Origin of the sequence: Streptomyces sp. ISL-94, from assembly GCF_018614075.1 — a bacterium.
Lineage (GTDB): Bacteria > Actinomycetota > Actinomycetes > Streptomycetales > Streptomycetaceae > Streptomyces.
On record NZ_JAGGOZ010000046.1, the window covers coordinates 1 to 55,372 of the forward strand.

The following is a 55,372-nucleotide window of genomic DNA, read 5'->3' on the forward strand; positions in this document are numbered from 1 at the left end:
CAGCAGCCGGTAGCCCTCGGTCTCGAGCTTGATGCCGCCGTCCGCCAGCTGAGCGAGCACGTACTCGACCACGTGCTCCTTGATGTCGGGGGCCAGCAGCGCCTCCAGGTCGATGTCGGAGGCGTGCTGCGAGGAGACGACGACCGTGTCGAGGCGGACGGCCTTGTCTCCGTCGTACTCGATGGTGACCTGCGTCTTGCCGTCCGGACGGAGGTACGGGAGCGTGCCGTTCTTGCGGACCTCCGACAGCCGGCGGGAGAGCCGGTGGGCCAGGTGGATCGGAAGCGGCATGAGCTCGGGGGTCTCGTCGCAGGCGTAGCCGAACATCAGGCCCTGGTCGCCGGCGCCCTGCTTGTCGAGCTCGTCCTCATCGCCCTCGACCCGGTTCTCGTACGCCGTGTCGACGCCCTGCGCGATGTCCGGGGACTGCGCGCCGATGGAGACGGAGACACCGCAGGAGGCGCCGTCGAATCCCTTGACGGAGGAGTCGTAGCCGATCTCCAGGATCTTCTCGCGCACGAGCTGTGCGATCGGCGCGTACGCCTGCGTCGTCACCTCGCCCGCGATGTGCACGAGACCGGTCGTGATCAGCGTCTCGACCGCGACGCGCGAGGCGGGGTCCTGGGCGAGCAGCGCGTCGAGGATCGTGTCGCTGATCTGGTCGGCGATCTTGTCGGGGTGTCCCTCGGTCACGGACTCCGAGGTGAACAGACGACGGGACATGTCACTCCTGGTGGTGTGGGACGGGGCGTCGTGTCGGACGGGTGCAGGGCAAGGGCGGTCAGGTCCGGGCGGTGGTGGTGGCCGCCGCGGCCGTCTCCAGGGTCCGGGCGAGGGCGCGGACCGGGTCGGGGCCACCGCCTTCGGTGGTGAGGGTGCCGCCGATCGCGACGAGGGGCGGGTGCCAGCCGTGCGAGGCGATGCGTTCGGCGACCTCGCCTGCGAGGGAGCCCGCGCCGGAGAACCCGCCCAGCAGCAGCGGCTCGCCCCGGGCGAGGGCGGGCCGGAGCGCGGCCAGTACGGTCCGTGCGTCGGCGGGCGGCCGTACGGTGGTCAGCGCCTGCGGGCCGGGGTAGGCCTCGGCGAGCGCGTCGTAACAGCCGGGCGGTGCGTCGGGCGGCGGGACCAGGCAGATCGTGCCGGCGCCGGTACGGGCCGCCGCGCGCAGGATGCGCAGCGTGCGGGCGGCGGCCGCCGGCCGGGCCACGCGGGGCACCGGGCTGCCGTCGAGCAGCGCCAGGACCTCGGCGACGGTGGTGGTTTCGCCGGCGGCGTCGGGCAGTTGGCGCAGCAGCAGGGTGGTCTGGGCGAGGGTCTCGGCGGCATCGGAATCGGCGACGCGCGCCCGGTCGTAGACGGAGGTGAGGACGAGCCCGCCTTCGGCGTCGTGGTGCGCCGTGACGGCGAACGGCAGCGCGGTGTGCGCCCCGATGGCCTCGGCGGCACCGACCCGTACCCCCTCGGCGGCGAGCTCGGCGTGGACGGGATCGTCGACGGGCCCGGCGGGCGCCTTCGACTCGAAGGCGATGACCGAATCGGGAACCCGGCGCGCGTCGCCCCCGAAGCCGAGCCCGTCGCCGGGGCCGGTGCCGGGGCCGGTGACCGGGCCGTCGCCGAGGCCGGTGCCCCCTTCAGCGCCGGAGCCGGAGTCCGGCACAGAGCCCAAGCCGGCGCCAGGGCCGACGCCCACGTCGGCGCCCCCTTCAGCGCCGGAGCCGGAGCCGGAGCCGGAGCCCGGCCCAGGGCCGGAGCCGGAGCCCGGCCCAGGGCCGAGCCCGGAGACCGGGTCCGCGCCCGCGCCGGTGCCTGTGCCCGGGTCGGTGTCCGTGTGGGTACCCGCGCCCGCGCCCGCGGCAGGGAGGCCCGCAGCGCGGGCGGACCACTGGGCCGCCTGGCGCGGGGAGACCCATTCGTAGGAGGCCCGGTCCAGGGCCTGGTCCGTCAGCGTGGTGAGGAGGGCGGTCAGCGGGGCGGACGGGTCGATACGGACGTGCAGCGGGAGGGCGCTGCGCAGCGGACCCGGGAGGCGGTCGGCGCCGGGGAGGGGGATGCCGCGGCCCGAGACGGCCGCCGCGAAGGCGACCGCGGGCGCGCCCGGGGCGGCACGGTGGAGCTGGAGGGCCCACACCGCGTGCAGGGCCGTGCTCTCCGTCGCGCCCCGGCCCGCCGCCCAGTTCCGCAGGCGCAGCGCCTCGTACGGGGTGAGCCGCTGCCGGGTCCGCCCGTGGCCGCGCGGCCGCGAACCGCTTCCCGAGGCCCGCTCCGGTCGCCCCGGCAGGCCGGCGGCGCCCGGCGGGGCCCCGGCGCGGGACCAGAACACCCGGGCCGGTGCCGGGTCCTGCCGGGCCAGCCAGCGCATGTGGTCGCGGATGTCGGGCCGCCGCTCGCTGCCGAGCGGCCGCCCGTCGGCGAGGTAGGCCCGGTACAGCGTGCGCTGGAGCACCCGTGCGCTCCAGCCGTCGAGCAGCGCCTGATGGTAGGTCAGCAGCACCCTGAAGACCTGCCCCGGCTCCTCCAGCAGCGCGATCCGCAGCGCGGTGCCCGGCCGGTACAGGTCGAACTCCCGCATCCGCTCGCTCAGCAGCAGCGCATGCCAGTCGGCGCTGCCCCGCGCGTGCCGTTCCAGTTGCGGCGCGGCGTGCGGGTGTACGGCCACGAGCGGTACGGCGCCGGGCGCCGCGGGCCTGGCCAGCGCGGTGCGCAGCACCGCCTCGCTGTCGTACAGCGTCTGCCAGGCGGCCGCGAACCGCCGGGCGTCCAGCGGTCCGTACCAGCGCCAGTGCAGCTGCTCGACGTGCAGCCCGGCGCCCGGGTGGGTCATCGCGTCCAGCAGTACGTCACGTTGCACGGGCGTGATGGGAAGCGGCCTTTCCGGTTCCGGGTCGACACGTTCGGCATGACGGGCGTGCCGGGCATACCCCGAGCGCCCGGCACGCCCGGCACGCCCGGCATGGCCGGCGCCCCCGGCGTCTTCGGCGCCGCCCGGCTCCCGGGCGGCGTACGGCTCCTCCCCCGCCGCCCCGCCTCCGGTCAGCAGGTCGGACAGCCGTCCCGCGGGGAACGGCGGCGGGGGCAGGGTGAGCGTGTGGTGGTGGGCGGTGTGCCGGTGCAGCGTCGGCGTGCACGGCGGCAGCAACGCGAGGGCGGCGGTGAGCGCGGCGGGGGTGAACCTGCCGTGGAGGTCGAGGGAGGTCGGAGGGCCGGGTCTGAGGACCACGGTCATGGCCACGGTGGCGGCCATCGGCTTCCCTCCTCTTCCCTTTCGGCTTCGGACTCATGTGGGGACTCGTGGGGGACACGGCCGGACATGGTCTGTTGCCGAGGATTCTTCCGCCCGGTCCTCGGCCCGTCCTTGAGCGCGCGTCGAGCGGCGAGCGCCCCTACCGGATGCGGAAGTTGGCCATCATCCCCATCGCCGAGTGGTCCAGGAGGTGGCAGTGGTAGACGTACGTCCCCTTGTACGTGTCGAAGGTGGCGTGCAGCTTCACCGTCTCGCCGGGGAAGAGGCGGACGGTGTCCTTCAGCCCGGCCTCGGCCGGCCCCACCGGGGCACCGCCCCGTTCCAGCACCCGGAACTGCACCAGGTGCATGTGGAAGTTGTGCGGAACGATCTTGTTCGCGTTGGTGACGGTCCAGATCTCCGAGGTGCCGTGTGCGATGGTCTGGTCGATGCGCTCGGGGGCCCACGCCTGGCCGTCCATGAGCCCCCGCGGCTCCTGCCGGCCGTCCTCGTCCATGCTGAGGACGATGTTGCGCTGCACCGTCGCCGCCGGCATGGCCGGCAGCGTGCGCAGCACGTCCGGCACCCGGCTCGGGTCGGAGGCCGTCCGTACGACGTCGAAGCGCAGCACCTTGCCCACCTGGTCCGGCGTCCCCGGGCCCAGGGTGTTCTCCAGCACGATCTTCGTGCCGACGGGGTAGCGGGAGAAGTCGACGACCACGTCCGCCCGCTCCCCCGGCGACAGCCCGACGGTGTCCGTCGTGAAGGGGCGTTCCAGCAGCCCGCCGTCCGTGCCGATCTGGACCATCTGGCCGCCGTCCGACAGGCGCAGCTGGAAGAAGCGCATGTTGGAGCAGTTCAGCAGCCGGAAGCGGTACTTGCGGGCGGCCACCTCGAAGTAGGGGGTGGGGCGGCCGTTGGCGAGGATGGTGGTCCGGCCGAAGACGTCGTCCATGACGTAGACCAGCTGCCCGGCCTCGTCGAAGCGGGCGTCGCGGAGCGCGATCGGGACCTCGTACTGGCCGGCCGGCAGCGGCAGCGACCGCTCGTTGTCGTCCGAGAGCAGGTAGGTGGCGGACAGGCCGCGGAAGACGTGCTCCGACTCCATGTGGTGGGCGTGGTCGTGGAACCACAGGCCGGCCCCCGGCTGCTCGTTCGGGTAGCTGTACGCGCGCGAGGTGCCCGGCCCGAAGGTGTCCATCGGGCCGCCGTCGTTCTCCGGTGAGACGCTGCCGCCGTGCAGGTGGACCGAGACCGGCATGGTGAGGGCGTTGCGGTGCCGGATCACCACCTTCCGTCCGCTGCGCGCGCGCAGCACGGGGCCCGGGAAGTGGCCGTCGTAGGTGAGGACCTTCGTCTGCACCCCCGGGATGATCTCCCGCGACACCTCCTTGATCGTGACGGCGTACGTGTCCTGGCCGCCCAGCTGGGATATCGGCGAGAGCACCGGCAGCGTCGGCATCCGCACGGTGAAGGGCGGCGGGACGGTGACCGCCTGCGCCCCCGCGGCTGCGGCGTCGGCGGCGGTGGCCTGCGCGGATCCGGCGCCGAGCAGCGGCGTCAGCCCGCCGGCGGTGAGCAGGCCGGCGCCGGTCGCGGCGATGGCGCCGCCGAGCACGCTGCGTCTGGTGACCATGGAATGTCCTCCTGGGAAGGGGTGGGGTGCGCGCGGGCGGCCGGGGCAGGGCCGATCGCGCTGCCGGCAGCGGGCGAGCGGTACTCCTCGCACAGGCGGCGCGCCGCGAGTGCACCAGACCCGGCTTGCGCATCACTCGAGCCCAGATGGGGGGCGGGCGTTCGGCGTTGCGCGGGCCTTGCGGGCCCTGGGCAAGGCTCCTCGTGTGTACGTACGACCGCGTACGCGCGACTCGTGCCGCCGATCGGGGCGGCCGCTGGGGGAGGCACCCGTGGATCTGAACGACCTGCGCGACTTACGCGACTGGCTGCCGCGCGCGCTCGGGGTGGCCGAGCGGTGGGGCGGGCAGTTCGGCCCGTACGAGACCCACGAGGCGCACCGGATCGACCCCGACGCGTTCACCGAGGCCTTCGACCGCCTCGCCAAGCGGATGGACCACAACTATCCCTTCTTCCACCCGCGTTACGCCGGACAAATGGTCAAGCCGCCGCATCCGGCGGCCGTCACCGGCTACCTGACGGCGATGCTCTTCAACCCCAACAACCACGCCGCGGAGGGCGGCCCCGCGACCACCGGGATGGAACGCGAGGCGGTCGCCGCGCTGGCCGGCATGTTCGGACTGGACGCGCACGTCGGGCACCTCACCACCAGCGGCACGATGGCCAACCTGGAGGCCCTGTACGTCGCCCGGCAGCTGCACCCGGACCGCGGCATCGCGTACAGCTCCGAATGCCACTACACCCACGAGCGGATGTGCCACGTCCTGGGCATGGAGGGCCACCGCATCCCGGCCGACGCGCGCGGCCGCATCGACCTCGGCGCGCTGGAGGGAGCGCTGCGCGGCGGGCGGATCGGCACCGTCGTCGTCACCACCGGCACGACCGGCCTGGGGGCGGTCGACCCCGTGCACGAGGTGCTGCCGCTGGCGCGCCGGTACGGGGCGCGGGTGCACGTCGACGCGGCGTACGGCGGCTTCTACGCGATCCTCGGCCGGGCGGGTGCGGACGGCGTCGACCCGGCGCCCTGGCAGGCGATCGCCGGGTGCGACTCGGTGGTCGTGGACCCGCACAAGCAGGGGCTGCAGCCGTACGGCTGCGGGGCGGTGCTCTTCCCGGATCCGCGCGCCGGGCGGCACTTCGCGCACGACTCCCCGTACACCTACTTCACCGACGCGGAGCTGCACCTGGGCGAGATCAGCCTGGAGTGCTCGCGGGCGGGCGCGGCGGCCGCCGCCCTGTGGCTGACCCTGCAGCTGCTGCCGCTGACCCCGGACGGCTTCGGGCGGATCCTCGCCGCGAACCGGCGGGCCGCGCTGCGGTGGGCGGACCTGCTGACCGCGTCCGACGAGCTGGAGCTGTACCAGCGCCCGGACCTCGACATCGTGACGTACTTCCCGGCGACCGCCGACGGCTCCCTGTCCTCGATCGACGCGGCGTCGGACCGGCTGCTGCGCGACGGCATGACGGCGGAGGCGGACCCGGTGTTCCTCAGCGTGCTGCGCGCGGACGCCGACGCGTTCGTACGGCGCCACCCGCGCGTGGTGCGGGACGCGGAGGCGGCGCGGGTGATCCGCAGCGTCCTGATCAAACCGGAGTCCGAGCACTACCTGCCGGCCCTGCACACCCGCGTGGCAGAACTCGCGGCCCACGGCCGCGCCGCGCTCTGACCCCCGTCCACCCTCCATCCCTTCACCCGACCGGAGGCTTCCCTTGTCCGCCTTGTCTTCCCCGTCCGTGAACCGGCCGGCCCCATCGGCCGTCACCCACCTCTCCGCCCTCCTCGCCACCTCCTTCCACGAGGACGCGCTGACCCGCTGGATGATCCCCGACGAGCGGCTGCGGGCCGAGCTGCTGCCCGGGTTCTTCCGGGTGTTCGTGGAACTGTCGGCCGCCCACGACGGGGTGCTCACCACCCCGGACGGCGACGCGGTGCTGCTCTTCCTGCCGCCCGGCGCCGAGCCGGACGAGGCGGCCCTGGACGCGGCCTTCGCCGCCGCCCTGGGCGAGCACGCGGACGCGATGCGCGCCATCGCCGCCCTCCAGGAGGAACGGCATCCGCACGGCCCTCCGCACTACTACGTCTCCTTCGGAGCGGTCCGCCCCGGCCGGCAGCAGGGCGGCCTGATCTCCGGGCTCCTCGGCCGGCTGCTGGCCCGCGCGGACGCCGAGGGCGTCGGCCTGTACACGGAGGCCAGCTCCCCGGGCGGCGAGGCCGCGAGCCGGCGCGCCGGCTTCGAGCGCCTGGGCGGGGACATCGCCCTGCCCGACGGCGGACCCGTACTGCGACCCATGTGGAGGGAACCCCGATGAGGGGAGACGATCTGATCCAGTCGTGGACCGCCGGCGAGATAGCCCGCGGGAAGGCACCGGCGGAGCACCTCGGACCGCTGCTCCAAGTCCTCGTGTGGAGCCGGGACTTCCTGGTCTCCAGCCACCCCGAGCTGGGCCGCACCGGGCCGGTGTGCCCGTACACCCAGCCCTCGCTGCGCAAGGAGCTGTTCCACCTCGCCGTGCCGTCCGCCGGCTGCGAGGACCTGGCCTCGGCGGTCGACTCGCTGCGCACCCGCCACGCGGTCCTCTCGGAGCCGCTGTCGCCGGAGGACCGCGAACTCCTGACCATCCTCCTGGTCCTGCCGGGCTTCGACCCGACGGACTCGGTGGAGCTGGACGAACTCCAGCGCAAGGCGAAGGACGAGTTCGTGGCGGAGGGGCTGATGATCGGCCAGTTCCACCCGGTGTGCGAGGAGCCGGGCCTCTACAACGAGGCCTTCCGCCCGCTGCGCGCCCCGCTCCCCCTGCTGGCGGTCCGCAAGCTCCTGGTCTTCGACCTCCCGTTCCTGGTGAGCGACGACTTCCACATGGACCACTACCTCCAGCGCTTCGCTCCGGCCATTCCGGCCCGCGTCCGCGACCAGCTGGTGAGCCGGGTGGTGGCCGCCTGACCCCTGATACGGCTCCGGCCCCGGGTGCGCCATGCGACCGGGGCCGCGGTCGCGTGTCCGAAACCCGCCCCGTCCTCGCCCGGCATCCGGACGCAGGCTTGTGACACCCGTGGGTAACGATCACGCTTCGCCGTGCCGGGCCCGCAGCTGTCGGGGCTCGTGCTTCGAAGAGCGGCGATGTGCGGAGGCGGAGTGACGGAGACGGTGGATGCGCCGGGGGTCGAGGCGGTGGTGCGGGGTGACGCGGCACTGCTGGAGGACGATCTGGCCGGGTTCCTCGGCTCGCTGACCGCCGCACCAGCGGGCCCGGGCCCGGCGGCATCGGTGTACGACGCCGCGCTGCGGCGTTCCCTGTACGGGCCGGTCGCGGACGCCGTCGGCTCCAAGGCGGGGCAGGAGGCGCTGCCGCCCGCCGCCGGGGCGCCGGGGAGCGGCCGGGCCCCGCTGCGCCCCTCGATGGTGTACTGGGCCTACCGCAACTACCGGGGCTTCCCCAACGAGCCCGGCCGCCAGGCATCCCCGGCGGAGCTGGCAGCGGTCCGCCGGGCGGCAGTTGCCGTACGGATCCTGCTGAAGGCCGCCGTCGCGATCGACGACATCCAGGACGGCAGCGGCGTCCGCTACGGCGAGGCCGCGCTCCACGTCACCCATGGCATACCCCTCGCCCTCAATGCCGGCTCCTGGCTGATCACGGCCGCTCTGGGGCATGCGGCCGACCCCGCCGTCGTGGCGAGCCTGGTGCGGGCGGTCGGCCAGGGCCTGACCGGCCAGGCCGTCGACCTGTCCACGCGCTCGCCGCAGACCCGCGCCGAGCTGATGGCCGCGCCCCACGCGGCGCGTGTGGAGTTCTGGGAGTCGACGGCCGCGCTCAAGACCGGGACGCTGTTCCGGATGCCGCTCGACGCGGCGATGGCGGCCCTGGACGTCGTCGAGGACGAGCGGCGCGCGCTGGACGGCGCCATGCGCGCACTCGGTCTGGCGAGCCAGCTGTTCAACGACCTGACCGACTTCGTGCCGGAGCTCGGCGGGGCCAAGACCCACGAGGACTTCGACGGACTGGGCAACCGGGTCGTCCTCGAACTGCTCGGCTCCGCGCCGCCCGCGGGGCGCGCCCCGGACGAGCCGGCCGGCACGTGGCTGAAGCCGTTCGTCCTCGGCCATCCGAAGCTGGAGGGGACGCTCCTTCGGCTCGCGGCGGAAGCGGTCGAGCTGAAGCGCGCGGCCAAGGAGGCCGTGCACGGCCTGTGCCGCTCGGAGCGCAGCGCGGCGTACTTCGACGTGACGGTCGAACGCAAGGGGCACCTCATCGACCGTCTGTACCGGACGCTCCGGCAGCGGAGCGGCGCGTGAGCGCCACGGTGGTCGAGCGCCTGCGGTCGGGCACCCGCGCCTGGCACGACGGCCTGGAGAGCACCCGGTTCGCGACCGCGATGACCGCCGGGACCCTCCCGCTCGACCGGTACGTCGGGCAGCTCACCGCCTACGGCGTGGTGCTGGAGGCGCTCGAGGACGAACTGTCGCGCGCCACCAGTCCGTCCGTCGGCTCGGTGTGGTCGGCGGACCTGGGCAAACTTCCCCTCGTCGAGCGCGACCTGGCGTACTTCGCCGGCGCCGGCGGCGCCCCGGTGCCCTGGGCGGCCGCGGAGGCGGGGGCGTTCGCGCGGGAGATCCGCCGTGCCGCGGCATCGGACCCCCGGGCGCTGCTCGGGTTCCTGTACGTCATGGAGGGCTCCACGCTCGGCGGCCTGGTCCTGCGCCCGTACGTCGCCGCGGCCTACGGGCTGCACACCGGGGACGGCGTGGCCTACTACGGCAGCGGCGACCGCGCACGCTGGGCGCGCTTCACCGCGCGCATGAACGGGGCACTGACCGAACCCGGGGCACAGGACCGCGTCATCGCCGCCGCCCGCCGGGCCTGCCGGCACACCGCCGCGATCGCCCGCGCCCTGTCCGCGGGCCTGCCCCCGGGCCCGTGACCCGGCGCGGCCGCGGGCTCTAGGGCTGCGCCGCGAGGAGGCGGTCCTCCAGGAAAGTCAGGACCCGCAGGTGGTAGGCGGGGGCGGTGTGGCCCAGGCTGATGTTGTGGCCCGAGGCGGGGAGGTGGTCGACCGCGACCGAGGGGGCGGCCGTCAGGCGGGAGGCCATCGCCGACAGGGTGGGGGCGTCCAGGTGCCACCAGGCCTCGTGTTCCGCGAAGGTGAGGCGGACCGGGACGCGGACGCGCGGGGCCAGTTCCTCGTACTGGCCGGGCCACCGCAGGGTTTCCGCCGACTCGCGCGGCGGGGTCGGGGCCAGCAGGGTGCGGCTGGCCTGGAAGGTGCCGCGCGGGTAGAGGTTCAGGGGGCCCCAGTTGAGCTTGGTGGCGCCGCCGCCCAGCGTGGAGGGGAAGTGCAGGGCCTCGGGGTTGTACCGGTAGCCGACCCCCGAGGCGTCCAGGCCCAGCAGCGGTACACCGCCGTCCGTGGCCGCCGTGTGCAGGGCGACCTTGCCGCCGTCCGAGTGGCCCAGCAGGAAGACCCCCGCGCCGGTCTCGTGCTCGGCGGCGTGCTCCTTCAGGGCCGCGTGGAGGGTTTCCGCCTGGCCGGCCAGGGTCTGGCCCTCGGGCAGCAGCTCCGCCGAGGCCCCGTACCCCGGGCGGTCGACCGCCAGGACCGCGTGGCCCAGGCTCGTGGCGAGGGGGACGAAGGAGTTCCAGTACGCCGCCCGCATGCCCCGGCCGTGGATCGCCAGGATCGTGGAGCGGGCGGCCCCGCCCTGCGGCAGCGCCAGGAGCGCCGACAGCGGGATGCCCGCGGCGTTCAGCGTGTACGGGCGCAGTCCGCCCGGGAGCGTAGTCATCGGACCGTCAGCCCCTTCCGCGCACCCTCCATCGCGTCCACCCACACCGACGGCGAGCCGGTGCGCAGCAGCGAGGTGCCCACCAGCAGGCCCCCGAACCCGGCGTCCAGGAGTCCGGCGGCGGTCTGCGGGCTGTCGATGCCGCTCGCGCTCACCGGGCAGGCGGCGCCGGCCGCGCGGACCGCCGGCAGCAGGTCCAGGGAGCGGCCGAGGTCGCCGGCGCCGCGCTCCCGCGTCTTGATGTCCTTGTTGTTGACTGCGATCACGCATTCCTCGGGGTGGTGGACCGATTCGAGCTCGGCCTCCTGCGTGATCTCGACGAACGGGGTGAGGCCGGTCAGCAGGCACTCCGTCACCAGCGTCCGCATGCTCGACGCCGGCAGCAGCGCCGCCGTCAGCAGCACCGCCGACGCCCCGAGTTCCTTCGCCGTGCGGACCTGGTCCTTCCTGGTGATGAAGTCCTTCTGGAGGAGGGGGAGGCCGGTCAGCGCCGCCACGTCCCGCAGCAGCGCCGGCGAGCCGCCGAACCAGCGGCCCGTCACCACCGAGATGCAGGGGGCGCCCGCCGTCTCGTACGCCCCCACGATCGCGGCCGGCGTCCGGCCGCCCAGCATGTCGTAGCCGTGGGCGTCGCGCCGTTTCACCTCCATCACCACGGGGGCCCGGGAGGCCAGGAGGGCCTCGAGAAAAGGGAAGCCGGTCCGGTTCTGCTTCGTCATCGCGACAGCTCCAGCTGGGGGTGGTCGGGGATGCGGGCGGTACGGGCGCCCGTGCGCCAGGCGCGGGCCAGGGCGGCGATCTGCGGGACGCCGAAGCCGCCGGTCGCGCCGTCGCGCGCCGCGGTGTCCACGTCGATGCCGCGGAACCGGGGGTGGCGCACCACCTCCTCGTACGCGGGGCGGTTGGCCGGGGTCAGGCCGCCCGCCAGCAGGAACGGCCGGGTCAGCCGGGGCAGCAGGGCCGTGACGCGGTCCGGGTCGAGGGCGGCGCCGGTGCTGCCGATCCGGCCGTCGCCGGTGGCGGTGTCGAGGAGGAAGAGGTCGGTGCCGGCCCGGTCGTAGGCGCCGATCAGCGGGCGTTCCACACAGCCCCCGCCCTCCTCGACGTGCAGCACCTTGACGATGCCGACCTCCGCCGGAAGCGCCTCGCGCAGCGCCCGTACGACCGTCGGCGGCTGGTAGGCGTGGAGCTGGACCCAGCCGGCGCCGGTGCGCCGCACGATCGCGGCGAGCTCACCGGCGTCGGCCAGGAACGTGACCAGGACCGGCAGGAGGCCGGCCGAACGGGCCGCCGCCGCAAGGGCGGCGAGCCCGTCCAGGTCAAGCTCCGAGGGGCCGCCGGGTACGCCGTGCCAGAGCCCGACGCAGTCCGCCCCGGCGGCCGCCGCCGCCTCGATGTCCTGCGGGGCCGTGGCCCCGCAGACCTTCAGCAGCGTCCGGGACAGCGGGCGGGTGGTGCTCACTTGCCCAGTCCCAGCATCGAGGCGATGCGGTTGTACTGGATCTCGTTCGTGCCGGAGTAGATCGTGCCGCCGACGGCGTTGCGCACGTCCTGCTCCAGGCCGAACTCGGACATGTAGCCGTGGCCGCCGAAGACCTGCACGGCGGTGAGGCTGGTGGCCAGGTTGCTCTCGCTCGTGACGATCTTGGAGATGGCGAGGTCGGCGGTGACGTTCTCGCCGGCCTCCAGCTTCTCGCCCGTGTCGTAGAGCCACTTGCGGGCGGTCTCCAGCTGGATCTTCGTGTCGACGATCTTGTTGGCGATCGTCTGGTACGAACCGATCGCCTTTCCGAACGACTTGCGCGTCTTCGCGTAATCGACACACCGCTCCAGCCGGTGCTGCATCTCCCCCACGTTGACGATGAAGGAGAAGAGGATCTCCCGCTTCATCACGTGGTCCAGGACCAGGAACCCGCCTCCGACCCGGCCGAGCACCGCGCTCTTGGGCACCCGTACGTCGTCGAAGAACAGCTCGCTCAGCGGCGACGTCCGCAGACCCATCTTCTTGATGGGCTTGCCGGCGGTCAGTCCGGGAGTGCCCCGGTCCACCAGGAACGCCGTCGTCCCGAGCGGGCCGCCGTCCGGATGGGTCCGGGCGTAGACCACGATCACGTCGGCGATCGGTCCGTTGCTGACGAAGACCTTGCTGCCGTTGATGACGAAGTCGTCCCCGTCGCGCACGGCCCTGGTGGTCATCGCCATGGCGTCCGAGCCGCCCTCGGCCTCGGTGATGGCGTGGGCGCCGATCGCCTCACCCGAGCAGATCTGGGGCAGGTAGCGCTCCTTCTGCTCCACGGTGCCGAACTGCTGGACGGGGATCCCCGTGGAGCAGATGGACGTCGTGACGCAGAAGCTGAGGCCCGCGTCGCGGTTGTACTCGCCGAGGCCCTCCAGCACGTACATGGTGGTGAGCAGCGACTGGCCGAGGCCCCCGTAGTCCTCCTCGAAGGGCAGTCCCAGGATCCCGGTCTTCTGGACGAGCTTCCACTTGTCCTCCGAGAAGGCGGACTGCTCGTCGAGTTCGATGTGGTCTGCGCTGAGTGCGTCTCCCCACCTCTCCAGGCCTTCGCGCAGATCTGCCTGGTCGGCGTTCCAACGGATCACGACGACCCCTTTTGATTCGATTGGCTTTGATTCGGTGATGGTGCGGATGAGTGGTGCATCGGTGCCGGCCTCAGTAGGCGGAGGAGCTGTGCGCGTCGAGGCTGTGGACCTCGTCGCCGCGCAGGGCGGGCGAGAAGACGCAGACCAGGCGCAGGTCCTCGTGCGGGCTGGCGACGAGGTAGTGGGCGTCGTGCTGGTCGAGCGCGTACATCCGGCCGGGGACGATCTCGTGCGAGGTGCCGTCGAGCTCGATGACCTCGCCGGAGCCCTCGATGCAGTAGCAGGCCTCGAGGTGGTTGACGTACTCCAGGCGGGACTTGGTGCCGGCCAGCACGGTGGTGTCGGTGAGCGAGTAGCCCAGGCCGTCCTCGGCGAGGAGGAAGCGGCGGCTGAGGCCGTTGCCCCACTCGACGGTCTTCACGGACTCGATGTCGCGAACGATCATGGCAATCTCCCGGTGTGAGGGTGGTGCTCGGATGTTTCGGATGAGGGGTGGAGCTCTCTTTCCCGCCGGTCAGGCGGTTCAGTGCGGTGCTGCGGGCAGGACCGAGCGGACGAATCCGCGGAAGGCCCCGGTCACATCGGTGCCGGCCTCCTGGGCCCGCTCGACGGCGGCGACCGCGGCGGAGCCGATGATCGCGGCGTCGGCGCCGGCGGCCCCGACGGCCTCCACGTCCTGCCGTGTGCTGACCCCGAAGCCGACGGCGATCGGGGACGTCGTGTGCGCCCGGAGACCGGTGACCGTCTGCGCCAGCGCGGCATGGCCGGCGGCGGGTGCGGTCCCGCTGCGTCCGTAGTGGGCGACGAGATAGAGGTAGGCGGAGGCCTGTGCGGCGGCCTGCGCCTGCGTCTGCGGCGGGCTCTTGGTGTAGCAGGTGGTGACGACCGGGAGTCCGGCCGCCGCGGCCGACTCCAGGTGCGCCTCGCGCAGCCGCGGGGGGAGCGCGTGGACGAGGAGTCCGTCCGCGCCCGCCGCGGCGATCTCGCGGGTGGCGGCGGCCAGGTCCCGGTGCTTGAGGGAGTGGCTCCAGTCGGCGAGCAGGGCGATCCGCAGGTGCGCCAGGTGCGGCCGTACGTCCGCGATGAAGGCGAGTACGTCGTCCAGGCCGGCGCCGCCGCGGTCCAGTGCCCGGCGGGCCGAGCGGCGGATGACCGGGCCGTCGGTGACCGAGTCGGGGAACGGGACGGCCACTTCCAGGCAGTCCACGCCCTCCTCGTCGAGCATCAGGACCAGGTCGCGCAGGACCGGCAGGGGCGGATCGCCCGCGTTGAGGAACAGGGCGAGTCCGGGGGGTCCGCCGGGGGTGCGGCGGGCGAAGAAGGGGGCCGGGGCGGGGGCCGGCGCCGGCGTCACGGTCGGGGCGGAGTCCGTCCCCGCCGTCGGGGCCGCCGCCGAGGGGCTATGCACGGGCCACCGCCAGGGTGCGGGGGGCGGCGGGGGCCGAGGCGGCCGCCAGGCGCTGCGCCAGGTCGTGGGCGGCGCCGGAGCGGACCGCCTCCTCGGCGAGGGAGACCGCCGAGAGCCAGTCCCGGCGGGTGCCGGAGGCCACCACCAGGGCGGCCGCGCCCAGGCAGACCGTACGGGTGGCCACCCGGCCCGCCGCTCCGGAGAGGACGGAGAGGAAGTGACCGACCGCTCCGGCCGGGTCGGCGGCCGGCCGCAGGTCCCCGAAGGAGCCGTCGCCCGGGGCGAGTTCGCCCGGCCGGATGGTCCGGGTCAGGGTGTTCCCCTCGTGGACGGTGTTGGTCGCGAAGGGCAGCAGCTCGTCCGCGCCGGTGTCGTTCGTGGTCAGCCAGATCCGGCGGGTGGTGAGGGTCGCGGCGAGCTGCCGCAGGGTGTCGAGGGGCGCGGCCGCCGAGACCCCGGTGACCTGGGCGGCCACCGGCAGGTCCGCGAGGAACGGGCCCAGCGCGTTCAGGAAGCGGCCGAAGGGCTTCATGCTGTACGGGGCCACGGTCCGCGCCAGCCGGGTCAGCTGCGCCGGGTAGACGAACGGCCCGGCGAAGGCGATCCCGTAGGCGGCGAGGGTGTCCTCGGTCTGGGCGTAGGAGGAGGTGAGACGGACACCGAGCCGTTCCAGCAGGTCGACGGAGCCGAGCGAGCTGGTGTAGGCGCGGGAGCCCGTTTTGACGACCTTGACCCCGGCGGCCGCGGCGACGAACGCCGAGGCGGTGGAGATGTTGAAGGTCTTGGGCCCGCCGCCGGTGCCGACGACGTTCACGGTGCCCTCCCAGGGGGTGGTCACCGTCGCCGCCGGCCGGCGCTCGGCGAGCGAGTCCAGCAGGTGGCGCAGGGTCTGGTGGTCCGGGAGCCGGCTGGCCAGGGAGGCCAGCAGGGCGACGACCTCGGCCTTGTCCAGGCCGCCGTCGCCGAGCTGGTCCCACCAGGACCGCCAGGTCTCGCGGCCGACCGGGGCTCGCTGCTCCAGCAGGCCGGTGAGTGCGTCATGCACGGTCGGTCTCCGTCTCGTCTCCGTCGGGGTGGGGGGCGGTGCGCTACGCGGCCGCGGTGCGGCGGGACTCGGCGATGAAGGTGTCGATGGCCTCGACGCTGCGGAAGTTGTCGGGGTCCAGGTCGGCGTCGCCGATGGCGAGCTCGAAGCGGTCCTCGACCCAGGCGATGAGCTTGAGGACGCCCAGGCTGTCGATGACCCCGTCGTTGAGCAGGTCGTGGTCGGCCGCGAGCTCACCGGCCGCGGTGCCCGGGAGGAACTCGGTGATGACGAAGTTCTTGATGGTGTCGACGTTGCTCATGACGGGATTCCTTCGGCGAGAGGTGGGGCGACGGGTGTCGTCGTGGGTGCGGTGGTGGAAGCGCGGGTGGAAGCGGTGGTGGATGCGGGCTGGTCGAGCCGGTCGAGCGCCTTGCGGTCGACCTTTCCGGTGGCCGTCTTCGGCAGCGGCGCGTCGGTGAGGACGAGCTGGTGCGGGACGGCGGCCCTGGGCAGGTGCCGGGCGCAGTGCGTGCGCAGTTGCAGGCCGGTCAGGGCGGAGCCGGGGGCCCGCTGCACCCCGGCGACGAGCCTCTTGCCGGCGATCGGGTCGGGCAGGGCGGCGACACCCGCCTCCAGCACACCGGGGTGTTCCTGGAGGACCCGTTCGATCTCGGCGGTGTTGACGGCGACTCCGCGCACCTTGACCTGGAAGTCGGTCCGTCCGGTCAGGTGCAGGGTGCCGGCGGCGTCGCGCCGTACGAGGTCGCCGGTGCGGAACCAGCGGCGGTCGTCGAGGCCCAGCGGGTGGCCGGTGAACTTGTCGGCGTGGCGGGTGCGGTCGAGGTAGCCGCGGGTCTGGAAGGGCGTGGAGACGAAGAGCTCTCCGCTGCCGGGCCCTTCGACGGGGGCGTTGGTGTCGGGGTCGATGACGAGGGCGTGCACGCCGGGCAGCGGGCGGCCGATGGGTACGGGCGGGAAAGAGGTGGCTGTGCTCTCGGCGGGCCCGACCTCGTGGACGAAGCTGTCGTTGGTCTCCGTGCAGCCGTAGATGTTGTGGATGCGGGCCTGCGGGAAGAGCCCGGGCAGGGCGGCGAAGACGCGGTCGGGGATGGCGTCCCCGGTGAACATGACGTGCTCGACGCCGGGGAAGGTGTCGCCGGTCTTGGCGGCCGCGTCCTGGAGCAGTCCGAAGGCCATCGGGACGGCCTGGACGACGTCGACTCCGTGGCGCAGGACCAGGTCGCGCAGGTGGCGGCCGTGGGCGGCCAGCGCCGGGTCGACGAGGACCACGCGTCCGCCGCGGGCGAGGGTGGTCCACACGTCGAGGAGGCAGAGGTCGAAGTTGAGGGGGGCGTAGTTGAGGACGGTGCGGCCGGGTCCGATCCCGAAGGCGTTGCCGGCCCACCGGGTGAAGCGGTCCACGGCGTCCAGGCCCAGCGGGACGATCTTCGGCAGGCTGGTGGAGCCGGAGGTGGTGAGCATGAAGGCCACCTCGGCGGCCTCGTCGGCGGGCAGCGGCCGGGCCTCGACCTCCGGGTTGGGGGCGACCCGGGCGCTCTCGCCGCCGGGGGCGAGGACCCGGGCGCAGCCGGCCTGGGCGAAGAGGTCGGCGAGCAGGGTGTCGGCGAGGGCGGGGGACGGCAGCAGCAGCGGCCGCCGCGCCAGCAGGCAGGCGAGTACGAGGGCCACCGCGGCGGGGGACTTGTCGGCGAGGACGCCGACCGGCACCCCGGGGGCGAGGTCCAGGAGCGCGAGCCGGTCGCGTTCCCGCCCGGCGAGCTCGTACAGCTCGCGGTAGCTGGTCTCGTCCCCGTTGAAGAGGAGCGCGGTGGCGTGGGGGCGGTCGCGGACCTGGGTCAGGAACCCTCCGAGGAGGCCGAGTTCGACGGCGGCGGGGTCGTCGGCGCCGGCGCCGGCGCCGGCGCCGGCCGCGTGGGGCGCCGTCATCGGGGGCCTCCTTGGGCCGGGGCGGCGAACTCGATCCAGCCGGACTTCACGGCGGCGCCCTTCGGCGTCTTGCAGGTGAAGCGGACGACGCGGGCCTCGGCGTCGGGCTGGAGGCTGATCTCCAGCGGGACGCCGGGGGGCACCGGGGCCGAGAAACGGCAGCCGAGGCCGCGCACCCGGGCGGAGTCGCCGGCCGCGAAGCGGTCCACGGCCTCCTCCACCGCGAGGGCGACGACGCTCATGCCGTGCGCGATGACACTGTCGAAGCCGGCCCCGCGGGCCGCCTCCTCGTCGAGGTGGATGGGGTTCAGGTCGCCCGAGGCGTGGGCGTACGTGCTGATCCAGTCGGTGGTCAGCGCGTGCACCGCGCTCTGCGGTTCGCCGGCCCCCAGCGGGGCGGGGGCGGCGGCGCCGCCCGCGATGTCGCCGAAGGGCTCCAGCAGGGTCGCGCCGACCAGCAGGGCGGAGATGACCAGTTCCGCGAAGGGCTCCGGGCCGTCCTCGCCGAACAGCCGGACCCGCAGCGCGATGCGGGCGCCGCGAGGCTCCTTGCGGATGCCGAGCACGTCCAGGCGTACGGTCACCTGCTCGCCGGGACGGACCGGCCGCACGGTGCGGATGTCCTGGCCGAGGTGGACCACGGAGACCGGGCCCGGCTCGGCCTCGGTCAGCGCGGCGACGGTCTGCTCGGCCACCGTGTGGGCGAGGACGAAGGTGTGGACGGGGGACGCCTGTCCGGGCCGGGCGGCCGGCAGCCCGCGCCGGGCTGCGCCGCGGTAGTCGGTGATCTCGGGCTCGGTGACGGTGAGCGTGCGGACCGGGGAGGGGAGCGAGAGGGTCGTCATACCGGCGTCACCACCACGGAGGAGTTGTGGCCGCCGAATCCGAAGGAGTTCGTGATCGCGGGTCCCGGGCGCACGGCGCGGGGGGCGCCGTGGACGACGTCGATGTCCATTCCTGGCTCCAGCTGTTCGTGGTTGGCGGTGGGCGGCACCTCGCAGTGGCGCATGGCCTGCACGGTGGCGATGAGCTCGACGGCCCCGGCGGCGCCGATGAGGTGGCCGATGACCGACTTGGGCGCGGTGACGGGCGGCTGGGCGGTGCCGAACACCTTGGTGAGGGCGGCTGCCTCGGACCGGTCGTTGTACGGGGTGGAGGTGCCGTGCGCGTTGACGTGCACGATGTCGGAGGGGTCGAGGCCGGCGTCGGCGATGGCTCCGGCCATGGCGGCCGCGGCTCCCGCGCCGTCGGGGAGCGGCATCGCGAGGTGGTGGGCGTCGGCGGTGGCGGCGTACCCGGCGACGAGGCCGTAGGTCTTCGCCCCGCGCGCCTGCGCGTCCTCCAGCCGTTCCAGTACGACGAATCCGGCTCCCTCGCCCATCACGAACCCGTCGCGGTCCTTGTCGAAGGGGCGCGAGGCGTGCTCGGGGTCGTCGTTGCGGAAGGAGACCGCGCTCAGGTTGCCGAAGCCGGCCAGCGTGACCGGGGTGAGCGTGTGCTCGGTGCCGCCCGCGATGACCAGGTCGGCGCGGCCGGTCTGGAGCAGCATCAGGGCGTGACCGATGGCGTCGGCGCCGCTGGCGCAGGTGTTGGCGACGGTCAGGGCCGGGCCGGTCCAGCCGAGCCGGATGGCGATCTGGGCGGCGGCCGCGTTGGGCATCGTCATCAGCGGCATCAGCGGGTTGACCCGGGCCGGACCGCCCTCGGTGAAGTGGGCGGACTCCAGGTCGCTGGTGGCGCGCCCGCCGACGGCGTTGCCGACGACGATGGCGGTGCGGCCGGCCTCGGCGGTGGGCGATCCCGCGTCGCGGTGGGCGGCGAGGGCCGCGGCCGTGCCGTAGTGGGCGAAGGGGTCCATCCGGCGGGCTTCCTTGGCCGGGACGAGCCCGGCGAGGCCGTCGAGGCCGCGGACCCGGCAGCCGATCCGCACCCGGTGGCGGCTGAGGTCGATGTGGGTGAGCTCGGCGGCGGTGGACCGGCCGGCCCGCAGCGTGCGCCACAGCTCGTCCGGGGTGCACCCGCCGGGGGTGACCACGCCCATGCCGGTGATGGCTACGGGCGGCTGCGCCGAACTGCCCCTGGACGGTCCAGGCATGTCTGCTCCCTAAGGCGGACTGAGACGTATGGATGCGTACGGAGACGTACGAGCGGTACGAGCGGTACGAGCGGTACGAGCGGTACGAGCGGTACGAGCGGTACGAGAGGTACGAGAGGTCGTCGTGAGGGCGGTCAGATGATCCGGCACTCGCGCGCCGACGTGACGAGGGCCTCGGCGGCGAAATCGATGTCGGCCTTGGTGTGGGCGGCGGTGATGGCGATGCGCAGCCGGGCCAGGTCGTTGGGGACGGCCGGGGTGACCACGGGCAGTCCGATCACGCCGTTCTTGCGGCAGACGGTCGCGAGGTCGTAGGCGGACTCGTCGGAGCCGGCGATGACCGGGACGACCGCGGTCTCGCTGTCGACGGTGCTGATGCCGGCCTCGTTGAGGATGCCGCGGAAGCGCGCGGACTCCCGCTGGATGAACTGCACGCGCTCCGGCTCCCGCTGCATGATCCGCAGGGACTCCAGGGCGGCGCCGGTCTGCGCTCCGCCGAGGGCGGCGGAGAAGAGGAAGGGGCGGGCCGCGTAGCGCAGGTGGTGGACGAGTTCGGCGGAGCCGGCGACCCAGCCGCCCATGGAGGGGATGGCCTTGGAGAGGGTACCGAGCTTGATGTCGACCTTCGCCTCGTAGTGGAAGTGCTCCTCGATGCCCTTGCCGGTGGCGCCGATGACGCCGAGCGCGTGGGCCTCGTCGACCATCAGCAGCGCGTTGTGGGCGTCGCAGACCTTGCGCAGGTCGACCAAGGGGGCGATGTCGCCGTCCATGGAGTAGACGCTGTCGACGATGACGAGGCGTACGCCGGTGTCGGGGGCGGCGGCGAGGCGGCGCTCCAGGTGGGCGACGTCGTTGTGGCGGAAGCGGGTGACGGTGGCGCCGGAGAGCTTGCAGCCGTCGACGATGCTGGCGTGGTCGTACTTGTCGATGAAGACGGTGTCGCCGGGGCCGACGATGGCGCCGACGGTGCCGACGTTGGCGGCGTAGCCGGAGCCGAAGACCAGGGCCCGCTCGCGGCCGGCCACCTTGGCGACCTCGGCCTCCAGTTCCTCGTGCAGCGGGGTCGTGCCGGCCAGGGCCCGCACGCCGTGGTTGCCGGTGCCGTAGCGGTCGACGGCGGCCTTGGCGGCGGAGACGACCCGCTCGTCGCCGGCCAGTCCGAGGTAGGAGTAGCCGGACATCATCAGCAGCCGGCGGCCGTCCTGATCCGCGTACGCGGAGTCCCGCTCGGCGGTGTAGGCGACGAAGCTGTTCTTGCGGTTGGGCTCGTACTCCAGGGACCGGACCCGGTCGCGGAAGTACGCCAGCTTCGGCTCGAGGCGGTCCCAGGCGGCGGATGCGTTCACGTGCTTCTCCTCATCGCGATCGTCCGGCGGACCCGGAACTCCATCGACACCCTGCCGTTTTTCCGGCGGGGCTCTAGTGGAATTCCATTAAGGCTCGGGGGGCGCAATAGCGGCGCAAGAGCCGGACCACAGCGGGACCACAGTGAGACCACAGCAGGACCACAGCGGCGCTCGAAAAGCGAAAGGGAATGCCTGGACCTGGGATTTCATTCGGCTGGGAATGTTTGCCGGTCGCTGTTGACATGCCGAGAAGGCCCGCCGGTATCCTCTGAATCGCACGATGGGGGACACGGCCCGAAGCGACCGTTTCGGAGAGTGCACAGTGCTGATCAGACTCATAGGTCTTGTCACGATCGAGCCGGACGGAGCACCGCCTCAACACCTCTCGAGCGCCCAGGCGCAGGTGGCGTTCGCCCGACTGCTCCTCGAGCGGGCCGGCGGCACGGACCGTGACCAACTGGCCGAGACCATATGGCCCGAGGGCCTGCCGGACACCTGGGCCTCGGCGCTGCGCAGCCTCGTGAGCCGGGTGCGTACGTTCGTCACGACTCCGCAGGACCAGCCGGGGGTCACCCCCCTGGTCGCGCAGGGCGGCCGCTACATCCTGCGGGTGCCGCAGGACGCGGCCGTGGACGTGGAGGTCGCGGAGACCGCGGTGACCGAGGCCGCCGAAGCGTACGCCGAGGGCTCCTACGCGGTGGCCCAGCAGCTCGCGGCCGGCGCGGTGTCGAACCTGCGCGGCTCGTTCCTGCCCTCACACGAGGGCGAGTGGGTCAACGCGATGCGCGAACAGCTCGAAGAGCTCCGCCTCAAGGCGCTGGAGACCGCGAGCCTGTCCTCCTCCGCGCTGGGCGACGAGCACCACGCGCTGCGGTACGCGGAGGAGGCGGTGCGCCGCGCCCCGTTCCGGGAGAGCGCGTACCGCTGCCGGATGGCGGCCCACACCCGGGCCGGCAACCGTGCGGAAGCGCTGCGCAGCTACCAGCAGTTGCGGGAGGTGCTGGCGGAGGAGCTGGGCATCGACCCGGCGCCCGAGACGGAGGCCGCGTACCTGGAACTGCTGCGCACCCCCGAACCCCGGACGGCCACGCGCTCCCTCACCTGCCTGGACCCGGTGCTGATGGGGGTCTTCGAGGTGGACCACCGCGTGCCGGTGCCCCGCCCGTGCTCGCTGGCCGAGCACGGCTGCGTCACCCACCGCATGACGTCCTCTCCCGCCGCCTGACCCGGACGCGTGAAGGCCGCCGCCGCGCAACAGCGCGGCGGCGGCCTTCACATGCCCGTACACCCGGAGCCGGACTCCGGCCCGGACCGGGCTCCTGCGGAACGCCGAGCGGCCCCGGCCTCCCTGTGGGGGAGGGGAAGGCCGGGGCTGGGGGAGCGGCGGGGGATCAGGTGATGGAAACGCCGCTGTCGATGCTGACGACCTGGCCCGTCATGCAGTCCTGGTCGAGGAAGAGGCCGACGCTGCGGGCGACCTCTTCGACCGTGACGAAGCGGGGGATCGGGGCCTTGTCCTCCATGCCCTCGATCACCCGGTCCGGCAGGGTGTCGGTCATGCCCGTGATCATGAAGCCGGGGGACAGCGCGTTCACCGTCACCCCGCGCCGGCCGCACTCCGCGGCGAGGGTGCGGGTGAAACCGATCAGCCCCGCCTTGGACGCCGAGTACGCGGTCTGGCCGGCGGTCGCGATGATGCCCGACGGGGACACGATGTTGATCACCCGGCCCCACCGCTGGCGCAGCATGTACGGCACCGAGGCCCGGGCGGTGTGGAACGAGCCGATCAGGTTGGTCTGGATGACCTGCGCCCACTCGGCCGGGTTCTGCATCGCCATCAGGCTGTCCTTGCGGATGGCCCCGTTGTTGACGAGCACGTCCACCGGGCCGAGCCCGTCGGAGATCTCCGCGTAGAGGGCCTGGGTGGCCTCCCACGAACCGACGTCACCCGTGACCAGCACCGACGGGTTGACCAGCTTCTCCCGGACTGCCTCCGCGGCCTGCCTGGAGCTGTTGTAGTGGACCGCCACCCTGCAGCCCAGCGCGTCCAGCTCCAGCGCCAGGGCCTGGCCGAGGCCGCCCGAGGCGCCCGTCACGAGCGCGACCGGGGACTGCGGCCGCACGCCCGCACTGTTCTTGCTCATGCTGCGACACCGCCCCACTCCATCAGGATCGAACCCCAGGTCATACCGGCCCCGAAGCCGGCCAGCAGCACCTTGTCGCCGGCCTTGATGCGGCCCTCCTCCAGGGCCTCGGTCAGCGCGATCGGGATCGACGCCGAGGCCGTGTTCCCGTACTTCTGGAGGTTGGTGATCAGGGCCTCCTGCCGGAGCCCGGTGTGCGACAGGATCGAGTTGATGATCCGGATGTTGGCCTGGTGCGGCACGACGTGGTCGATGTCCGCGGCGTCCACCTTGGCGCTCTCCAGCGTCTCGCGCACCGTACGGACGGTGTAGCGGACGGCGTTGAGGTAGATCTCGTTGCCGTTGATCTGCGCGTAGTGCAGGCCCGCGGCGACCGTCTCCTCGGTGGTCGGCATCCGGCTGCCGCCGGCGAGCACCTTGAGCGAGCCGGTGCAGGACCCGTCGGCGCCCAGGTTCCACGCCTTGACCCGGTTCTCCGGACCCGGCTGCAGGACGACCGCGCCCGCGCCGTCGCCGACGAGGATGGACAGGTCCCGGTCGGCCGGGTTGGCCGTCAGGGTGTGGGTGTCGGAGCCGATCAGCAGGATCGGCCGGGGGTCGATGGCGATCAGCGCCATCGCGGAGACCAGCCCGTAGACGAAGCCCGCGCACTCGGAGTTGACGTCGTGCGCGCTGCCCGCGATGCCCAGTTCGTGGTGGACGAACGCGGAGGTCGCCGGGGACGGCTGCTCGGGCGTGGCGGTCGCGACGATGAGGTGGGCGATGTCCGCGCCGGTCAGGCCCGCCTTCTCCAGCGCGCGCCGGCCGGCCTCGACGGCCAGGGAGGCGGTGGTCTGCCCCGGGTTGACCGCCCGCCGCTCGCGGATGCCGCAGCGGCTGACGACCCAGTGCTCGTCCACGCCGAAACGTGTCGCGAGTTCGGCACTGGTGACGATGCGTTCGGGTACGGACATGCCCCACCCGGTGATGTCGAAGCCGGTCACGTCACCCCTCGCTACGCCTGAGCCGGGACGAGATCGACGATCTTCGCGTACACGTCACGCAGCGTGGTCGTGTCGTCGAGGTCGGCGAAGAGCGACTCGTCGGCCGGAATGTGCGGGTACTGGTTCTGGAAGCCGTACAGCCACTCCATCAGGTCCAGCGAGTCGACGTCCGCTATGTGCTGGAGCGGGGCGTCGGGGCTGACCTCCGCGGCACCCGAGACGGCCTCGAGCTGGCTCGCCAGTTCTTCGATGGTGGGCAGCGACATGGGGTCGGTCCTCTCTCGGCAATGCAACTCGGCAGTGCGTGTCTGGTTTTCGAGAGTGATGAAAGCCCCGCCCCCGCAAGGAACGCGCAACACGGCGCCGGATCACGAATCCGGGCCGTCTTGCGCACGCCTTGCGGGGCATCCGGTTTTCTCGACGCGAATTCGAAAGAACACGGCCCGCCGGACACGCAGGAAAGAGGATCAGGATGACAACGGTCGCCCCCAAGTCGGTGGACCCCGAGGTCGATGCGATCAGGCACCACTATGAGGTCAGCAACGATTTCTACCGGCTCCTGCTGGGCCCCACGATGATGTACTCCGGCGGCTACTGGGAAGACGGCGAGGACCTGGTCGCCACCCTCGACGAGGCGCAGGAGCGCAAGCTCGACAAGTTCGCCGAGCTCGCGGACGTCGCCGCCGGCCGCACCAGGCGCGTCCTGGACATCGGCTGCGGCTGGGGCACCATGCTCAACCGCCTCACCACCGTGCACGGCGCGGAGCAGGCCGTCGGCCTGACCCTGTCCCGCACCCAGGAGGCGTTCATCGCCGGCCTGGACAACCCGCGGATCACCACGCTGGTCCAGAGCTGGGCCGACTACAAGGCCGCGGACGACAGCGAGAAGTACGACGCCGCGTTCTGCATCAACGCGCTGGAGCACTTCGTCTCCTCCAACCTGCCGCCGAAGGAGCGCACCAAGCGCTACCGGTACTTCTTCCAGCAGGTCGCGAACGCCCTGAACCCCGGTGCGAAGTTCGTGCTGCACACCATGACCGCCGAGGCGCTGCCGATGAACCGCGCGCTCCTCGACGACCTGAAGTTCCTGCAGCGCTCCGAGTTCGAGGGCTGCCACATCCCGCACCTGAGCGAGCTGAGCGCCGCCGCCGAGGGCCTCTTCGAGATCGACGAGATCGTCAACGAGCGCGAGTCCTTCGCGATGGCCTGCCGCGCCTGGCTGGTCCTGCTGGCCGAGCGCCGGGACGAGGCCGTGGCCATGGAGGGCGAAGAGGTCGTCTCCCGCTTCGAGCGCTACCTCGACATCTTCGCGTACACGCTCGAGGACAAGTTCTTCAACAACTTCCGCGTCACCATCACCCGCCGTTAAGGAGGCCGACGTGACGAGCATTCTCGAACCGGCCAAGGACGGCGGGGCCCGTACGGGCACCGAGGCGCGTCCCGGCGGCCGCGGCCCGACCCGGCACCTGCGGGTCGCGGTCATCGGCACCGGCTTCTCGGGCCTGGGCACCGCCATCCGACTGCTGCAGTCGGGCATCGACGACTTCCTGGTGTTCGAGCGGGCCGACGAGGTCGGCGGCACCTGGCGCGACAACAGCTATCCGGGTTGTGCGTGCGACGTCATGTCCCACCTCTACTCGTTCTCCTTCGCCCAGAACCCGAACTGGAAGTCCACCTTCGGCAAGCGCGACGAGCTGTACGCGTACCTGCGCGACACGGCGGACCGCTTCGGGGTGCGCCCGCACATCCGGTTCGGGCACGAGCTGGTCGCCGCCCGCTGGGACGACGGCGAGCGGCACTGGAAGATCGAGACCTCGCAGGGCGACTACACCGCGCAGCTCCTGGTCACCGGCACCGGCTACCTCAGCGAGGCGGCCGTACCGGACATCAAGGGCCTGGCGGACTTCGAGGGCAAGGTCTTCCACTCCTCGGACTGGGACCACGAGCACGACCTGGCCGGCCGCCGCGTCGCCGTCATCGGTACGGGCGCCTCGGCCATCCAGTTCGTCCCGCAGATCCAGCCCGAGGTCGGGCAGCTGGACCTCTACCAGCGCACGCCCCCGTGGATCGGCCCGAAGAACGACAAGCCGACCAGCCCGCTCCAGGCCAAGCTGCTGCGCTCGGTGCCCGGCTACCAGAACTTCCGGCGGAACTTCAACATGTGGGGCCGGGAGATCCTGGCCTTCGTGATGGCCCGCCCGAAGGTCGCCGGGAAGATGCAGAAGATGGCGAGCGACCACCTGAAGAAGTCGGTACCGGACGAGGCGCTGCGCGCCAAGCTCACGCCCGACTACGTGATGGCCTGCAAGCGGCTGCTCTTCTCCAACACCTGGTACCCGGCGATCCAGCAGCCCAACGTGGACCTGGTCACCGACGGGATCGCCGAGGTCCGCGCCAAGTCGATCGTCGGCAAGGACGGGGTCGAGCGCGAGGTCGACACCATCATCCTGGGCACCGGCTTCCAGGCCACCGACCGCCCGGTCGCGAAGCGGATCTGGGGCCGGGGCGGCGTGCAGCTGCGCGAGGCGTGGAAGGACGGCATGTCCGCCCACCGCGGCACCACCATCGCCGGCTTCCCCAACCTCTTCATGCTGCTCGGCCCGAACACGACGCTGGGGCACTCCTCCCAGGTCGTGATGATCGAGGCGCAGATCGCGTACGTACTCGACGCGCTGAAACAGATCGAGAAGCGGGGCCTGGCCAGCGTCGAGGTCCGCCAGGAGGCGCAGGACGCCTACAACAAGGCGCTCGACGCCAAGCTCGACGGCAGCGTGTGGAACGCGGGCAACTGCCAGAGCTGGTATCTGGACGCCAACGGCCGCAACCCGTCGATCTGGCCCACCTACACCTGGCGCTTCCGCGGCCAGACCAAGCGCTTCGACCTGAGCGAGTACCAGCTCGCCTCGCAGGTGCGCACCGGCAAGCCGGTACCTCAGCAGTAGTACGCCACGCCATGGGAATCGGGAGACGTACCCAGATGAGCACTACCCCAAGAACCACCGCCGGCACCTCCTCGGACGCCGCAGCGCAGCCGTCGCGCCGCAAGGTCCTCGGCTCGATCGCCGCGACCGCCATCGCCGTCGTCGGCTGGAACGCGGTCGACCAGACCTGGGCCACGGCCGCCCAGGCCGCGGGGAACGCGGACGTCGTCCCGGTGCCGGGACTGGCCGGCACGCTGGAGACGACGCCGGCCGTGGTCGACTCCTTCGGCAAGGACTTCGGCCACCTGTGGGACGCGGCGGCCAACAAGCCGTGGGCGGTGCTGCGGCCGGGCGGGATCGACGACATCGTCAAGATCGTCGACTACGCGCGGGTCAACGGCATCAAGGTCGCGGTCAACGGGCAGGGCGGCACGGGCGCCGACATCGAGTCGCACTCGGTGTACGGCCAGGCCCGGGTCCCGGGCGGCATCTCCATCGACGCCAAGGGCATGTCGAAGATCCTCTCCATCGGCAGCGACTACGCCGTGGTCGAGGCCGGTGTGACGTGGGGCCAGCTGACCGACGCCACCCTGGCGCTGGGCAAGACCCCGCCGGCGCTGCCGGACTACCTGTACCTCTCGGTCGGCGGCACCATCAGCATCGGCGGCATCGGCGGCACCGTGCAGAAGTACGGCCTGCTGTGCGACACGGTGCAGGCCATCGACATCATCACCGGCGACGGCAAGCTGGTCACGGCCACCCCGTGGCTGCGCCCGGAGCTCTTCAACGCCGCGCTGTCGGGCGGCGGCCAGGTCGGCATCATCGTCCGGGTCAAGGTCAAGCTGATCCCGGCGCCGCAGCGGTCGGTCATCTTCAGCCTCTTCTACGCCGACCTGGAGACGTACCTCGCGGACTCCGAGAAGGTGCTGGCCGACGGCCGGTTCCAGGTCCACGCGGGCGAGATGCTGCAGAAGCCGGACGGGTCGGGCTGGCGCTACAAGATGGAGGCCGGCGCCACCTACGACACGACCCCGCCGGACCGCGCCAAGCTGCTGGCCGACCTGAAGGACGTACGGGCCGAGGCGGTCATCGAGGACACGTCGTACCGGGAGTACATGTTCCGGCTCGACGCGTACGAGGCGTACCTGAAGGAGTCGGGCCACTGGTTCACGCCCAAGCCGTGGCTGAGCATGTTCCTGCCGGCGTCGAAGACGAAGACCTTCATGAAGCTGGTCGAGCAGGAGCTGACGGCCGACTCGCTGGGCGGCGGATTCCTGCTCTTCTACCCGTACTACACCTCGAAGATCAAGCGGCCGCTGGCGATGCAGCCGGGCGAGTCGGTCGGCTACCTCTTCGACCTGCTGCGCTTCCCCAACCCGGGTGAGCCGGGCATCCAGGGCATGCTGGACCAGAACCGCCGCCTCTACGACCTCGCGGTGTCCATGGGTGCCAAGCGCTACCTGGTGGGCTCGGTCCCGAACATGACCCGGGCCGACTGGAAGGCCCACTTCGGCAACCGCTGGTCGGGCTTCCTCAACGCCAAGGCGAAGTACGACCCCAAGAACCTCTTCACGCCCGGCCAGGGCTTCTTCGCCTGACGGCAGCCCTACCGGTCGAGTGGAGTCCCGGCGGGGGCGGGGAGAGGGACCCCGCCCCCGCCGCTCTTTTTCCCGTATCACTGGAGGCTTCGGCATGACGACGTACGACCTGATCGACGAGGCGGTGATCGACGCCCCGGCGGACGCCGTCTGGGACGCGCTCGTCGCGGAGTTCCGCGGTGCCAGGAAGTGGTGGGTTCCGGCCAACACGTTCACGGCGGTCTCCGGCGTCCCCGACGAGGTCGGCGGCCTGGTGGGCGTGACGGTGCACACCAAGGGCGCCGACAAGGGCGGGCTGAAGCTGCGCTTCACCTCGCGCACGGTGGCGGTGGAGCCGGGCCGCCGCCTGGACGTCGAGTACGTGGACGGGGTCTTCCGGGGCCCCAGCACCTTCCGGCTCGAACCCCTGGCGGACGGCCGCACCCGGATCTCCATGCACTTCACCGGCAGCCCGCACGGCTGGCTGAAGCTGCTGGCCAAGGTCGCGGACCTGGGCGCGGAGCACTCCAAGGGCACTCTGGCCGCCTTCGAGTCCCTGGACCGGCAGCTGTCGGCGGTGCCGCGGTGACGACGGCCCCGCAGACCACCCACGAGCTGACGGTCCGTACGGACGACGGCGCCGGCCTCGCGGTCACCGTCCTCACCCCGCTGGCGGGCACGCCTGCGGCCGCCGACGTGGTCCTGGTGCACGGCTGGGCGCACACCCGCCGTGTCTGGGGCACCGTCGCGGACCGGCTGATCCGGGCCGGCCACCGCGTCGTGCTGTACGACCAGCGGGGCCACGGCGCCTCCACGCTGGGCCGTACGCCGGTCTCGGTGGAGCGGCTGAGCGCGGACCTGGCGGCGGTCCTCGGCGAGACCGACGCGCGCGAGGCGGTGGTCGTCGGCCACTCGGGCGGCGGGTTCGCGGCCCTCTCGTACGCCGCCACCTCGCCGTCGGCGGGCCGGCTGCGCGGGCTGGTGCTGCTGGGCACGGCGGCGCACGGCCAGGACACCCCGGACAGCGAGGTGAAGATGATGGGCAGCGCCGTCTTCTCCAAGGCGCTGCGCCGCCCGTGGCTGGGCCGCAAGCTGCTGGGCTCCACCATGGGCAAGGGGGTGGATCCCGTCGTCCGGGACGTGAACCGGCAGCTGTTCGCGGCGGCCGTGCCCCGGGTCCGGGCGGAGTTCTTCCGCTGCACCCGCGGCTGGGACGTGCGCGAGGCGCTGAAGTCCGTCACGGTCCCGGCGGTGGTCCTGCACGGCGAGGCCGACAAGGTGATCGACATCGCGCTGGCCCAGACCCTCGCCGAGGTCGTGCCCGGCGCCCGCTTCGAACGCGTCCCGGACGCGGGCCACATGCTCCCGCTGGAGCGCCCGCTCCTGGCGGTCTCGGCGGTGTCCGAGCTCGCCTCGCGATGATCGAGGAACTCCTGCCCCCGGGCGTCACGTCATCGGAAGCCTTCGACGACGCGGCGCCCGCTCCTCTCTTCCCCGCCGAGGCGGCCCTGATGGAGGGCCGCCGGGAGCGGCGGCGCCGCCAGTTCGCGACCGCCCGGGCCTGCGCCCGCCGCTGCCTGACCGAGCTCGGCCGCCGGCCCGTCGCCCTGCTGCCGGGCCCGGGCGGCGCCCCCCAGTGGCCCTCTGGGGTGGTCGGCAGCATCACCCACTGCGAGGGCTACCGCGCGGCGGTGGCCGCCCCGGCCTCGGCGGTGGCCGCCCTGGGCATCGACGCGGAACCGGCCGGCCCGCTCCCGGCGGGGGTCCTCGCGCTGGTCGCCTCCGCCGCGGAGCGCGCCCACCTGGCCGGCCTCGCCGCCGCCGATCCCTGCCCGCCCTGGGAGCGCATCTTCTTCTCCGCCAAGGAGGCGGCGTACAAGGCCTGGTACCCGGCCACCGGCATCTGGCTCGGCTTCCGCGAGGCCACCCTCGCCCTGTCCCCCGACGGCACCTTCACGGCCACCCTCCACCCGTCGGTCCCGCCGCCCGTGGACCCGGTGTACGAAGGCCGCTGGCTGACCGCCCGCGGCCTCGTCCTCACCGCGGTGGCCCGCGAGGCCCGCGCCGTCCCCCGGCCCGCACCCGCACCCGCACCCGCACCCGCGACGATCTCCGCGGTCACGTCCTCGTAGAGTGCGTGCACGAGTACCACTGCTGAAACAAACCTCTTGAGGGGTGAGTTGAAGGGGTGAGAATTCGCGACGCTGCTCAGGCCCTCGGCGCCGGCCACGCCACCGTCGTCTCCGCGGGCCGCGCGTAGTCGACACCCTCGACACCCCACCCGTACAGCTCGCGGATCTGTCCCATGAACCAGTCCGCTCCGCCCTGCGCGCGCTCCAGTCCGGCCTCCGGGTCCGCCCACAGCTCGCGCACCCGATCCTGGACCTCGTCGTCCAGCTCCCAGCCGTCCAGCCGGATGCGGCCCTGCTCGTCGAGGACCAACGGTGCTGCCCCCGTCAGCTGCTCCCACAGCTCCCCGGCCTGCTCGGCCGTCGTACGGAACCCGTCTCCGAGGACGGTCCGGAGGAACGCCGTGTACAGGGCGATCGAGGGGATCGCGCTCGACGCCTGTGTGACGGCCGCCCCCGCGACCGCGGTGAACGCCCGGCCTGCATCTCCCAGCTCGGCGTCCAGGTGCCCGGCGGTCCGCTCCAGGTCTTCCTTCGCCGCGCCGATGGTGCCCTGTCGGTAGATCGGCGCCGTCAGCTCCGAGCCGATGTAGGTGAGTGCGACGGTCGTGAACCTGTCGGCCAGCAGGCCGCGCTCGGCCAGAGCGTCCACCCACAGCCGCCAGTCCGCGCCGCCCATCACCTGCTCCGTCGCGTGCCGCTCCTCGTCGCTGGCCGCCTCCAAGGTCACCTGTCCGACCTTCGGGGTGTCACCGGAGAAGTCCAGCGCCGGGGCCTCGTACCGCCCGACGAGGGGCTTGATCACCGAGTGGTGGACCGTGCCGGTCGCCGGGTCGGTGCGGCGCGGAGCCGCCAGGCTGTAGATCAGGTGGTCAACCTTGCCGTACCGCTCCTCCAGCAGGTTCAGCACCTCCTCCTTGCCCACCTCGGAGAACGCGTCGGTGTTGACGAACACGAAGTCGCGGCCGGCGGCCCGGGCCAGGGCGTCGGCGGCCGCGGTGCGGTACCAGCCCGCCGTGGCCGTGCGACGTTCGGTCTCCGCGCCCTCGAAGGCGACGCCCACGCCCCGAATGCCGTGCCGGCGCAGCCCCGTCAGCAGCGTGGCCAGCCCGTACCCGGCGCTGTGTCCGAGGAGCAGTACCACCGGGCTGCTGCCGTCGGTGCGGGGCGGGATCTGTTCCCACATCCGGTGCACGGTCTCAGCGGCCCCGTCCGGGTGGGAGTTGACGATGAGGAAACCGCGCTGCTTCGGGTCGATGTGGCGAAGGCTCACAGTGCGTCCATTCCGTTCGGTACGAGGCGGGCAAGGAGGGTACGTACGTCCGTGACCGTCTTGAGGCGGCCGGTTTCCTCGTCCGGGATGACGATGGTCAGGCGCTGTTCGAGATCGGTCACCAACTCGGCCAGGGCCAGGCTGTCGATACCGAGGTCCTGTTCCAGATGTCCGTCTTCGGGGAGCGTATCGACGCCCTTGCCTGCGACCCGTGCCAGCGCGGCACGGAGAACCTGCTCGGTCGTTGTCACCTTCAGCATTGACGATGCTCCTTCCTCAGTGGTTGTAGGCCGGCTCGCCTGGGCGCAGACGTGACATCAGCGCGTCCTGCCCGATGATCGGCAGCGGCAGGACCGCAGGCAGGCCGTTGGCCTCGCGATATTTGTCGCTCAGCAGGGAGCACGATGCACAGAACCCGCCGCACGTCGTCTCAGTGGTGAACTCCTCTGGGACCGCGCCGTGCAGGCCCTTGAGGCCGCCGCCGTCCGCGATCCTCCGTAGGTAGGCGTCGTCGTTCGCGCGCTCCACGATCGTGCGCATCCCGTCGGTGAAGAGGTTCCCGAAGCCGAGCGACTCGGGGACGTCGAAGGAGGCGCACGCGTACACACGGCCGTCCTGCTTCACGAGGCCCGACGGCAGGATGTAGGTGCCCACCGTCGGCGCGAAGCAGTCGAAGCAGCGGTCCATCCACCGCTTCACCGTGGTCTCGCCGGGCCGGTGCACCTTCTGCTGCTCGGGGAGTCGTTCGTTGTCCAGGTAAACGCGCATCGTGGAGTGCACCCGGTCGTGCGGGAAGTCCCCGTACGCCTTCTCGTACACCTCCATCAGCTCGTACACCTTGTGCTCGCGGCTGTCCGGGCGTGCCAGCGAGGACACGGCGACGTTCAGTTCACGGTCGCTGTAGTGGACGACCGCGTGGTGCAGGATCCGGGCGACCCACTCCAGGGGCATGGTCTGCTCGCCGACGGACAGCATGATCAGCGGCACGAACAGCCGGTTGTCGAACAGTCCGGCCTTCTCCAGCTTGTCGAAGGTCCGTTCACAGCGGCGCCGGGCACCCCAGACGCCGTTCGTGGTCAGCTTTGAGATGTCGATGCCCCGCCCGGTCAAAGCCTTGATCAGCGGCATCAGCGCGTGGACGGCCACGAACGGCTCCCCGCCGGTCACAGCGGCCGACGGCAGGCCGACCGCATCGAACTCATCGACCAGCCGGGCCCGCTGCTCCGGGCTCATCGTGATCCCGGAAGCGAGCGGCAGCGCGCCCATCCCGCACGACGGGCAGCTGTCATTGCACTTCGTGGTGATCTCCAGCTCCAGACGCAGCGGCCGGTACCGCATCTGGCCCAGCCCGGCCGCGGCGAACCGGCGCTCGATCACCTCGAAGATGTCCGCGCGTTTCGCTGCGTACTTCCCCAGAAACGGTCGTACCTCGCCCCGGCCCGCGATGAACGTGTACTGGCCCTCCTTGATCACCGTCCGCACCCCTCGTACCGGACAGGCGTCACCTGGCGCTCCACGACGTCCAGGCCCTCCCGGTACCAGGTGCCGCAGATGCCGTCCTCGGCGGTGCCGTAGAAGTTGTGCAGGCTCGTGTAGAAGCCGAGCTGTGCGAGGTGCTCGCGGCTGACCGGGGTCTTGTGGGTCGGGTCCATGGCCAGGACGTCGACCACGGCCGGGTTCGGGGTGGTGATCACCACCCCCAGTTCGGCGCTGTCCATCAGCACGGACATCAGGCGGTCCGGGTCCTGAAGGTGCTCGATGACCTCCAGGCAGGCAAGCCAGTCGAATCGCATCGGCGGCTTCCACCGTTCCAGGTCCACATCGCCGGTCCACCGGTCCACGGCCACGTAGCGTCCACGCCAACCGTGTTCGGTCCGCAGGCACACGTCCAGCTCGGTGTGGCCGGCGCCGATGTCGGCGACGCTGTGACGGTCGTTCAGGCCGCCCGTGCTCATGCGGTCCGCCGCGATCCGGTAGCGGGCAGCCCGCTCCAGATAGGTACGGCGGACGAACTTTTCGACAGGCACCGGTGCGGGATGTAGGCGGTGCGGGAGTGGGGGTGCTGGCATGGTGGTCCATACCTTTCTTCGTGGGTTGATTCGGGTCATTCGTAAGATCGGGACACCCAGGGGAGTCGGGTGTGGCTGGCATGGGGTAGCCGCTGTTGTGGCTCAAGGAGATTGGCCGCCCGGCTCCCCGCGACGACTCGGCCGCTCATTGGGATGCGCGAACGATCGCTTGTATGGACACGTCGGCGAGGTCGTCTCCTTGTGCTGGGCTATGGCGATGCCGCAGATGTGTCCGGCAGCGGCGGGTCAAGAGGTCACGTTGCGGATGTCCCGTATCAGCGCTTGGTGTTCGCGGCCGGATGACAGGCGGACCCAGACGTACGCGCGATCCGCGTCGATGCCGTCCCATCCGGAGCCGACCTGGACGATGTGGCCGGTGATCTCCACCGGCTTCTCCCGGGCACGGTCCTCGGGCTGAACGTAGGAGGTGCCGGTGACCAGGTCACCGACGTTGTAAGGCGCACGGCGGGCGTGGGTCGGGCTCATGGACTCACCTCTCCCCCTCGGCGACGGCGTCCCCCTCGCCGTCGCCGTCGCCGTCGCCGCCGTGGATGATCTCTTCAGGGTCGTCCCACCGGGCGATGAACGCGGCGAGGCCGTGCTCGGCTCGGGCGAGCGTGCGGGCCGAGAGCGTGTCACCGGGAGCGCGAAGGCGGATCTCGGGTGTGCTGGCCGTGGGCTCGTTGCTGCGGGTATGCATGGCGCTCCTCCGGCTCGTGGCGGTCGAGGTGCAGTCCGGAGGCAGACCGGGCCACACTCCGCTGTGGGGTGTGCAGTGGGTAGTCAACTCGTCACGGCCGGTCGGGTCGCCGGGGTGGCCGGACTTTCAGCCGGACTTTCCTCTCGCCGTCCCCCTGAAAGTCCGGGGGTCATGGCTCTACCGTGCAAGGGAAGGGTTACACCAGCTCCGCACGAGGGGGATCGATGCCCGAACGCCCGGAGCCAGCAACACCGTTCGCCGACCTCGTCGACGGGTTCGGGTGGCGCTCGCCCGCGGAGTTCATCCGCGTATACGCGGCGGTCGCCGCCCGGATCGGCGAGCGCGCGGACGTCACGGACCGGCAGGTCAGACGGTGGCGTGCGCCGTCTCCGCCCTGTCCACAGCCCAGCCGTCAGCGAGTCTTAGAGGCGATGCTCGGCGTCCCGTTGGAACAGTGCGGGTTCCGCGTGCCGCCGCACCGGCGCAACCCCGTGATCGTCCCTGTGCCGGTGCTCGACCCCATCCCCGAACTACGCGAAAGGCGGCCCGATCCCGTGGAGCGCCGCACCCTCCTCGCCGCCGTGGGCGGCGCCGCCCTCGGCATCGCCGGGATGGGGGCGCCCGTCCCAGCCGCCGCGTACGAAGGTCCCCGTGTCGGCACCGACACCGTCACCGACCTGCGAGCCGGACTCAGCGGCCTGTACGGGCTCGACGACCGCTTCGGCGGGGCGACCGTCGGCCCACTCGCCGCCGCGCACCTCTCCCGCGTTCAGCGGCTCATCGACACCGGCCAGTACCCCGAGACGATCGGTCGGCAACTGCGCCTGGTCAGCGGGGAAACCGCCGAACACGTCGGCTGGCTGGCCTTCGACGCGGGCGACCACGCCCGCGCCCGCCACTACTGGACCCAGGCCCGGGACACCGCGACCGAACTGCGCGACAACAGCCTCGCCGTCCTGGTCCTCGCCTCCCTCTCCCTCCTGGAACTGCGCGAGGAGCGGGCCCGCGACGGTCTCGACCACGCCCGACGGGCCGCAGCGCTCGCAGCCCCGTGGGCACCGCCGTCGCTCATGTCGATCCTCGCCACCCGCGAGGCGAGGGCGCTGGCCATGCTCGGCGACTCCGCGTCCGCGCGCACCACCCTCGCCAGCGCCGCCCGCCTCTACGAGCAGGACCGAGGCAGCCGCCCGGCCCCCGACTGGACGCTCTTCCACGGCCCGGCCGAACTCGCCTCAGCACAGGCCGAACTGTTCACCGCCGTCGGCCACCACAAAGCCGCCGTGACCTGGCTGCGCCGTTCTCTGGAACGGCAAGAGGTCACCTACGCCCGCAATGAAGCCCTGCACCGCGGCCGCCTCGCCGGCGCCCTCGCCCGCTCCGGCGAGGCCGAGGAAGCAGCCCACCACATCCAGCAGGGCGAGGCCCTGCTCACCGAGGTCTCCTCCGGCCGAGCACGGGAGGGACTGGCCGTTGCCCGCCGCGAACTCGACCGCATCCGCCCCACCTAGTGAGGACACCGTGCACTACGCCCTGATCACCGACCCCGCCTACGCCGGAGGGGCGCTCAACGACATCGCCCCCGTCTACGAGTCCGTCTTCGCCGAACCCCCATATCTAGAGGGGCCTCGCGACCTCGCGCTGTTCCTGGATGCCTACCAGTGCGAGCACAAGACACCTGGCTTCCGCCTCGTCCTCGCCCGCACCGGCGACGGGAGGCTGACCGGGTTCGCGTACGGGCTCCCCCTCGCATCCACCACCGGATGGTGGGACGGCTTCCTCGATACGACCCCCACAGCCGAGTTCACCCGCGAGGACGGCCGACGCACCTTCGTCGTCAAGGAACTCGCCGTCCTGGCCAACTGGCGCGGACAGGGCATCGGCACGAAACTGCACGCCGCACTGCTGGACGGGCTCACCGCGGAGCGGGCCACCCTCACCGTCCGCCCCGAAGCCCCGGCCGCCGCCTGGTACGAACGGCAGGGGTACGAACTCGTAGGGCACACCCGGCCGTGGGACGGCGCACCGGTCTACCAGACCCTGGTCAAGCCGCTACACCCCTGAGCCTGTTCAGCAGCGCTCGCCCGCCAGAGCACCGGCGCCAGCCAACGGCAGCATCGCCGCCCGGCGGCGGACGCTGGGACGTGGGCTGAGCGAGCCCCGAACGCCCGGAATTGCGGCCTGCGGGCTTCGCGTGGGCGCACCTTCTATGGCTGGGGTCGTCAAGGTAGGGAAGGGGTTGCGCACCCATCGAGAGAACAGCTTCGCCGGCGGCCGGTGTTCAGGCCCGTACGCAAGCGCCCCCTGCCGTCGCGGGCAGTCCTTGGGTCATCTCGGGCGGTGCAGGGCTCCGGCAGTTGGCACAGGACCAGCCGCCAAGACCCGAACCGCCCGTTCAGGCACCGCCGGAGAGCGGCTGATGCAGCAGCCGCACGTCGGCGGCGCGGCCATGGGACCAGTGGCACCGTGGCCGGGGTGGCCGCGCGGTCGGGGTCAGGGCCCGGGCAGCACCACCGTGCGCGGCGGCCGTGCGGCCTGCGGGGCGGCCGCCGGGCCTGCGCCCGTGCGGAACTCCTGGGGGCTGATGCCCCGGACCCGCTTGAAGGCCGTCGACAGGGCGAAGGCCGAGCTGTAGCCCACGCGCCGGGCCACCGTCGCGACCGTTGCGTCCGGTTCGCGCAGCAGGTCGGCGGCGAGCGCGAGGCGCCAGCCGGTCAGGTAGGCCACCGGGGGCTCGCCCACGACCTCGGTGAACCGGCGGGCCAGGGAGGCCCGCGAGACGCCGACCTTCAGGGCGAGCTCCTCGACGGTCCAGCCGTGGGACGGGTTCTCGTGGAGCAGCCGCAGGGCGGGGCCGACCACCGGGTCGCTCTGCGCGCGGTACCAGGCGGGGGCGCCGCTGCCGGGCGCCGCCAGCCAGGTGCGCAGGACCCCGATCAGCAGCAGGTCGAGGAGCCGGTCCAGGACGATCTCCTGGCCCGGTTCGTCCTTGGAGATCTCCGACGTCAGCAGGGTGACCAGGGTGTTGTCGGCGGCCTCGGCCGGGCGCACCAGGATGGTCGGCAGCGCGCTCAGCAGCCGGCGGCCGATCTCGCTCGGCGCCTGGTAGGTGCCGCTGAGCATCACCGCCGAGCCGGCGTCCTGGAAGGTGTCGCCCCAGGTGCGCACGCCGAGCGCCATCGTGTCGGTGACGTCCTCCCCCTCCTCCGTACTGCACCGCTGCTCCGGGCCGACGGTGATCTGGACGGGCGTGCCGGGGGCGTCCGCGACCGTGTACGGGTCGGGGCCCCGTACGACGGCCACGTCGCCCGGCCGGATCAGGACGGGGGCGGCCTCGTCGGGGACCAGCCAGGCGTCGCCGTGCACCATCGTGACGACGGAGAGCGGGGCCCGGTCCTCGACGCGCAGCGACCAGGGCGGGTTGAAGACGGACTTGAGGAGGAAGGCCCCGCGGGCTTTGGGACCCTCCAGCAGACCGGTCAGCGTGTCCATGCCTTCATCCTCTCGAACAACGCGGCGGAAACAACACGGCGAAGCGCCCGCTCTCCCGCGGGGGACGGAAAGAGAGCGGGCGCCGATCGCGGGGTCGAACCGGTGCCGCGCGGGCTCGGCGCGGCCTACACCGCCGACGCGCGGCCGTGCAGCGTCAGCGCGCGGCCCAGGGCGGCCAGGGCCGCCGTACAGGCCACCGTGCGGACGAGGTTGCCGGAGGCCCAGCGGCCGCCGAAGCGGGAGCGGGCCGCGGCGGCGTCGGCGCCGGCGCGCGCGAGCTGGTTGTTGAGGGGGATGTTCACGACGGCGGTGACGGCCAGCGACAGCCCGTACAGCGCGAAGGCCAGCCAGCCCCAGCGCGCCGCGTCCGGTCGGCCGCTGCGCTGCTGCTGCGCGGCTGCCACCCCGGTCGCCAGGAAGGCGCCCAGGAAGAGCAGGCCGAACAGGCCGTTGTCGATGGCCTCGTTGATGTTCCGCATGGCGGTCACGTACGTCTGGTCGTCGCCGCGGCCCAGGCCCGGCATCACCGAGATGTCGAAGGCGAAGTAGAGGCCGGCCATCAGGCCGGTGCCCACCGTCGCGGCCACGAGTGTCACGGATTGCGTCGTCGTGCCGGTCACCTGATTTCTCCCAGGAGGCTCCGGCCTTCAGGCCGGGGAGGAATGGGTCCTCGGGGCGGTGCCGCGAAGCGGCGGAGTTCTCTGCACATCTGCTGTGACCGGCACTTTCTGTCGTTGTCAGTGGTGGTGGGTACGTTGAACCTCATGACGACCCCGATGCAGACGGCGCAGGGAGCCGGGCCTGCCCGGTACACCTACCGACTGCGCGTGTCGTCCACCGCGCTCGCCGCACTTGATACGGAGTGGGCGCGGTGCCGGTGGGTGTGGAACGAGTGCGTGGCGATGTCCCGCAAGGTCCACGGGCTGAACAAGGGCGCCACCGAAAAGATCACGTGCGGTCCGGCACAGCTCGACAAGTTGCTGACCGAGGCGCGCCGTTCGATGGCGTGGCTGCGTGAGGGCGCTTCGGTGCCGCAGCAGCAGGTCATCCGGGACTTCGCCAAGTCCCGCGCCAAGGCGCTGAAGGACATCAAGGCCAGGCTTCCGATGCGGCAGCGGGCCGGGATGCCCCGTATCAAGCGGAAGCGGGAAGCGCTGCCCACGCTCAACTACACGCGGCGCGGTTTCTCCCTCAAGGAAGGCCGCCTGCACCTGGCCGGCGGGATCGTTGTGAAGCCTGTGTGGTCGCGCGACCTGCCGTCCGACCCCACGTCGGTACGGGTGTACCGAGACAGCATCGGCCACTGGTACGCCTCCTTCGTCGTGACCGCCAAGACGGAACCGCTGCCCGCAACGGGGCGAGCGATCGGTATCGACTGGGGAGTGAAGGAAACCGCCACCACCACATCCGATGCGCACGATCTGCCCCACCCCGAGCACGGCAAGACCGCGGCGCGGAAGCTGGCCGGCTACCAGCGGATGATGGCGCGGCGCCAGACCCCGAAGAACCGGCCCGACACCGCCGGATACCGCAAGGCCCGCGCCCATGCGGCGAAGGTGTCGAAGAAGATCGCCCGGCAGCGGCAGGACACCGGCCGCAAATGGGCCAAGAAGGTCGTGCGGGACCATGACGCCCTCGCCGTCGAGGATTTCCGCCCGAAGTTCCTGGCCAAGTCGACCATGGGCCGTAAGGCCGCTGACGCCGCGATCGGTGCGACGAAGGCCGCGCTGATCGAGATGGGCCGCAAGCACGGGCGCACCGTGCACCTGGTACACCCCGCGCACACCACGATGGACTGCGCGCAGTGCGGAGCGAGAACCAAGCACGCACTCCCCCTCTCCGAGAGAACGTATGCCTGCACCGCGTGCGGAGCGGTGTCCCCCAGGGACAAGAACTCCGCACGCGTAATGCTGGTCCGGGCTGGTCTCAACCCGGCTAGTGCTGATCTTGTAAGCCCTGCCACCTGTTAGGTGTCAGGCGAAGTGAGCTAGCAATCCCCGCCCTTCAGGGCGGGGAGGATGTCAATTCTGGAGTCCCTTCAGCGTGCGTGCGTAGCGCCTCTGCAACAGCGTCGCACCGATCAGCCGGACAGGCGGCGGGATGGTGGCGGAGACGTGCGCGACCGACTGCCGCGAAGCGCCGTCGAACATCCACGGCTGGAGGTACGTCATCACGCGCATCGGGGCGCTGGAGACGACCTTGCGCTCCTCGGCCAGATAGGCCCGCTCGCCGAGCCGGTCGAAGACGGGGAAGACGATCCGCTCCTCGTCGCGGAGATGGTCGCGCAGCACGCCTTCGAAGGTCTGCGCGGCCTGGACCAGGCCGTCGCCGCGGCGGGCGACCGCCGTGGACACGGCGGCCATCGCGGCGTCCAGTTCCTCGTGGTCCTCGTGCAGTTCCCGTGCCTGCGCGTCGAAGCCGGCGTCGCGGCGGCGCAGTCCCGGCCACAGGACGTCGTCCTCGCTGGTGTGGTGCCATTCGATGACCTCGCGCAGCCGCTGCCACCACTCGGCTCCCCCGCCGTTCCACGCGGGGGCCGCGGCGCGCAGCCGGGCCGCGTCGCGTCGCATCGCGATGTGCATCAGGGCGAATCCGTGGAAGTACGGGGGGAGCGAGTCCAGTCCGTGTTCGCTGGAGAACGTCCGGGGCGTGGGCATGGGAACCTCCTGTGCCCCGAGTACCGGGCGGCGGCCGTACCAGAGTCGCCGCCCGGTCAAGGAGCGAAAGGGATGGAGCGGGGTGGTGGGGCGGACGCGCCGTCAGACGTTCCAGACTCCGGAGGCGGCGGCGTCGCGGGCGAAGTCCGCGAAGTCCTTGGGCTTGCGGCCCAGGGCCTCCTCGACACCGTGCACCAGGTGCGCGTTGCGGCCGTCGAGGATCATGGTGAACAGGTCGGCGAACTCCTCCGGGAGGTTGTTCTCGCGCAGCACCGCGCGGTACTCCTCGTTGGTGACGGAGATGTACTTGATCTCGCGCCCGGTGGCCTTCGACAGTTCGACGGCCACGTCGCTGTAGCTGAGCAGGCGCGGGCCGGACAGCTCGTAGGTCTTGCCGATGTGCTTGTCGTCGCTCAGCGCGGCCACCACGACATCGGCGAGGTCGTCGGCGTCGACGAAGGCCTCCACGGCATCGCCGGTCGGCAGGGCGATCTCGCCGGCCAGTACGGGCTCCAGGAAGAAGCTCTCGGAGAAGTTCTGGTTGAACCAGCTGGAGCGGACGATCGTCCAATCGGCGCCGGAGGCCTTCAGGTTGTTCTCGCTGACCTCCGCGGCCTCCTCACCGCGGCCGGACAGCAGCACCAGGCGGCGCGCGCCGTTGGCCACGGCCACCTTGGAGAACTCGCCGACCTGCTCGGCGGCGCCCGGGAAGGCGAGGTCGGGGTAGTAGGTCACGTACACCCGGTCGACGCCCTCCAGCGCCGGCGCCCAGGTGGCGGGCTCGTTCCAGTCGAAGGCGGGCTCGCCGGTGCGGGAGCCGATCCGGACCTGGCGGCCGAGAGCGGTGAGCCTCTCGGCGACGCGCCGGCCGGTCTTGCCGTGGCCGCCGATGACGAGGGTGATCTGCGTGTTCTGCGCGTTCTGAGTCATGAGTACAGTCAAGTCCAGTCTCGCGAGACGGGCCATAGCCACAAAGCTCAGTTCCATATGCGTGCGTCTACGAGTGGTCGCTCGGAACGCGGCGAGGAGTGTGTGGCTTCGGCATGAGCCCCAGAATCGTAGGCATGCCCCCACAGGGCGGGCCAGGGCGTCCCGAGCGGTCTTCGACCCCTCGTGGACCGGCCTTCGAGCGGGTCTTGAGCACCGCCTGACCGCCGCCCGATCCGCCCCCGATCCGCCCCCGACCGGCCCTCTACGGCAGGACTTGAGCGGTTCTCATGTCTCCCCCGGCACCATCGGCCCTGGAGTAACGACCCGCCGCTGGGAGGCCGCATGAACGCCACTCCGGATCATCCGGAGCTCGACCAGTTGTCCGCCGACCTGGCAGGTCTGCTCGGACGGATCGGGCTCGACCCGGCCGGCGAGTGGCCCGCGCGCCGGGACCGCGTCGACATCCGCTTCGCGGCCTCGGCCGCCCGCCATCCGGGCCGGGTCGCCGCCCGGGACGCGGAGGCAGAGGCGACCTACCTCGAACTGGAGTGGCTGGCCGACGACATCGCGCGGCGCCTGTCGGGGCGGGCCGGCCCCGGCTCCGCCGTCGCCGTCCGCGCCGAGCGCTCCTGCACGGCGGCCGGCGCCGTGGTCGGCGCGCTGCGCGCCGGAGCGGCGGTGCTGCCGCTGGAGCCCGGACACAACGCGGGGCTCCAGGAGTTCCTGATGCGCGACGCCGGCGCCGAGATGGTCGTCTCCGACAGCGGACTGCTGCGCGACGAGATCCCGGTGGCCAAGGCGGGCCGGTTCGTCATCGCGGCACGGCCCGAGACGGCGGTGCGCCGCGAGATCCCGTCGACGACGGCCTTCCTGGCGCTTCCTTCGGGCGGCGACCCGGGACGGGCGCTGGCCGTGCGGCCGGTGACCCACATGGACGTGCTGTCGTGGGTGGACGGCTGCGTCCCGATGCTGGAGGCGGGTCCGGACGACGTGTGGACGTACTTCCACTCCCTGAGCCTGGACCTCGGCATGCGGGAGATGTGGGGTCCGCTGCTGTCGGGCGGACGCGCCGTCGTCGTGGACCGGGACACGGCGTCCGACGCGCGCGCCTTCGCCCGGCTGCTGGCCGAGCAGGAGGTGACGGTGGTGACGCAGCTGCCGTCCGCGTTCGCGCGGCTGAACGCGGCGGCGCGCGGGACCCGGGCCGGCCTGCCGGCGCTGCGGCACGTCCTGCTTGCGGACGAGCCGGTGGACGGCGCGGTGCTGGCCGAGTGGCGGTCCGCCGGGATCGCCCCGCAGGCCCTCGCCTGGAACGTGTCGGGGTCGCCGTCGGTGCTGTGAAGAGCCGGGCACGCGCGGCCGAGAGGGGCCCCGGACGGTCGACCGTCCGGGGCCCCTCTCGCAGGTCCGTCCCCGCGCGGGACGGCGGACGGCATCAGAACTGGCCCAGCCCGCCGCACACGTTGAGCGCCTGGGCGGTGATGGACGCGGCCAGGTCGGTGGTCAGGTAGCCCACCAGGCCGGCCACCTCCTCGGGGGTGGAGTAGCGGCCGAGCGGGATCTTGGCTTCGAGCTGCTCCTGGACGTAGTCCTCGGTGGTGTCCCACACCTGCGCGTACCCGCTGCGCACCCGCGCCGCCATGGGCGTCTCCACGTAGCCGGGGCAGACCGCGTTGACGGTGGTGCCGGTCGGCGCGAGCTCCTTGCCGAGGGCCTTGGTGAAGCCGACGACGGCATGCTTGGAGGCCGAGTAGGGGGCGCCGAGCAGCACTCCCTGCTTGCCCGCGGTGGAGGCGATGTTGATGATGCGGCCCCAGGGCTCGGCGCCGAGGCCGCCGCTGTTGAGCACCTCGCGGGTCAGCAGGAAGACGCTGTTGAGGTTGGTGTCGATGACGTCGTGCCACAGCTCGTCGGTGATGCCGGCGGTGGCGCCGCCGCCGCTGCGGCCGGCGTTGTTGACCAGGATGCTGACGGGCGCGCCGTACGCCGCCACGGCCGCGGCGACCAGGCCCTCGACGGCGGCCCGGTCGCGTACGTCGGCGGCCGCGCCCTCCACGCTCAGCCCCTCGGCCTGGAGGTCCGCGACCGTCTCCTTGACCTTGGCCTCGGTGCGGGCGCATACGAACACCCGGTGCCCGCGGGCGCCCAGGTCCCGGGCGACGGCCAGTCCGATGCCGCTGGTGGCCCCGGTGACCAGGGCCACGGGCCGCTCGGGTGCCTTGTCCATCGCCTTCACCGTCATCCTCATCCCTCCGTCGCTCGCCTCTGCCTGTCGAGCGTGTCGCAGGGAACTCGTGGCGCGGCGGAAGTGGGATGGAGGCGGCCCCCGGCGGTCTCAGCGGTGCCGCCAGCTGCCGGCGGGGCGGAACCCGCCGGCCGGGGCGCGGTCCCACCCGGCGGCCGCCGTGCGCGGCGGCTCCGGCGCGGGGGCCCCGGACCTGTTGAGCAGCAGGGCCGTCAGGACCGCCAGGACGGCGGCCGTCTCGTCCTCGCCGGGCTCCCCGCCGAGGATCCGCCACGTCCGCGGCGCGTCCGCCGCCTCCCCGGCCGTCATACCGGCGGGTTGCCGTGCTTGCGCGACGGCAGGTCGGCGTACTTGGGGCGGAGCATGGCCAGGGCCCCGACGAGCACCGAGCGGGTCTCGCCCGGATCGATGACGTCGTCGACGAGCCCGCGTTCGGCGGCGTAGTAGGGGTGCATGAGCTCGGTCGTGTACTCCTTGATCTTCTGTGCGCGCATCGCCTCGGGGTCCTCGGCGGCGGCGATCTCGCGGCGGAAGATGACGTTCGCCGCGCCTTCGGCGCCCATGACGGCGATCTCGTTGGTCGGCCAGGCCAGCGCGAGGTCCGCGCCGATGGAGCGGGAGTCCATGACGATGTAGGCGCCGCCGTACGCCTTGCGCAGCACGAGCGAGATCCGCGGGACGGTGGCGTTGCAGTAGGCGTACAGCAGTTTGGCGCCGTGCCGGATGATGCCGCCGTGCTCCTGGTCCACGCCGGGCAGGAAGCCGGGTACGTCGACCAGGGTGACGAGCGGGATGTTGAAGGCGTCGCAGAACTGCACGAAGCGGGCCGCCTTTTCGCTCGCGTGGATGTCGAGCACCCCGGCGAGGCTGGCGGGCTGGTTGGCGACGAAGCCGGTGACGTGCCCGTCCATCCGGGCGAGCGCGCACACCACGTTGGTCGCCCAGGCCGGCTGGACCTCGAAGTAGTCGCCGTCGTCGACGACCTCCTCGATGACCTTGCGGATGTCGTACGCATGCTGCGGGTTGGCGGGGACGAGGCAGGACAGCGCGTCGGTGCGCCGCCCGGCCGGGTCGTCGGTGTGCTCGCGCGGCGGTGTCTCGCGGTTGTTGGCGGGCAGCAGCGAGAGCAGGTGCCGTACGTCCTCCAGGCAGCCGGGCTCGTCCTCGTAGGCGAAGGCGGCCACTCCGGAGACCGCGGCGTGCACGTCGGCGCCGCCCAGCCCGTCCTGGGTGATCTCCTCACCGGTCACCGCGCGGACCACGTCCGGGCCCGTGATGAACATCTGCGAGGTGCCCCGCACCATGAACACGAAGTCCGTGAGCGCGGGCGAGTACGCCGCGCCGCCCGCGCACGGGCCGAGCATCACGCTGATCTGGGGGATGACGCCCGAGGCCTTGGTGTTGCGCTGGAAGATGCCTCCGTAGCCGGCCAGCGCCGAGACGCCCTCCTGGATACGGGCGCCCGCGCCGTCGTTGAGCGAGACCAGGGGCGCGCCGGCCGCCAGGGCCAGGTCCATCACCTTGTGGATCTTCTCGGCGTGCGCCTCGCCGAGGGCGCCGCCGAAGATGCGGAAGTCGTGCGCGAACACGAAGACGGTGCGGCCGTGGACGGTGCCCCAGCCGGTGACGACGCCGTCGGTGTAGGGCTTCTTGGCCTCCAGCCCGAAGCCGCTGGCGCGGTGCCGCCGCAGGGCCTCGATCTCGTGGAACGACCCCTCGTCGAGCAGCAGTCCGATCCGCTCGCGGGCGGTGAGTTTACCTTTGGCGTGCTGCCGTTCGGTGGCCCGTTCGTCCGGGCCGGCCACCGCGCGGGCCTTGATGGCGGCCAGCTCCGCGGCAGGGTCGAGGGCCGGCAGGGGTGGCGCGTCGCTGATGGTCATGGGCTCCTCCAGGTCTGAAGATGGCGGGGTCTCAGGTCGCCCGGTGCAGCGTGAGGTGGCCGCGCCGCCTGACCGGCCGCGCGCGGTATGGGGACGGCCGGCCGAAATCGGCCGCTCTCGCGGCTGCGACCGCGGCGAGCGCGCCTTCGGCGGGGACGGCGGCGGCGTGCCGCTCCTCCCGCAGGACCTCCGCGAGCGCCTGCTCGAAGCGGTCGATGTCCTGTGCGGTGTTGTCGTGGTGGACGGACGCGCGGAGCGCGGTGGCTCCGTCCTGCCCGGCCGGGTGCAGCGGGTTCTCGTGCGCGACGGTCTTCCACAGGACGACCCCGCGCCGGGCCAGACCCCGGCGGATGGCCGCGGCGGGGATCTCGCCGTGCCGGAAGGCGAGGATGCCGGCCTGCTCCCGTCCCGATGCGAGCAGTTCCATCCCGGGCGTCCGCTCGACGACGGCGCGCAGCCGGGGCAGCAGGTCCTCGTACGGGAGGGACGCGGCGGCGGTGTGGTGGGCCAAGGCGGTGTTCAGCGCGGCGGCGGCGGCCGGAGCGGGCGCCTGCGGGAGACCGTCCCACGTGCCGGGGGCGGCGTACGCGAATCCGACGCCCTCGGGACCGCGCAGGAACCGCCAGCCGTCCGCGGTGAGCAGGTGGCAGCCGATGCGCGCGGCGTCGACGGGGAGCCGGCCGACGGAGTGGGAGGCGTCGACGGCGTAGCGGGCCCGGTGGGGGGCGAGGAGCCGGCCGATGTCCTCGACCGGGTTGACGGTTCCGCAGGCCGAGGAGACGTGGACGACGGAGACGAGGGCGACGTCCTCGTCGAGGTGGGCCCGCATCCAGTCCAGGTCCAGGTCCCCGTCCGCCCGCAGCGGCACCACCTCCAGCCTGCACCGGGTGCGGTCGCGCAGGGCGTGGAGGGCGGTCAGGTGGGCGACGCCCTCGTGGGGCGTGGTCCAGATCCGGTCGCGCGGGCCGAGGCCGGTGCCGCAGACGAAGGCCTCGAAGGCCTCGGCCGCGCCGGCGGCGAGGACCGTGTCGCCGGCGGGAACGCCCAGCAGGCCGCCGAGGCGTTCGTGGACCTCCGTGTGCAGGACGCCGCCGAGGCTCTCCTCCAGCGCGGCCGGCCCGAAGCGGTCGTCGAGGGCCGTGCACTCGGCGAGCACGGCGCGTACGCCGTCCGGCATCCGGCCCGTGCCCGCGGTGTTCAGGTGGGCCGTTCGTTCCCCGTGGTACGTCGGCGCGTTCATTTCAGGGGCCTCCCCCCGCTGTCGGGGCCGCAGCACGTTCACGACCCGCATGACCAAGCATTGCCAACAGGCTTGGCAATACATTGCCCATCAGTTGGCAGCTTTGGCAATATCGGGCAATGCCCGCTCCGGCGAGACTCTAGTTCCCGGCCCTTTGGCAACACTTGGCAACGCCCTGTCCGACTCTTTCCCCGTCAACTCCCCTACAGGTCAGAGCGCTTTCGGTAAGCCCCTCCAGTCCATCTCGAGCGATTGCCGAGCGAATTCCAAGGGGGCGTTGCCAAGCTTCTTGGCAGAGGACTTGCCAAGAAGAATCAAACAGTTGCCACGGAGGAGTCACCATGAAGAACATCGCCCGCCTCTTCGCCACCGCCGCCCTCGTCTGCGCCGCCGTGCTCACCGCGGGCGGCGTCGCCCAGGCCGACGGCGGCGCCATCGACTGGCCCGTCCCGCCGACCTCGGCCACCGGCCCGGCTGCCGGCCCGGCCACCGGCCAGATCGACTGGCCGTAACCGAAGGTGGCTTGAATTCCACTAAAGGAAAAGGATGGAAAACGTCTACCCCGGCTAGCGTGCGCGGCACCGGGGCAGTTCCTTCGCCGCCGGTGGCAGAAAAATGCCGGGTGACTCGACGAGTGCGGAGGGGAGACCGTGAGGATTCAGGTTCTGGGTCCGTTGAGTGCCGAGGTCAACGGGGGATCCATTGTTCCGACCGCAGGAAAGCCGAGACAGGTCCTGTCTCTTCTCTCGCTGTATCCCGGACGCGTCATACCCGTTCCCACACTCATGGAGGAAATCTGGGGAACGCAGCCGCCCCAGAGCGCGCTGACCACCCTCCAGACGTACATCCTCCAGTTGCGCCGACGGCTGGGCACCGCGATGGGCCCCGACGCCCCGGGGTGCGCCAAGGACGTGCTGGCCACCCGGCACGGCGGCTATCTGCTGCAGGTCCCCGAGGGGAGCGTCGACGTGTACGACTACGAGCGCCTCGCCCGCGAGGGCCAGAGCGCCTTCGAGTCGGGCGACGACCAGGTCTGCGCCGCCCGCCTGCGGGCCGCCCTGGACCTGTGGCGGGGCCCGGCGCTGGTCGACGTACGGGTCGGGCCGATCCTCGACATCGAGGTGATGCGCCTGGAGGAAAGCCGCCTGGTCACGGTGGAGCGGCGGATCGACGCCGACCTGAGGCTCGGCCGGCACTCCGAACTGATCGCCGAACTCACCGAGCTGACCGCGCGCCACCCCCAGCACGAGGGACTCCACTCGCAGGTCATGGTCGCGCTGTACCGGTCGGGCCGGCAGGCGACGGCCCTCGACGTGTACCGCAGGCTGCGGGCCCGGCTCATCGAGGACCTCGGCGTGGAGCCGTCACCCCAGCTGCAACGCCTGCACCAGGCCATGCTGGCCGTCGACCCGCAGCTCGACGTGCTCGCCGGACCCCGGCGCACCTCGACGTTCGACCTCTTCGCGGCCTGAGCGGCCCGAGCGGCCTGAGCGGCCTGAGCGGCCTGAGCGGCCTGAGCGGGGCGAGCGGGGCCCGTCAGGGGCGCGGCCGGTGCGCCTCGCTGACCACGTAGCGGTCCTGGACGAGATGGGTGGCGAAACTCCACTCCCCCGCCACGGGCTCCGCGGCCTGCGCGTCCGCCGCCTCGGTCAGGACCACCCGGCCCCCGCCGTCGAGGCCGAATCCGAAGGTGGAGAAGCGCCGGCGCCCCCCGTGCCCGAGCGCCTTGGTGTAGGCCTCCTTCAGGGTCCACAGCCACAGCAGGCGCGCCCGGCGTTCGTCCTCGGGGAGCGCGTCGAGCACGGCGCCCTCCTGCGCCGTGCACACGTGCCCGCGCAGCAACCCGACGGAGATGTCCCGGTCGACGGGCTCCGCGTCCACGCCGATCGGCCCGGTGCGGCTGACGCCGACCACGATCAGCTCGCCGGTGTGCGCCAGGCTGACCTCCACCCCGGAGCCCTGTCCCCGCAGGACGGGCCGCCCGCCCGGCCCGTAGCCCAGGTCCAGGGTGTCCACGGGCACGTCCAGGGCGGTGGCGGCGGTGTACTTCACGACGAAGCGCGATACGGCGAACCGCATCCGCCCCGCCGCGGCCGGCGTCTGCCGGAAGCGCGGCCAGTCCTCCCCGAGCAGCGGGCGCAGCGCCGGGTCGAGCAGCACGGCGGTCAGCCACTGGCCCCAGGTGGTGCAGACGACAGCCCGGCCCGCGTCGTCGAGCCGGTCGCCCACCTCGTCCCAGGGGCCTTCCGGGCCGGGGACGTACAGGGGCGCTTCGAGGGCCTCCGCGGCCGGCCGGGTCAGTGCCATATCCACGGTCTCCTTCCCGTACTCATCGCAGCCGGCGCACAGTGGTCTGTGCGCGCCACTTGGCCAGGCGCAGCGTCTCGGTACTCGCCCGCCCCAGCCACGTCCGCACGTACCGGCGGGCTTCGACGAGCTCGGTTCCCGCCTCCTCCCGCAGCATCACCTGCTGGGCGCAGACGACCCGTACGCCGTCTCCGTCCGGGATCAGGGACCATTCGCCGGTGTGCGCGGCGATCGGCTCGGGCGTCACCAGCTCCTTGTAGACGATCCGCGCGGCCGAAGGGAAGCACAGGCGCACCGCCTTGGTGGCGATCGTCCGGCCGTCGGGGGTGGCGCAGGTGTCCACGGCGGCCACCTGCACGCCGGGCACGTCCTCGATCACGCTCGCCGACTCCACGTGCGGGACCCGCTCCGGCCAGTCCGCGATGCGGTGGAGGAAGTCGTAGACCAGCTCGGCGGGGCCGTCGACGTGCACGCTGTCCTCGAAGGACAGCAGCAGTTCGTCCAGGCGCTCCCAGCGTTCGGCGACCGCCTTGAGGTGGGCGAGCCGCTCGGCCGGCTCCGCCTCCCACTCCTGGCGGCTGCGCTCGGTCCCGGCGGCGGGCAGCCCCTCCAGGGTGCGCTCCTGGCGCAGCGTCACGAGGCATGCGGCGGCGCCGCGCGCCTCGACCGCCCAGGTGCCGGTCGTGTGCGCGCCCGGGCGGGCGGTGTCCTCCTGCTCGAACTCGACGGTCCTCGACCGCGGGTGCAGCACCCGGCGTAGGTGGAAGGACCGGACCCGCTCGCCCGCCACGTCCCACAGCCGCAGCCGTTCCCGTACGCCGTCGAAGTCCATCCGCTCGACGTGGACGGGCGCGGGCAGCAGGAGGGGCCAGCGCACGGCGTCGGCCAGCAGTCCGTAGACCACGCCGGCCGGGGCGGCGATCCACGCTGTCCGCTCGCTCGCGTGCACGCGCTGCGACGACATGAGAGGCACCTCCCCTGATCGTTTGTGCGGGTGCGCCCAGCCTGCACCAGGGGACTCGAGCTTTCCTCAACCGTTCCTAACCAGTGTGCGCGACCGGGTCTTGGACCCACTGGTGCGTGCTGGGCGCATCCCGAACGGTTTTGGATGCACTGGGTCTCCGCGTTCTCTTCCCACTCGGCGTCGGCTCTCCGTGGAGCCGGTCCGTTGTGGGTGGGCGGTTTCCGTCACGCCTTCGGGTGCCTGGTCCGGCCTGGGCGGTCCGATGCCCCAAACGATCACTCTGGTCGTGTGGGGGCGGTGCCGTCCGTCGCCGGATCCGGTGCCCGAGGGCGCGTCGCCCGATCGCGATGCCGGCGGCATCGTGCCGGGACATCTGTCGGCTCGGGGTGACCAGCGGCTTCTGCCAGTGCCGGCCTCCCCACTGGGAGGTGTATGCCGGGTCGACAGCGACGATGGAAAGACCCTGTTCGGCGGCCATCGACACGAGGCGGGCTTTGAGCTTGCCGGTCGGGATTCCGGAGATGAGCTGCCGGAACCGTTTCCTGCGGCCGTGCTTCTCCCGCGTCTTCTCTGCGGTGAAGTCGAGGTCTTCGATCGCGATGGCCTTGGACGCCGGTGCTCTTCGTCCAGTTGCAGCAACCCGGTGATGGCGTGGCGGATCTGGGCGTCACGGTGGTCGGTCGAGCCGCTGAGATCGTAGGGGAAGCGGTGCGGCCGGCCGACCGGGTTACCGTGCGGGTCGAGCCGGTAGGCGGCGAAGTGGTCGCCGTTGGTGTCGACGCTGACCATTCCGTTCGCGCGGGCGGTGGCGAGCGGGACGGTCTGCACGATGGGGCGCTGCCAGGCTGCGGTCAGGTACCAGCGTCCGCGCTCCACATCCAGGTGGATGCGGTAGGCCACCGCCCGGTCTGCTTCGATCCGATCGGCCCATTCCTCGCCCCGATGCTTGAAGGAGACTTTCGCGGTGAGGGTGTAGCGGCCGTGCTTGCTGTTGGCCAGGTGTGCCAGCGGCGCGGGCAGCTTGATCGATACTTCACCGTCGGGGGTGACGCGGATCGTCTCGTTCCCGAACCGCTTCCCGGACTCGCCGTCGGCGGCCAGGAACCAGCGTTCGGCTTCCCACCGGGTACGCCACTGCTCTTCGGTGAGCTGGGCTTCGGCGAGGTGGTGCCGGGTGTTCGCCAGCCGCTTCCCGCCCCGCACGACGCGGACCCGACCGGCCTGCCAGTCGCGCACAGCGGCAGCGTGGCGGGCCTCCAACGCGGCCAGACGGCGGGATTTGTTGAACCACTCGCGCTTGGAGCGGTAGCCGCCCGCAGCCCGCTTGCTGCCCTTCTCCCCGATGGGGAGGGACAGCCGGTGCCGCAGTGTGCGGATACCGGCGTCCAGGTTCTGGATGTTCGCGGCCTGGCAGCGGCGGGCGAGCGCCCACTGATCGTGGCTGGCCTTGGTGATCGCCCCGGCGATCCGCGACGACGATTCCTTCGTCAGCTCCCGCTTACGTGCCGCCCACGTGTCGGTGGAGTGGTCGGGACCGTCCGTGCAACGCCGCTTGAGGTCAAGGGACGCGAGCCTGCCCTGGTGCTCACCGACAGCCCGCAGGACCTCCTCATCCTCCGGGGTGAGGTGCCCCAGGCGGTCGCGTATCGCCACACCGGACGGACCCAGCGCCACAAACGAAGGGGCGATGGCACGCAGCTTCCCGGTCGGCTCACCCATCGCCGGCCGCCGCCTCCAGCGCCCTGCGCACCCGGTCCTTCGCCGAACGGTGTCCGTACAAGCGGGCACAGAATGAGGTCAGTACCTCGACCATGTCGCGAGCCAAATCCTCCTCGACTTCGCCGTCATCGAGGACCACCAGGCGACGGCCGGTCGCGGACAGGGCCGCTTCGACGAGTTCGACGCTCGTGCGGCCCAGGCGGTCCTTGTGCTCCACCACCACGGTCGTGACATCCGGATCGGCCAACAGACGACGCGCTTTGGCACGCGAGCCGTTCATCCCGGACGCGACCTCGGATTCGATCCGCACCACCCGATGCCCCGGCCTTCGCCGCCCACGCCGACAACCTCGCCGTCTGACGCTCCAGATCCGGCTTCTGGTCGAGAGAGGAGACACGGGCGTACAGGCGGACACCACCGACCACTACCGGCAGGGTGTTGGCCTCCACGTTCACCAGAATCGTCCGCGGCCCCACACGCTCGGCCGGAACCGGCAAATTGCCCTCACGGAACCAGCGATACGCGGTCTGCGGATGCACACCCTGCGCCTTCGCCCACTCCTTGAGATTCATGCAACCGACGGTAAGGACACTCACCCAAATGCACTATCACTCACACGAGTGAACTAAAGAACCAACAGTTCCCAACCCCCCGACGACCGAGGCGGGGCCGACCTGACCCGCCTCCGTCAGCGCATCGGCCAGCACCCGCCAGATCTCGGCGGCGAGGTCGATGTTGGCGTCCTCCTGTGCCTGCTGGGCCAGGGCGCGCAGCCCCTGGATGCCGGAGGGGTCGCCGCCGAGGATCAGCAGCTGGTGGCGCAGGATCTCCAGCCGCACCTGCCCGCGGTACGTCATCCTCGGCTGGTCGGCGGCCAGTTCGCCGAGCAGGGCGCGCGCATCGTCGTAGCGGCCGGTCGCGAAGGCGAGATCGGCCTTGAGGGCGGTCAGGTCCTGCCGCAGGGCCGGTGTGCCCACGAAGGCGAGGGCGGCCTCGGCCTCCTCGGCGCGGCGCTGCGCCTGTGCGGGGTCGACGGGCATCTTCTGGAGGTGCAGCCGGCCGGTGGCCAGGCGCAGCCGGATCCACAGGATCAGGTCCTCCTGGCTGCTGAACCGGTCGAGGGCGTCGTCCAGGCAGGCCTGCGCCCCGGGGTAGTCGCCCTGGCGCATGCGCACGGCGGCGGCGGTCCACATGGCCTCGGCCCACAGCGCGTCGGAGCGGCCCTCGACGAGGGCGGTCAGCTCGTCCGCGTGCACCCGGGCGTCCCCCATCCGACCCGCCTCGGCCTGTACGGAGACGAGCGCCAGCAGGGCGGTGGCCCGGTCCTCCACGCCCAGCTTCTCGCCCAGCGCGATCCGGTGGGCCTCGACGGCCGCGTCCACGGCCGGGGTGATCTCACCGATGGAGCGCAGACAGCGGGCGAGCCGGGTCAGGCCGCGTACGCGCAGCTCGCTGACGCCCACTTCCTCGCCGAGCGCGACCAGTTGGGCGAGCCGCTCCCGCTCCACCGCGTGGTCGCCCTGGACGCGGGCGGCCTGGGCGAGGAGCCACAGTGCCTGCCAGCGCAGAACCGGGCTCTCGTGGCCCTCGGCGGCCAGCGCCTGGCGGAGCGCCTCGATGGCGTCGGGGGAGCCGGTGGACCCGGCGAGGGTGAGGGCGTGGGCCAGGGAGCCGGTGGCCGGCTCCTCGAAGTCGGACGCCTCCAGGCCCAGCCGGCCCGCCAGGTAGCCGACGGCCCGGTCGGTGGGCTGACGCGCCCCGGACTCCAGGCGGGAGAGGTAGCCGGTGGACATGCCCTCGCCGGCCAGCGCCGTCTGCGACAGGCCCTTGGCCAGCCGGAGCTTCCTCAGGCGGTGTCCGAACGCAGGCTGTCGCAGCATGAGCATCCTTGAGGTCGCGGGCAAGGAATCTGTCGGGAACGGGCCCCGAGCGTAGGGTCCCCGGCAACAGCCGGGCAAACCTTTGCCACGGATTGCGGGCCGGTCTCGTGCGGACCTCATCCGGACCTCATGCGCTCCTCGAGCGGTCCTCGACCCCGTCGAGGCAGACTCTCCAGAATCCGGCCGCCGAACCGGCCGGCGCCCTGCTCTTCCCGCAATCCAGCGCCTTGGAGTCGACGATGAGGCCATCGGTGTGCGCATCCCGCGCGTCCTGGACGCCCGCAGCACACACCGCGGCCCCGGCGGCCGCCCTCCGCTCCACCGGCCCGGCCCAGGACGAGCAGCCGGACGACGACATCGGCTGGCCGAAGCAGTAACCCGGCAAACGACCCGGGCGCTGATCGGGCTAAGCGGGGTCGGCGACCACCACCTGGGTGTTCTGGCAGGCCGTCAGCAGCCAGCGCCCGTCCTGCGCCCGGGTCATCACGTACAGCGGCGCACCCTCGCTGCCCTCCCCGTCGGCCCCGTGGTAGACCTGCCGCACCTTCACCGCGGCCACGTCGGGCCGCAGGAACTGCGTGTGGACCACCTCGTAGCTGACCTTCCCGTCCCAACTCGCCGCCGGCAGCACCTCCCGCGTGAACTCGGCTATCGCGTCGAATCCGATGAGGACCTTCCCGTGTGCGGTGGTCCACAGCGCGTCCGGGTGGAAGAGGGCGAGGAAGCCCTCGGCGTCCTTGGCCTGTTGCGTGCGCTCGACGGTGGCGACGACCTCCGCGATCGCCTCGATTGCCGCAGCTTCTGCTTCTGTCCCGCGTTCGTTTTCGCTCATGGAACCGATCATGCTCCCTCAAGCATGGTTGAGGTCAAGCAATATGATCATATGGCCGCATGACCACGAGGACCTTGTACCTGTTCTGCTCCGCCGCCCCGCCCGTCTTCGACGTGGCCCACGTGATCGAGGACGCCCAGGCCCGCGGCTGGGACGTGTGCCTCGGCCTCACCCCGACCGCGGCCCACTGGCTGGCCGGAAGCCTCGACGGACTGGCCGCCCTGACCGGGCACCCGGTGCGCTGGCAGTACAAGCTGCCCGGGGAGGACGACGTATGGCCGCCGGCCGATGCCCTGCTCTTCGCACCCGCCACCTTCAACACGGTCAACGCCTGGGCCCTCGGCCTCACCGACCGATTCACCGTCGGCGTC

At 72.2% G+C, this 55,372-nt stretch carries 56 protein-coding genes and 2 pseudogenes (1 of these 58 cut by a window edge); 20 read left to right on the forward strand and 38 right to left on the reverse strand.

Annotation, left to right across the window (positions count from 1 at the left end; translation table 11 throughout):
- The 3 genes from J7E94_RS16730 to J7E94_RS16740 form a co-directional block, all read right to left on the reverse strand.
- Window positions 1–723, reverse strand: a 723-nt coding sequence (locus J7E94_RS16730) for an S-adenosylmethionine synthetase N-terminal domain-containing protein (RefSeq protein ID WP_285440771.1), incomplete at its 3' end; no start/stop codon positions are given.
- 58 nt (window positions 724–781) lie between these two features.
- On the reverse strand, window positions 782–3,241 hold the full coding sequence (locus J7E94_RS16735; RefSeq protein WP_215016232.1) for a condensation domain-containing protein: 2,460 nt from the start codon (window positions 3,239–3,241) through the stop codon (window positions 782–784).
- A gap of 139 nt (window positions 3,242–3,380) precedes the next feature.
- The gene (locus J7E94_RS16740; RefSeq protein ID WP_215016233.1) at window positions 3,381–4,856 is read right to left on the reverse strand and encodes a multicopper oxidase family protein; all 1,476 of its coding nucleotides are present in this window, start codon (window positions 4,854–4,856) and stop codon (window positions 3,381–3,383) included.
- A 271-nt stretch (window positions 4,857–5,127) separates the two neighbouring features.
- Between J7E94_RS16740 and J7E94_RS16745 the strand changes: the two genes are divergently transcribed.
- The 5 genes from J7E94_RS16745 (at window position 5,128) to J7E94_RS16765 (ending at window position 9,773) form a co-directional block, all read left to right on the forward strand.
- Window positions 5,128–6,522 carry an aspartate aminotransferase family protein gene (locus J7E94_RS16745; protein ID WP_374224454.1) on the forward strand — a complete coding sequence of 465 codons (1,395 nt, stop codon included), beginning with the start codon at window positions 5,128–5,130 and terminating at the stop codon, window positions 6,520–6,522.
- A gap of 52 nt (window positions 6,523–6,574) precedes the next feature.
- Entirely contained in the window at window positions 6,575–7,165 is a 591-nt protein-coding gene (locus J7E94_RS16750) for a hypothetical protein (protein ID WP_251056771.1), read from the forward strand.
- Window positions 7,162–7,797 carry a DUF6875 domain-containing protein gene (locus tag J7E94_RS16755; RefSeq protein ID WP_215016236.1) on the forward strand — a complete coding sequence of 212 codons (636 nt, stop codon included), beginning with the start codon at window positions 7,162–7,164 and terminating at the stop codon, window positions 7,795–7,797. The genes J7E94_RS16750 and J7E94_RS16755 overlap by 4 nt, the downstream gene beginning before the upstream one ends.
- A gap of 192 nt (window positions 7,798–7,989) precedes the next feature.
- The gene (locus tag J7E94_RS16760) at window positions 7,990–9,147 is read left to right on the forward strand and encodes a polyprenyl synthetase family protein (protein ID WP_308345166.1); all 1,158 of its coding nucleotides are present in this window, start codon (window positions 7,990–7,992) and stop codon (window positions 9,145–9,147) included.
- A complete protein-coding gene (locus tag J7E94_RS16765) occupies window positions 9,144–9,773 on the forward strand; it encodes a biliverdin-producing heme oxygenase (protein WP_215016238.1) in 630 nt (209 codons plus the stop codon). Before J7E94_RS16760 ends, J7E94_RS16765 begins: the two co-directional genes overlap by 4 nt.
- A 19-nt stretch (window positions 9,774–9,792) precedes the next feature.
- Here J7E94_RS16765 and J7E94_RS16770 read toward each other — a convergent pair whose 3' ends face one another.
- The 12 genes from J7E94_RS16770 to J7E94_RS16825 form a co-directional block, all read right to left on the reverse strand.
- Entirely contained in the window at window positions 9,793–10,635 is an 843-nt protein-coding gene (locus tag J7E94_RS16770; RefSeq protein ID WP_215016239.1) for an alpha/beta fold hydrolase, read from the reverse strand.
- Window positions 10,632–11,354, reverse strand: coding sequence for an indole-3-glycerol-phosphate synthase (locus J7E94_RS16775; RefSeq protein WP_215016240.1), 723 nt, complete (start codon window positions 11,352–11,354; stop codon window positions 10,632–10,634). Before J7E94_RS16775 ends, J7E94_RS16770 begins: the two co-directional genes overlap by 4 nt.
- A complete protein-coding gene (locus tag J7E94_RS16780; protein WP_308345167.1) occupies window positions 11,351–12,097 on the reverse strand; it encodes an N-(5'-phosphoribosyl)anthranilate isomerase in 747 nt (248 codons plus the stop codon). The genes J7E94_RS16775 and J7E94_RS16780 overlap by 4 nt, the downstream gene beginning before the upstream one ends.
- Window positions 12,094–13,239: an acyl-CoA dehydrogenase family protein gene (locus J7E94_RS16785; RefSeq protein ID WP_215016241.1), complete on the reverse strand. Its 1,146-nt coding sequence runs from the start codon at window positions 13,237–13,239 to the stop codon at window positions 12,094–12,096. The genes J7E94_RS16780 and J7E94_RS16785 overlap by 4 nt, the downstream gene beginning before the upstream one ends.
- 70 nt (window positions 13,240–13,309) lie before the next feature.
- Window positions 13,310–13,684 (reverse strand): ectoine synthase, encoded by a 375-nt coding sequence (locus J7E94_RS16790; RefSeq protein WP_030390275.1) that lies wholly within the window; start codon window positions 13,682–13,684, stop codon window positions 13,310–13,312.
- 78 nt (window positions 13,685–13,762) lie between these two features.
- Entirely contained in the window at window positions 13,763–14,593 is an 831-nt protein-coding gene (gene trpA / locus J7E94_RS16795; protein WP_215016242.1) for a tryptophan synthase subunit alpha, read from the reverse strand.
- Window positions 14,594–14,639: 46 nt separating this feature from the next.
- The gene (locus tag J7E94_RS16800; protein ID WP_215016244.1) at window positions 14,640–15,692 is read right to left on the reverse strand and encodes a hypothetical protein; all 1,053 of its coding nucleotides are present in this window, start codon (window positions 15,690–15,692) and stop codon (window positions 14,640–14,642) included.
- 43 nt (window positions 15,693–15,735) lie between these two features.
- Window positions 15,736–15,993, reverse strand: coding sequence for a phosphopantetheine-binding protein (locus J7E94_RS16805; protein ID WP_215016245.1), 258 nt, complete (start codon window positions 15,991–15,993; stop codon window positions 15,736–15,738).
- Window positions 15,990–17,621, reverse strand: a complete 1,632-nt coding sequence (locus tag J7E94_RS16810; RefSeq protein ID WP_215016246.1) for an AMP-binding protein — start codon at window positions 17,619–17,621, stop codon at window positions 15,990–15,992. Before J7E94_RS16810 ends, J7E94_RS16805 begins: the two co-directional genes overlap by 4 nt.
- The gene (locus J7E94_RS16815; RefSeq protein ID WP_215016247.1) at window positions 17,618–18,466 is read right to left on the reverse strand and encodes a MaoC family dehydratase; all 849 of its coding nucleotides are present in this window, start codon (window positions 18,464–18,466) and stop codon (window positions 17,618–17,620) included. Before J7E94_RS16815 ends, J7E94_RS16810 begins: the two co-directional genes overlap by 4 nt.
- Window positions 18,463–19,716 carry a beta-ketoacyl synthase gene (locus J7E94_RS16820; RefSeq protein WP_215016248.1) on the reverse strand — a complete coding sequence of 418 codons (1,254 nt, stop codon included), beginning with the start codon at window positions 19,714–19,716 and terminating at the stop codon, window positions 18,463–18,465. Before J7E94_RS16820 ends, J7E94_RS16815 begins: the two co-directional genes overlap by 4 nt.
- Before the next feature lie 134 nt (window positions 19,717–19,850).
- Window positions 19,851–21,062 (reverse strand): pyridoxal phosphate-dependent aminotransferase family protein, encoded by a 1,212-nt coding sequence (locus J7E94_RS16825; protein WP_215016249.1) that lies wholly within the window; start codon window positions 21,060–21,062, stop codon window positions 19,851–19,853.
- A gap of 322 nt (window positions 21,063–21,384) precedes the next feature.
- On the opposite strand from J7E94_RS16825, the gene J7E94_RS16830 reads away from it, so the two are divergent.
- Window positions 21,385–22,287: a bacterial transcriptional activator domain-containing protein gene (locus J7E94_RS16830; protein WP_215016251.1), complete on the forward strand. Its 903-nt coding sequence runs from the start codon at window positions 21,385–21,387 to the stop codon at window positions 22,285–22,287.
- Window positions 22,288–22,453: 166 nt separating this feature from the next.
- Here the strand turns inward: J7E94_RS16830 and J7E94_RS16835 are convergent, their stop codons facing one another.
- From J7E94_RS16835 to J7E94_RS16845, 3 genes are read right to left on the reverse strand one after another with little or no spacing between them, the layout of a single operon-like run.
- Window positions 22,454–23,206: an SDR family NAD(P)-dependent oxidoreductase gene (locus J7E94_RS16835; protein WP_215016252.1), complete on the reverse strand. Its 753-nt coding sequence runs from the start codon at window positions 23,204–23,206 to the stop codon at window positions 22,454–22,456.
- Complete coding sequence (locus tag J7E94_RS16840; protein ID WP_215016253.1) at window positions 23,203–24,189, reverse strand: 3-oxoacyl-ACP synthase III family protein; 987 nt, start codon at window positions 24,187–24,189, stop codon at window positions 23,203–23,205. Before J7E94_RS16840 ends, J7E94_RS16835 begins: the two co-directional genes overlap by 4 nt.
- Window positions 24,190–24,200: 11 nt before the next feature.
- Window positions 24,201–24,455 carry a hypothetical protein gene (locus J7E94_RS16845; protein ID WP_030390264.1) on the reverse strand — a complete coding sequence of 85 codons (255 nt, stop codon included), beginning with the start codon at window positions 24,453–24,455 and terminating at the stop codon, window positions 24,201–24,203.
- Between the two features lie 206 nt (window positions 24,456–24,661).
- On the opposite strand from J7E94_RS16845, the gene J7E94_RS16850 reads away from it, so the two are divergent.
- From J7E94_RS16850 to J7E94_RS16875, 6 genes are all read left to right on the forward strand, one after another.
- Window positions 24,662–25,558, forward strand: coding sequence for a class I SAM-dependent methyltransferase (locus J7E94_RS16850; protein WP_215016254.1), 897 nt, complete (start codon window positions 24,662–24,664; stop codon window positions 25,556–25,558).
- Between the two features lie 10 nt (window positions 25,559–25,568).
- Window positions 25,569–27,131, forward strand: coding sequence for an NAD(P)/FAD-dependent oxidoreductase (locus tag J7E94_RS16855; protein ID WP_215016255.1), 1,563 nt, complete (start codon window positions 25,569–25,571; stop codon window positions 27,129–27,131).
- A 35-nt stretch (window positions 27,132–27,166) separates the two neighbouring features.
- Window positions 27,167–28,708: an FAD-binding protein gene (locus J7E94_RS16860; protein WP_215016256.1), complete on the forward strand. Its 1,542-nt coding sequence runs from the start codon at window positions 27,167–27,169 to the stop codon at window positions 28,706–28,708.
- A gap of 94 nt (window positions 28,709–28,802) precedes the next feature.
- A complete protein-coding gene (locus tag J7E94_RS16865; RefSeq protein ID WP_251056772.1) occupies window positions 28,803–29,276 on the forward strand; it encodes an SRPBCC family protein in 474 nt (157 codons plus the stop codon).
- Window positions 29,273–30,109: an alpha/beta hydrolase gene (locus tag J7E94_RS16870; protein ID WP_308345169.1), complete on the forward strand. Its 837-nt coding sequence runs from the start codon at window positions 29,273–29,275 to the stop codon at window positions 30,107–30,109. The genes J7E94_RS16865 and J7E94_RS16870 overlap by 4 nt, the downstream gene beginning before the upstream one ends.
- A complete protein-coding gene (locus J7E94_RS16875) occupies window positions 30,106–30,819 on the forward strand; it encodes a 4'-phosphopantetheinyl transferase (RefSeq protein WP_215016258.1) in 714 nt (237 codons plus the stop codon). The genes J7E94_RS16870 and J7E94_RS16875 overlap by 4 nt, the downstream gene beginning before the upstream one ends.
- 76 nt (window positions 30,820–30,895) lie before the next feature.
- Here the strand turns inward: J7E94_RS16875 and J7E94_RS16880 are convergent, their stop codons facing one another.
- From J7E94_RS16880 to J7E94_RS16905, 6 genes are all read right to left on the reverse strand, one after another.
- Complete coding sequence (locus J7E94_RS16880; RefSeq protein ID WP_215016259.1) at window positions 30,896–32,089, reverse strand: enoyl-[acyl-carrier-protein] reductase FabV; 1,194 nt, start codon at window positions 32,087–32,089, stop codon at window positions 30,896–30,898.
- On the reverse strand, window positions 32,086–32,349 hold the full coding sequence (locus J7E94_RS16885; RefSeq protein ID WP_215016260.1) for an acyl carrier protein: 264 nt from the start codon (window positions 32,347–32,349) through the stop codon (window positions 32,086–32,088). The genes J7E94_RS16880 and J7E94_RS16885 overlap by 4 nt, the downstream gene beginning before the upstream one ends.
- A gap of 16 nt (window positions 32,350–32,365) precedes the next feature.
- The gene (locus tag J7E94_RS16890) at window positions 32,366–33,571 is read right to left on the reverse strand and encodes a 4Fe-4S cluster-binding domain-containing protein (RefSeq protein ID WP_215016261.1); all 1,206 of its coding nucleotides are present in this window, start codon (window positions 33,569–33,571) and stop codon (window positions 32,366–32,368) included.
- Window positions 33,559–34,116 carry a hypothetical protein gene (locus tag J7E94_RS16895; RefSeq protein ID WP_215016262.1) on the reverse strand — a complete coding sequence of 186 codons (558 nt, stop codon included), beginning with the start codon at window positions 34,114–34,116 and terminating at the stop codon, window positions 33,559–33,561. The genes J7E94_RS16890 and J7E94_RS16895 overlap by 13 nt, the downstream gene beginning before the upstream one ends.
- A gap of 288 nt (window positions 34,117–34,404) precedes the next feature.
- Window positions 34,405–34,644 carry a hypothetical protein gene (locus J7E94_RS16900; RefSeq protein WP_215016264.1) on the reverse strand — a complete coding sequence of 80 codons (240 nt, stop codon included), beginning with the start codon at window positions 34,642–34,644 and terminating at the stop codon, window positions 34,405–34,407.
- Window positions 34,645–34,648: 4 nt separating this feature from the next.
- Entirely contained in the window at window positions 34,649–34,858 is a 210-nt protein-coding gene (locus J7E94_RS16905; RefSeq protein WP_215016265.1) for a hypothetical protein, read from the reverse strand.
- 491 nt (window positions 34,859–35,349) lie between these two features.
- Between J7E94_RS16905 and J7E94_RS34620 the strand changes: the two genes are divergently transcribed.
- Together J7E94_RS34620 and J7E94_RS16910 are read left to right on the forward strand one after the other, a co-directional pair.
- Window positions 35,350–36,366 (forward strand): hypothetical protein, encoded by a 1,017-nt coding sequence (locus tag J7E94_RS34620; protein WP_251056773.1) that lies wholly within the window; start codon window positions 35,350–35,352, stop codon window positions 36,364–36,366.
- 10 nt (window positions 36,367–36,376) lie between these two features.
- The gene (locus J7E94_RS16910; protein WP_308345172.1) at window positions 36,377–36,919 is read left to right on the forward strand and encodes a GNAT family N-acetyltransferase; all 543 of its coding nucleotides are present in this window, start codon (window positions 36,377–36,379) and stop codon (window positions 36,917–36,919) included.
- Window positions 36,920–37,348: 429 nt separating this feature from the next.
- On the opposite strand, the gene J7E94_RS16915 is transcribed toward J7E94_RS16910, so the two are convergent.
- The gene (locus J7E94_RS16915) at window positions 37,349–38,347 is read right to left on the reverse strand and encodes an AraC family transcriptional regulator (RefSeq protein ID WP_215016267.1); all 999 of its coding nucleotides are present in this window, start codon (window positions 38,345–38,347) and stop codon (window positions 37,349–37,351) included.
- Window positions 38,348–38,472: 125 nt separating this feature from the next.
- Window positions 38,473–38,967, reverse strand: coding sequence for an anthrone oxygenase family protein (locus tag J7E94_RS16920; RefSeq protein ID WP_308345173.1), 495 nt, complete (start codon window positions 38,965–38,967; stop codon window positions 38,473–38,475).
- Between the two features lie 144 nt (window positions 38,968–39,111).
- Here J7E94_RS16920 and J7E94_RS16925 point away from each other — a divergent pair, with 144 nt between their 5' ends.
- Entirely contained in the window at window positions 39,112–40,317 is a 1,206-nt protein-coding gene (locus tag J7E94_RS16925; RefSeq protein ID WP_215016268.1) for an RNA-guided endonuclease TnpB family protein, read from the forward strand.
- Window positions 40,318–40,368: 51 nt separating this feature from the next.
- Here the strand turns inward: J7E94_RS16925 and J7E94_RS16930 are convergent, their stop codons facing one another.
- Together J7E94_RS16930 and J7E94_RS16935 are read right to left on the reverse strand one after the other, a co-directional pair.
- The gene (locus J7E94_RS16930; protein ID WP_215016269.1) at window positions 40,369–41,004 is read right to left on the reverse strand and encodes a hemerythrin domain-containing protein; all 636 of its coding nucleotides are present in this window, start codon (window positions 41,002–41,004) and stop codon (window positions 40,369–40,371) included.
- Between the two features lie 102 nt (window positions 41,005–41,106).
- Window positions 41,107–41,934 carry an NAD(P)H-binding protein gene (locus tag J7E94_RS16935; protein ID WP_215016270.1) on the reverse strand — a complete coding sequence of 276 codons (828 nt, stop codon included), beginning with the start codon at window positions 41,932–41,934 and terminating at the stop codon, window positions 41,107–41,109.
- A 342-nt stretch (window positions 41,935–42,276) separates the two neighbouring features.
- On the opposite strand from J7E94_RS16935, the gene J7E94_RS16940 reads away from it, so the two are divergent.
- Window positions 42,277–43,275, forward strand: a complete 999-nt coding sequence (locus tag J7E94_RS16940) for an AMP-binding protein (protein ID WP_215016271.1) — start codon at window positions 42,277–42,279, stop codon at window positions 43,273–43,275.
- Between the two features lie 94 nt (window positions 43,276–43,369).
- Here the strand turns inward: J7E94_RS16940 and J7E94_RS16945 are convergent, their stop codons facing one another.
- From J7E94_RS16945 to J7E94_RS16960, 4 genes are all read right to left on the reverse strand, one after another.
- Entirely contained in the window at window positions 43,370–44,176 is an 807-nt protein-coding gene (locus J7E94_RS16945; protein WP_251056774.1) for an SDR family NAD(P)-dependent oxidoreductase, read from the reverse strand.
- Between the two features lie 93 nt (window positions 44,177–44,269).
- Complete coding sequence (locus J7E94_RS16950) at window positions 44,270–44,488, reverse strand: acyl-CoA carboxylase subunit epsilon (RefSeq protein WP_215016273.1); 219 nt, start codon at window positions 44,486–44,488, stop codon at window positions 44,270–44,272.
- Window positions 44,485–46,059: an acyl-CoA carboxylase subunit beta gene (locus tag J7E94_RS16955; protein WP_215016274.1), complete on the reverse strand. Its 1,575-nt coding sequence runs from the start codon at window positions 46,057–46,059 to the stop codon at window positions 44,485–44,487. The genes J7E94_RS16950 and J7E94_RS16955 overlap by 4 nt, the downstream gene beginning before the upstream one ends.
- A gap of 31 nt (window positions 46,060–46,090) precedes the next feature.
- Window positions 46,091–47,299, reverse strand: a complete 1,209-nt coding sequence (locus J7E94_RS16960) for an aminotransferase class V-fold PLP-dependent enzyme (protein ID WP_215016275.1) — start codon at window positions 47,297–47,299, stop codon at window positions 46,091–46,093.
- Window positions 47,300–47,640: 341 nt separating this feature from the next.
- On the opposite strand from J7E94_RS16960, the gene J7E94_RS16965 reads away from it, so the two are divergent.
- Both J7E94_RS16965 and J7E94_RS16970 read left to right on the forward strand, forming a co-directional pair.
- Complete coding sequence (locus tag J7E94_RS16965; protein ID WP_215016276.1) at window positions 47,641–47,811, forward strand: hypothetical protein; 171 nt, start codon at window positions 47,641–47,643, stop codon at window positions 47,809–47,811.
- 138 nt (window positions 47,812–47,949) lie between these two features.
- A complete protein-coding gene (locus tag J7E94_RS16970; RefSeq protein WP_215016277.1) occupies window positions 47,950–48,771 on the forward strand; it encodes an AfsR/SARP family transcriptional regulator in 822 nt (273 codons plus the stop codon).
- A gap of 64 nt (window positions 48,772–48,835) precedes the next feature.
- Here J7E94_RS16970 and J7E94_RS16975 read toward each other — a convergent pair whose 3' ends face one another.
- The 5 genes and pseudogenes from J7E94_RS16975 to J7E94_RS16995 form a co-directional block, all read right to left on the reverse strand.
- Window positions 48,836–49,606: a 4'-phosphopantetheinyl transferase superfamily protein gene (locus tag J7E94_RS16975; RefSeq protein ID WP_215016278.1), complete on the reverse strand. Its 771-nt coding sequence runs from the start codon at window positions 49,604–49,606 to the stop codon at window positions 48,836–48,838.
- Between the two features lie 22 nt (window positions 49,607–49,628).
- Window positions 49,629–50,570 (reverse strand): SRPBCC family protein, encoded by a 942-nt coding sequence (locus tag J7E94_RS16980; RefSeq protein ID WP_215016280.1) that lies wholly within the window; start codon window positions 50,568–50,570, stop codon window positions 49,629–49,631.
- A 76-nt stretch (window positions 50,571–50,646) separates the two neighbouring features.
- Window positions 50,647–52,289, reverse strand: a pseudogene (locus J7E94_RS16985) (IS200/IS605 family accessory protein TnpB-related protein).
- Window positions 52,282–52,861, reverse strand: a pseudogene (locus J7E94_RS16990) (IS607 family transposase). The pseudogenes J7E94_RS16985 and J7E94_RS16990 overlap by 8 nt, the downstream one beginning before the upstream one ends.
- 36 nt (window positions 52,862–52,897) lie before the next feature.
- On the reverse strand, window positions 52,898–54,169 hold the full coding sequence (locus J7E94_RS16995) for a helix-turn-helix transcriptional regulator (RefSeq protein ID WP_215016281.1): 1,272 nt from the start codon (window positions 54,167–54,169) through the stop codon (window positions 52,898–52,900).
- Window positions 54,170–54,420: 251 nt separating this feature from the next.
- On the opposite strand from J7E94_RS16995, the gene J7E94_RS35425 reads away from it, so the two are divergent.
- Complete coding sequence (locus J7E94_RS35425; RefSeq protein WP_285440772.1) at window positions 54,421–54,546, forward strand: hypothetical protein; 126 nt, start codon at window positions 54,421–54,423, stop codon at window positions 54,544–54,546.
- Window positions 54,547–54,575: 29 nt separating this feature from the next.
- On the opposite strand, the gene J7E94_RS17000 is transcribed toward J7E94_RS35425, so the two are convergent.
- Window positions 54,576–55,001 carry an SgcJ/EcaC family oxidoreductase gene (locus tag J7E94_RS17000; protein ID WP_215016282.1) on the reverse strand — a complete coding sequence of 142 codons (426 nt, stop codon included), beginning with the start codon at window positions 54,999–55,001 and terminating at the stop codon, window positions 54,576–54,578.
- Between the two features lie 59 nt (window positions 55,002–55,060).
- Here J7E94_RS17000 and J7E94_RS17005 point away from each other — a divergent pair, with 59 nt between their 5' ends.
- Window positions 55,061–55,372: the 5' portion of a flavoprotein gene (locus J7E94_RS17005; protein ID WP_215016283.1), read on the forward strand. The gene runs 237 nt beyond the window's last position; 312 of the gene's 549 nt are visible here — the first part of the coding sequence; its start codon is at window positions 55,061–55,063; its stop codon lies off the right edge, out of view.

Bases quoted from the DNA above. Each gene is read 5' to 3' on its own strand.
- J7E94_RS16735 (WP_215016232.1), bottom strand. From the start codon at position 3,241: ATGGCCGCCACCGTGGCCATGACCGTGGTCCTCAGACCCGGCCCTCCG.
- J7E94_RS16740 (WP_215016233.1), bottom strand. From the start codon at position 4,856: ATGGTCACCAGACGCAGCGTGCTCGGCGGCGCCATCGCCGCGACCGGC.
- J7E94_RS16755 (WP_215016236.1), top strand. From the start codon at position 7,162: ATGAGGGGAGACGATCTGATCCAGTCGTGGACCGCCGGCGAGATAGCC.
- J7E94_RS16770 (WP_215016239.1), bottom strand. From the start codon at position 10,635: ATGACTACGCTCCCGGGCGGACTGCGCCCGTACACGCTGAACGCCGCG.
- J7E94_RS16775 (WP_215016240.1), bottom strand. From the start codon at position 11,354: ATGACGAAGCAGAACCGGACCGGCTTCCCTTTTCTCGAGGCCCTCCTG.
- J7E94_RS16790 (WP_030390275.1), bottom strand. From the start codon at position 13,684: ATGATCGTTCGCGACATCGAGTCCGTGAAGACCGTCGAGTGGGGCAAC.
- J7E94_RS16805 (WP_215016245.1), bottom strand. From the start codon at position 15,993: ATGAGCAACGTCGACACCATCAAGAACTTCGTCATCACCGAGTTCCTC.
- J7E94_RS16810 (WP_215016246.1), bottom strand. From the start codon at position 17,621: ATGACGGCGCCCCACGCGGCCGGCGCCGGCGCCGGCGCCGGCGCCGAC.
- J7E94_RS16815 (WP_215016247.1), bottom strand. From the start codon at position 18,466: ATGACGACCCTCTCGCTCCCCTCCCCGGTCCGCACGCTCACCGTCACC.
- J7E94_RS16820 (WP_215016248.1), bottom strand. From the start codon at position 19,716: ATGCCTGGACCGTCCAGGGGCAGTTCGGCGCAGCCGCCCGTAGCCATC.
- J7E94_RS16835 (WP_215016252.1), bottom strand. From the start codon at position 23,206: ATGAGCAAGAACAGTGCGGGCGTGCGGCCGCAGTCCCCGGTCGCGCTC.
- J7E94_RS16845 (WP_030390264.1), bottom strand. From the start codon at position 24,455: ATGTCGCTGCCCACCATCGAAGAACTGGCGAGCCAGCTCGAGGCCGTC.
- J7E94_RS16850 (WP_215016254.1), top strand. From the start codon at position 24,662: ATGACAACGGTCGCCCCCAAGTCGGTGGACCCCGAGGTCGATGCGATC.
- J7E94_RS16860 (WP_215016256.1), top strand. From the start codon at position 27,167: ATGAGCACTACCCCAAGAACCACCGCCGGCACCTCCTCGGACGCCGCA.
- J7E94_RS16865 (WP_251056772.1), top strand. From the start codon at position 28,803: ATGACGACGTACGACCTGATCGACGAGGCGGTGATCGACGCCCCGGCG.
- J7E94_RS16875 (WP_215016258.1), top strand. From the start codon at position 30,106: ATGATCGAGGAACTCCTGCCCCCGGGCGTCACGTCATCGGAAGCCTTC.
- J7E94_RS16885 (WP_215016260.1), bottom strand. From the start codon at position 32,349: ATGCTGAAGGTGACAACGACCGAGCAGGTTCTCCGTGCCGCGCTGGCA.
- J7E94_RS16900 (WP_215016264.1), bottom strand. From the start codon at position 34,644: ATGAGCCCGACCCACGCCCGCCGTGCGCCTTACAACGTCGGTGACCTG.
- J7E94_RS16905 (WP_215016265.1), bottom strand. From the start codon at position 34,858: ATGCATACCCGCAGCAACGAGCCCACGGCCAGCACACCCGAGATCCGC.
- J7E94_RS16915 (WP_215016267.1), bottom strand. From the start codon at position 38,347: ATGGACACGCTGACCGGTCTGCTGGAGGGTCCCAAAGCCCGCGGGGCC.
- J7E94_RS16925 (WP_215016268.1), top strand. From the start codon at position 39,112: ATGACGACCCCGATGCAGACGGCGCAGGGAGCCGGGCCTGCCCGGTAC.
- J7E94_RS16930 (WP_215016269.1), bottom strand. From the start codon at position 41,004: ATGCCCACGCCCCGGACGTTCTCCAGCGAACACGGACTGGACTCGCTC.
- J7E94_RS16935 (WP_215016270.1), bottom strand. From the start codon at position 41,934: ATGACTCAGAACGCGCAGAACACGCAGATCACCCTCGTCATCGGCGGC.
- J7E94_RS16940 (WP_215016271.1), top strand. From the start codon at position 42,277: ATGAACGCCACTCCGGATCATCCGGAGCTCGACCAGTTGTCCGCCGAC.
- J7E94_RS16945 (WP_251056774.1), bottom strand. From the start codon at position 44,176: ATGACGGTGAAGGCGATGGACAAGGCACCCGAGCGGCCCGTGGCCCTG.
- J7E94_RS16950 (WP_215016273.1), bottom strand. From the start codon at position 44,488: ATGACGGCCGGGGAGGCGGCGGACGCGCCGCGGACGTGGCGGATCCTC.
- J7E94_RS16955 (WP_215016274.1), bottom strand. From the start codon at position 46,059: ATGACCATCAGCGACGCGCCACCCCTGCCGGCCCTCGACCCTGCCGCG.
- J7E94_RS16960 (WP_215016275.1), bottom strand. From the start codon at position 47,299: ATGAACGCGCCGACGTACCACGGGGAACGAACGGCCCACCTGAACACC.
- J7E94_RS16965 (WP_215016276.1), top strand. From the start codon at position 47,641: ATGAAGAACATCGCCCGCCTCTTCGCCACCGCCGCCCTCGTCTGCGCC.
- J7E94_RS16975 (WP_215016278.1), bottom strand. From the start codon at position 49,606: ATGGCACTGACCCGGCCGGCCGCGGAGGCCCTCGAAGCGCCCCTGTAC.
- J7E94_RS16980 (WP_215016280.1), bottom strand. From the start codon at position 50,570: ATGTCGTCGCAGCGCGTGCACGCGAGCGAGCGGACAGCGTGGATCGCC.
- J7E94_RS16995 (WP_215016281.1), bottom strand. From the start codon at position 54,169: ATGCTGCGACAGCCTGCGTTCGGACACCGCCTGAGGAAGCTCCGGCTG.
- J7E94_RS17000 (WP_215016282.1), bottom strand. From the start codon at position 55,001: ATGAGCGAAAACGAACGCGGGACAGAAGCAGAAGCTGCGGCAATCGAG.